Raw genomic sequence first — 57671 nt, forward strand, 5'->3', positions numbered from 1 at the left:
TCCTCGAACCCGTCTTCCCCGTGGTGCCCGGCTGGGACGTCTCGGGCGTCGTCGTACGACCCGGCGTGGCCGTCTCGGAGTTCGACGTCGGGGACGAGGTCATCGGGTACGTCCGCGAGGACTTCCTCTCCCGGGGCACCTTCGCCGAGTACGTGGCCGCGCCCCTGCGCACCCTCGCCCGCAAGCCGCGCAACCTCTCCTTCGAAGAGGCGGCCGGGCTGCCGCTGGTCGGGCTCACCGCCTACCAGGTGCTGCTCAAGGTGCTCCAGGTGAAGCGGGGCGAGACCGTCCTGGTGCACGCGGCGGCCGGCGGCGTCGGCTCGATCGCCGTCCAGCTCGGCACCCACCTCGGCGCCCGGGTGATCGGCACGGCGAGCGAGCCCAACCACGACTTCGTGCGGGGCCTCGGCGGCGAGCCGGTGACGTACGGCGAGGGCCTGGGCGAGCGGGTGCGCGGGCTGGCGCCCGAGGGGGTGGACGCGGTGTTCGACACGGTCGGCGGTGACGCGCTGAAGGCCTCGGCGAACCTGCTGGCCCCCGAGGGACGCCTGGTGTCGATCGCCGACGGCGACGTCGTGAACTACGGCGGCCGCTACTACTTCGTACGCCCCGACGCCGAGGACCTCCAGCGGCTGACCGACCTGGCGGAACAGGGCGTGGTGAGCGTGCACGTCTCCGAGACGTTCCCGCTGGAGCGGGCGGCGGACGCGCACCTGCTGAACCAGGAGGGCCGGACCCGAGGCAAGATCGTCGTGACGGTGGACTGGGAGGCGGAGGGCGCGTAGCCCGTCCCGTCCGCCGGCCCGCGGACGCGGCCTAGAGAACGAGGGCGGCCCCGCACACCGCCATCGCCACCGTGCACAGCACGGCGGCCGTGGCGTGCCGGGGTGCGAACGCCGCGGGGCTGCCGGGGGCGGAGAGCGTGCGGATGCGGCGGTGGGCGACACCGAGGAAGCCCAGCCACAGGACACAGCACAGGGCGCATCCGACGACCCCGGCCACCGACGCGGCGCCGTGCAGCGCGGTCTTCACGGCGAGCACGGCGGCGACCGTGCCCGAGAGCGTCGTACGCCGCCACGCGAGCCGGGTCCGTTCGGGCTGGAGCCCGGGGTCGCGGTCGGGGGGCCGAGGCGCGCTGTGAGCGGCGCTCACCCCTCCCACCCCACGAGCACCACAAGCACCATCGCGACGGCGACGACCGCGACGACGAGGCTCAGCAACGCCGGGAACCGGGACACCGGCAGATCCTCGCCCCGGCGCATGGCCCGCTCGCAGCGCACCCAGTGGTTGACCGCCCGCAGCGAGCACAGCACCCCCGCGGCGAGCAGCGCGAGGGCCAGGCCGACCCGCCAGCCCCAGCGCAGGTCCGGCAGGAACTGGTCCACGGCGAAGCCGCCGCCGATCAGCGCGAGAGCGGTGCGCAGCCAGGCCAGGAAGGTGCGTTCGTTCGCCAGGGAGAACCGGTAGTCGGGCGTCTCGCCGTCCTGCCGGACCTCCGCGGGCGCGAACCACAAACGGACGTTCCGTACGAACTCGATCATCTGCGCGACCCTACCCGGGAGCTGCTCGCCGGCGCTGTGGGTGTCGCCCGCTACGGCCTCGACCGAAACGCCTTGAGGCGTTCGTACGCCGCCAGCCCGTCCGGCACCCACTCCCAGTCCCCGAGGTGCCGCTCCACCTCTTCCTCGGGCAGGAAGTCGTGCCAGGCCACCTCCTCGACCTGCGGCCGTACGGGAAGCTCGCAGCGGACCTCGTACACCGCCGACCACCAGCTCTGGCCGGCGCCGTTGTCATAGAGGAACTTGAAGAGGTACCGCGGTTCCGGCAGGCCGGTCACGCCCAGCTCCTCCTCGGCCTCGCGCAGGGCCGCCGTGTCGTAGGCCTCGCCCGCGCCGACCACTCCGCCGACGAACATGTCGTAGAGGGAAGGGAAGACCAGCTTGGTCGGGGTCCGCCGGTGCACGAAGATCCGTCCCCCGGCGTCCCGGGCCTGGATGAACACGCAGCGGTGCCGCAGGCCCTCGGCGTAGACCTCGCCCCGGGGCAACTGCCCGGTGACCTGGTCGTTCTCGTCGACGATGTCGAGGATCTCGTCAGCAGCGCTCATGCCCTCATCCAAGCAGGGGCCGCGTCCGAGCGGCGCGGCGCCGGGTTCACACCTGCTGCGGCTGTGCCTGCAGCTTCCCCACGCGGGCCCGCTCCGCCAATCCGTGCGGCATCGCCGGATGCAGCCCGAGCAGCACGATCCCGGCGACCACGGCCAGCAGGCCGCCCGCCTCCCAGCTCAGGGCCACCGCGTCGGTCCGCAGCCGGTCGCCCAGGAAGCCGACGCCGCAGATGATCCCGGCGAGCGGCTGGGCCGCGGTCAGGGCGGGCAGCGACTTGCGCAGGGAGGCGGTCTCGAAGGCGCTCTGCACGAGGACCAGCCCCGTGACGCCCAGCGCGAGGACCGCGTACGGCTGCCAGCCGGTCAGCAGTTCGGCGAAGCCGCCGTCGGAGAACTTCTGCCCGCTCACCCGGGTCAGCGCGTCCTGCACGCCGTAGAGCAGCCCGGCGGCCAGGGCCAGCAGCACCGGTCCGGAGTTCAGCCGTGAACGCTTGGCGTGGGTCGTGAGCAGCAGGGCGAGCCCCACCATGGCCCCGATGATCAGCCACTGCCGCACCGGATCGGCCGTCGCGGCTCCGCCCTGTGGCTGGCCCGCCACGATGAACGCGGTCACTCCGCCCGCCAGCAGCAGCAGGCCCGCCCAGCCCTGGCGGCCCAGTGGCTGCCTGGTCTGCCTGCGGGACAGCGCCAGCGCGAACAGCAGGTTCGTCGCCAGCAGCGGCTCCACCAGTGACAGCTCGCCCTGCCCCAGGGCGGCGGCGCCCAGCGCCATGCCGACCACCATCAGCGCGATGCCGCCGAGCCAGCGCGGCACCTTCACCAGGTCGATGAGCAGGCGGAAGGAGAGGAAGTCGCTCAGCGGTGCCCGCTGGGCCGCGTTCTGCTGCAGGACGAAGCCGAAGCCAAGACAGCAGGCGGCACTCAGGGCGAGCACGAGAACTAGAACCGACACGCGGTGTACCTCGATCATCAGGTCGGGTTCACGGTTGCGTAGGGGCCGACTGTACCGGCCGGCTCCGCCCGGCGCGCCCGTACGTCCTGCCATGGTCCGGGTCGAAACCGGCCAACGCTATGACGTACGTCACAAAGGGCGAAACGGAAAAATCGGATGTCGGTCTCATGCTCCCCCCGCTCCCCGTTGATCACAAAGCCCTCACAAGTAACACCAGTTGACGCGTGTAACGCGACGACGGCCCTTGACGTCAACCATTGGCGGGGGGTTGGCTGTGCGTGATCAGTTCATGGCATTGCGCACACCCGCGCCCCATCGACCGCCGTGAGCCGAAACACCAGAAGAGCGCGTGAGGAAGTCCCGCGGTGTCCCCACCCCCGCCTCCCCTCGGCCGTGGCCGCAGACGTGCGGCACAAGCCTTCGACGAGGCCCTCGACGACGCCGACCTCGTGGCCGCGCGCGCCGCGCTGGCGCAGGGCCGCTGGCAGCACGTCCGTTCCCTGCTGGTCCGGACCGGAGAGGACTGGGACCGCCGCGGCCACCGGATCACGGTCCTCGCGGGAGAGTCCTACAGCGCCGCCTGGGCCCGTGAGTGGCTGCTCGCCGAACCCGAGTCCGCCGACGCCTCCGTCCTGCTCGCACTCGCCGAGGTCCGGCGAGTGCTGCGCGGCAAGGGCAAGCCGGCCCGCGCCCGCGAGGCCTGCCAGACCGCGGTCGCCCGCGCCCCGGCCGACCCCACCCCCTGGCTCGGCCTGCTCATGCTGGAGTGCGCGACCGGCACCGACATGGACGTGGTCCGGCACTTCGAGGCGGTCCGCGGCCGGTACGCCGACCACCACCACGCCCACCACCTGATGGTCGCCCGGCTCGCCGGACGCCGCACCGACGCCGGCCCGGACCCGCTGCACGAGGTCTACGACTTCGCCAACTGGGCCGCCGAACAGGCACCGGCCGACTCCCCGCTCGCGATCCTGCCCGTCATCGCACACGCCGAGCGCTACCGCGTGCTGGCGGCCGCCGGGTACGAGCCCGCCGATCCGGCCGCCTCGGGCCACTGGGCGGGCCGCCGCGCCCGGCAGGTGATGAAGGCCGCCTTCGACTGGTGGCTGGAGTGGGAGCTGGAGGGCCACCCGCGCCGGCTGGTTGACCTGAACTTCCTCGCCCACGCCAAGTTCTGCGAGGGGCGGGGCGCCGAGGCCGCCGCCCTGTTCCACCGGATCGGCCGGTACGCCACCCCGGCACCCTGGTCGTACCCGGACCGTGACCCGCACACCGCGTTCGCCGCCGCCCGCGCCGGCGCGCTCGGCACCGCCTGACCCCCGCATCCCAGAAGTGAGGACGCTCTCCCGATGACCACGGACAGTTCGAGCACGAGCACGTCCGCCGCAGGCGGCGGCATCAGTACGTTCAAGGGGCAGGAGCGCGCCCTGCGCGCCGACCGCCTCGGCACCGGGGGACTGCTGCTCTCCGTCCTCGCGGCGACCGCCCCGCTCATGGTGGTCGCGGGTGTCATGCCCACCACATTCGCGGTGATGGGCATCGTCGGTCAGCCGTTGCTCTTCGTGGTTCTCGGGGTCGTCCTGATCCTGTTCAGCGTGGGCTACGCCGAGATGAGCCGCCACGTCCACAACGCGGGCGCCTTCTACGCGTACATCTCCCGCGGCCTCGGCGGCACCGCCGGCGCGGGCGCCGCCCTGGTCGCCCTCGTCGCCTACAACGCGCTCCAGATCGGCATCTACGGCATCTTCGGCTTCGAGGTCTCCGGGCTCCTCGCCACGTACGCCGAGGTGGAGATCGCCTGGTGGATACCGGCCCTGGTGGCCGCCCTCGCCGTCGGACTGCTCGGCTGGCTGAAGATCGACGTCAACGCGCGCGTGCTCGGAGTGCTGCTGGGCATCGAGGTGCTCCTCGTCGTGATCTTCGACGTGGCCGCGCTCGCCGACCCCGGCAAGGAAGGCCTGTCGCTGCACGCCTTCAACCCCGACACGCTCACCGGCGCGGGTGTCGGCACCGCGCTGTGCTTCTGCATCGCCGCGTTCCTCGGCTTCGAGCAGGCCCCCGTCTACGCCGAGGAGACCAGCCGCCCGCACGTCCTGGTGCCGCGCGTGATGTTCTTCGCCGTCGGCGGGGTCGCCGTCTTCTTCGCGCTGAGCAGCTGGGCCCTCACCGTCGCCACCGGCCCCTCGGCGATCGTCGGCACGTCCCAGAAGCAGAGCGCCGGACTGCTGTTCTTCCTCACCGAGTCCCGCCTCGGCGGCACCTTCACGGACGTTCTCCACGTCCTGTTCGTCACCGGCATGTTCGCCGCCTTGCTCAGCTTCCACAACGTCGTCGCCCGGTACGCCTTCGCCATGGGCCGCGAGGGCCTGCTGCCCGCCGCCTTCGGCCGCACCAGCGGCACCAGCGGAGCTCCCGGCACCGGCTCACTGCTGCAGACCGTCGTGGCCGTGGTGGTCGTGGCCGCCTTCGCGATCGCCGACGACAAGCCGGCCGGCGACCCGACAGCGCCCGTCCTGCAGTTGTTCACCTGGCTCGGCAACATCGGCGCCCTCGGCGTGATCCTGCTGATGGCGGCGGCCTCCCTGTCGGTCGTCGTCTTCTTCGTCCGCCGCGGCGCCGCCGGCGCCCAGGCCTGGCGGCTGGTCACCTCCGCGCTGTCGGGCCTCGCCCTGCTCGTGATCGCCGGCTACACGGTGAAGGACTTCGAGGTCCTGGTCGGCGCCGGCCCGGACTCCTCGCTGAGCTGGGTCCTGCCCGGCGTCATCGGCCTCGCTCTCGTCGCCGGCCTGGTCCTGGGCCTGGTACTGCGTGCCCGCGCCCCCGAGAAGCACGCCCGGATCGGGCTCGGCAACGAGGCGTTCCAGCTGGACAAGGCGGCCTCGTCCTGAGGGTGCCCACGTAAGAAGTGGTTACGGAAGTCTGACGAGCACCCGCGATCCCTGTCCTGCCGGGGGTCGCGGGTGTTCGAATGAGAACGTGGACGAGGACGTGAATAAGGGAGTGCACGAGGACGTACAAGACGGCGTGAACGACGGACACCCCGAGGAACGGGGCACCCCGGTCGGCCGCCGCGTCTTCCTCGGCACCCTCGCCGTGGGCGCCCTGGGCGTCGTCGCCGCGCCCAAGCTGCAGCGCGGCCTGGAGGGCTTCCTCGGCGGCGCCGCCGACAAGGACCCCACCGGCCTGACCGGACTGCTCCCGAACGGCGGCGGCTTCCGCTACTACTCGGTCGCCTCGTCCGTCCCGCGCAAGAACGCCGGCACCTACCGCCTCAAGATCGACGGCCTGGTCGACCGCCCCACGGCCTACACGCTGGACGCGTTGAAAGCCCTGCCGCAGACCCGCATGGTCCGCGACGTCCAGTGCGTCACCGGCTGGCGGGTCCCGGACACACCGTTCGAAGGCGTGCGCCTCTCCCGGCTCCTCGACGTGGCCGGCGTACGCCCCACCGCGAAGGCGATCCGCTTCACCTGCTTCGACGGCACGTACACCGAGAGCCTCACCCTCGACCAGGCCCGCCGCGCGGACGTCCTGGTCGCGCTGCGCATGCAGGACAAGGACCTCGGCCACTCCCACGGCGGCCCGGTCCGCCTCTACGTGGCGCCCATGTACTTCTACAAGTCCGCCAAGTGGCTCTCCGGCATCACCCTCACCGACGACGTCGAGCCGGGCTACTGGGAGGAGCGCGGCTACGACGTCGACGCCTGGGTGGGCCGCTCGAACGGACGCGACGATGCACCCACGAGCTGACACCGCGGCCGAGGTCAGCCGCTTCACCCCGACCCAGCGCTGGATCCACCGCACGACGGCCGCCCTGATGGGCGTCTGCGTCCTGACGGCGGCCTTCCTCTACGTCCCCCAGCTCGCCGAACTCGTAGGCCGCCGCGCCCTGGTCGTCACCCTGCACCAGTGGTCAGGCCTGGCCCTGCCCCTCCCGGTCCTGGCAGGCCTCGCCTCCCGCGCCTTCCGAGCCGACCTCGGCCGGCTCAACCGCTTCGGCCCGCACGACCGCACCTGGCTGCGCGCCGCCCTGCACCGCGACAAGCGCCCCGTCTCCCGCCCGGCCGCCAAGTTCAACGCCGGCCAGAAGATCTACGCCGCCTGGATCGCCGGAGCCACCCTCGTCATGCTCGCCACCGGCCTGATGATGTGGTTCACCCACCTCACCCCCCTGCTCTGGCGCACCAGCGCGACCTTCGTCCACGACTGGCTGGCCCTCACCATCGGCATCGTCCTGGCCGGCCACATCGGCATGGCGGTGGCCGATCCGGAGTCCCGCAGAGGCATGCGAACGGGCAAGGTGAGCAGAGACTGGGCGACCCGGCAGCACCCCCTATGGCGCCGATAGCTCTTTGCCTTCAGGGGCGCGGGGAACTGCGCGAACAACCACAACGCACCCGCAGCCGCTCGCCGACATCACCCCCTACGGCGCGACGTCAAAATCCAACAGCACCTTGCAAGACCGACTCCGATCAGCGGCCAGCGCAAAGGCCGACTCGGCCTCCCCCACGGGAACCACCGCACTGACCAGCCCGTCGAACGCCGACTCCACCGCCAGCAACTCCAACGCCGCATCAAACTCCGTGTCGAACCGGAACGCCCCCCGCAGCTCGATCTCCCGGCTCACCACAAGGTTCCCCGCAAACGGACTCTGCCCCGGCGGCAACATCCCCAACTGCACGACAACCCCACCACGCCGCACCCGCCGCAGACACGCGTCGAGCCCCGCAGCCACCCCGGACGCCTCGATCGCCACATCGACCTCATCGGGCCACCCGGCATCGTCGGGATCGTCGGCCCGAACAACGGTGCTCGCACCGGCGGCCCGGGCATACTCCAACGCCTCGGGCAGCAGGTCCGTCACAGTGACATGCGCCGCCCCCGCAGCCTTCGCCGCCGCGACCACCAGACACCCGATGGGCCCGGCACCGGTCACCAGAACATGCCGCCCGGCCACGTCCCCGGCCCGCCGCACCGCGTGCAGTGCGACGGACAGCGGCTCGGCGAGCGCGGCCCGGCGCAGTTCCAGACCGTCCGGCAACGCCCGCAACTGCTCACTGGGCACGACCACCTGCGCCGCGAACCCGCCCTGCACATGCGGGAAACGCGCCGCACTGCCCAGATAGCTGGTGTCCCGGCACACGTTCCGCCGCCCGGCCGAGCACTCCGGGCACACCCCGCACGGGGTCGCCGGGTGCACGGCCACGGCCGTACCCGGAGCCGGACCCGAGGCGCCGTCCCCGTACCCGAGGACCGTCCCGACGACCTCGTGCCCGAGCACCATCGGCTCGCGGAGCCGGAAGTCACCGACGCCGCCGTGCCGCCAGTAGTGCAGATCGGACCCGCACACCCCGCCGTACCGGACGGCGACCAGCGCCTGCCCCGGCCCGGCCTCCGGCACGGGCAACTGCGCGACCCGGAGGTCGTCCTGACCGTGAATCACACAACCCAGCATCGAAACCTCCTGAATCGTCACAGCAATGGTCTCAGCGATGTCACAGCACGCTCGTCATGCCGCCGTCGACGTACAGCACCTGCCCGCTGATGAAGTCGGCGGCCGGGGAGGCGAGGAACAGCACCCCGCCCACCAGGTCCTGCGTACGGCCCCAGCGCCCGGCCGGGGTACGGCGCCGCACCCAGGCGCTGAACTCCTCGTCGTCGACGAGAGGCTTGGTCAGCTCGGTCTCGATGTAGCCCGGGCCGAGCCCGTTGACCTGCACTCCGCTCGGGCCCCAGTCCGCGCACATGCCCTTGGTGAGCATCTTCAGCGCGCCCTTGGTGGCGGCGTACGGCGCGATCCCGGGCCGTACGACCTCGCTCTGCAGCGAGCAGATGTTGATGATCTTGCCGTGGCCGCGTTCCGTCATCCGGCGCGCCGCCTCACGGCCGACCAGGAAGGCACTGGTCAGGTTGGTGTCCAGGATCCGGTGCCAGTCGGAGTCGGTGAACTCCAGCAGCGGGGCGCGCAGTTGCATGCCCGCGTTGTTGACCAGGATGTCGAGCGGGCCCACCCGCTCCTCGACGTCCGCGATCCCGTCCGCCACGGACGATCCGTCGGTCACGTCGAACGCGGCCGTGTGCACCTTGTCGCCGGGCAGCCCGGCGGCGGCCTCGGCGAGGCGGTCCTTGTCGCGTCCGTTCAGGACGACCGTGCAGCCGGCTTCCGCCAGACCACGGGCGAGGGCGAGTCCGATGCCCCGGCTGGAGCCGGTCACCAGGGCCGTACGGCCGCCGATGTCGAACAGGGGGTGAGCAGTCATGGCCGTACCTCTCCTAGATCACCAAGGACAACAGCAGGACGATGCCGCCGGCGACCACCGAGATGATCGTCTCCATGACGGACCAGGTCTTGATGTTCTGGCCGACGGTCAGCCCGAAGTACTCCTTCACCATCCAGAACCCGGCGTCGTTCACATGGCTGAAGAAGAGCGAGCCGGCGCCGATGGCCAGGACGAGGAGGGCGGTGTGCGTCGTCGACATGTCGGCCGCGAGCGGGGCGACCAGGCCGGCCGCCGAGACCGTCGCCACCGTCGCCGAACCGGTCGCCAGCCGGATCGCCACCGCGATCAGCCAGGCCAGCAGCAGTGCGGGGATCGACCAGTTCTCGGAGATCTCCAGGACCATCTGGCCCACGCCGGTGTCGATCAGCGTCTGCTTGAAGCCGCCGCCCGCGCCGACGATCAGCAGGATGCCCGCGATCGGCATGAGGCTCTTCTCGACGAGCGGCGAGACGCGCTCCTTGGAGAACCCGGCGGGCCGCAGCAGTGTGAAGATGCCGACCAGCACCGAGGCGAGCAGCGCGATCATCGGGGCGCCGACGACGTCGAAGACGCGCTGGACCGGGTTCTCCGGGTCGTCCACGACGATGTCGACCAGCGCCTTGGCGAGCATGAGGATCACCGGCAGCAGGACCGTGAACAGCGTGGCGCCGAAGCCGGGGCGCTTCTCCAGGTCCTCGGAGGCGCGCTGCGGAATCATGTTGTCGGGGGCGGGCACGTCCACCCAGCGGGCCGCGTACTTCGAGAACACCGGACCGGCGATGATCACCGTGGGGACGGCGACGAGGACACCGAGCGCCAGCGTCACGCCGAGGTCGGCCCCGACCGCGTCGATCGCGACCAGCGGACCGGGGTGCGGCGGCACCAGGCCGTGCATCACGGAGAGGCCCGCGAGCGCGGGGATTCCGATGCGCATCAGCGAGTAGTTGCCGCGCTTGGCGACCATCAGCACCACCGGGATCAGCAGCACGATGCCGACCTCGAAGAAGAGCGGCAGTCCGATCACGGAGGCGATCAGCACCATCGCCCACGGCATCGAACGCCCGCCGGCCTTCTCGAGGATGGTGTCGACGATCTGGTCGGCGCCTCCGGAGTCGGCGAGCATCTTGCCGAGGATCGCGCCGAGGGCTATCAGCACGCCGACGCCGGCGACCGTGGTGCCGAGGCCGGCGCTGAAGCTGGTGAGGACCTTGTCCAGCGGCGCCCCGGCGATCGCGCCGAGCGCCAGCGACCCGATGGTCAGCGCCAGGAACGCGTGCAACTTGAACTTGGTGATGAGCAGGACGATGACGGCGATGCCCGCCAGCACGGCGATGCCCAGCTGAGCGTGCCCGGCCGTGGTGATCGGCTCGGGTGCGTCCGCTGCCAGCATCTCGACGCTGAGTCTGGTCACGGGGGAGGTGTCCTTGGGGTGAGGGGAGTCGTAGGAAGGGAGCGAGGGGCTACTGGACGGGCTCGGGGAGATCCTCGAGCGCGCTCGCCGCTCGTTCGGTGATCTCCTCCGGGCTGCCCAGGACGTCCACGCGGACCCCCGCCTCGTCGCTCTCCAGCGGCTGGAGCGTGGCGAACTGGGAGTCGAGCAGCGCCGTGGGCATGAAGTGCCCCTGCCGGTGCGACATCCGGTCCTCGATCAGCGCGCGGTCGCCCGCGAGGTGCACGAAGACCACGCCGGGTGCGGCGGCCCGCAGCCGGTCGCGGTACGACCGCTTCAGTGCCGAGCAGCTGACCACCCCGCCGAGTCCGGCCCGCCCGTGCCCCCACGCGCCGATGGCGTCCAGCCAGGGCCAGCGGTCCTCGTCGGTGAGTGGCGTACCGGCCGACATCTTGGCGATGTTGGCCTGCGGGTGGAAGTCGTCGCCCTCGGCGTACGGAACGCCGAGCCGGGCTGCGAGCAGGGGACCGATGGTGGTCTTTCCGGTGCCCGCGACGCCCATGACCACGACGACGTGGGGGGTGTTCATCGCTGCCTCACTGTCTGCTGTCTTCGTCGACACGTGATGTCGACGCAACTGAAACCCATTAGGTACGACTAATTCAAGAGGCAGTGACAAATAAGTCTGACTTTTTGTCTCCGTGATCTACCCCGTACGCTGAGTGCATGAGCACACCGGGTCGAGGGCTTCACGGCCATGTACTGGACACCCTCGGCCCCGAGATCACGGCGGGCGAGTACCCGCCGGGCAGCGTGCTGCGCACGGACGAGCTGGCCCAGCGTTTCGATGTGTCGCGCTCCGTGATGCGCGAGGCGGTCCGCGTCCTGGAGTCCATGCACCTGGTCGAGTCCCGCCGCCGCGTCGGCGTGACGGTCCGCCCCAAGTCCGAGTGGAACGTCTACGACCCCGAGGTCATCCGCTGGCGCCTGGCCGGCGCCGACCGAGCCGGGCAGCTGCGGTCCCTCACCGTGCTGCGCTCGGCGATCGAACCGGTCGCCGCGGGCCTCGCCGCCCGCCATGCCACCGCCGAGCAGTGCGCCGAACTCACCGAGTGCGCCCTCGGCATGGTCGCCAACTCACGCGGTCACAAGCTGGAGGAGTACCTCGTCCACGACGTCGCCTTCCACCGCGCCGTCCTGGCCGCCTCCGGCAACGAGATGTTCGCACGCCTCGGTGACGTCGTCGCCGAGGTCCTGGCCGGCCGCACCCACCACGACGTGATGTTCGAGGACCCCGACCCGGCCGCCGTCACCCTGCACGTCCAGGTGGCCGAGGCGGTCCGCGCGGGCGACGCGGTCCGCGCGGAGGAACTGACCCGCGAGATCACGGTCGGCGCCCTCCAGGAACTCGACATCCTGGCGCCGTGACGGCCGCTACCGCAGAAACTCCCCGTCGACGTACACCCAGGCCCCGTCCACCCGCGCGAACCGGCTCCGCTCGTGCAGCGATCCGCCCCGGTACGAGGCCCGGAACGTCACGGTCCCACTCGTATGGAACGCGGACCCCTCACTGGTCTCCAGGATCTCCAGCCCGGTCCACCGCGTCCCCGCATCCAGCTCCAATGTGCCGGGGCGCGTCCGAGGATGCCAGGTCCGCAGCAGATACCCGGCGTCCCCCTTCACGAAGGCGCTGTACCGCGAGCGCATCAACGCCTCGGCGGTCGGTGCGGCGGAGGCCCCGGAGTGGTAGCGCCCGCAACACGCCTGGTAGGAGTCGGGCAGCCCGCACGGGCAGGAACGCGTCGTCATGCCGGTCATTCTCCTGGACGGGGCAGCGGCGGCAGCGTCGTCCCGTACAGCCACATGTCGAACAGCGCGTCCAGCGGCTCGTCCGTGAACCGCCCCACGTGCGCGGTGAAGTTCGCCGTCGTCACCGCCCCGCCCCGGTGCAGGCCCGCCCACCCGCGCAGCATGCGGAAGAACGCGTCGTCGCCCAGGGCGCACCGCACCGCGTGCAGGACGAGCCCGCCCCGCTGGTAGAGACGGTCGTCGAACATCGACTTCCGCCCCGGATCGGCCAGCCGGAGGTCCTGAGGCAGCGAGAACAGCAACCGGTGTGCGCCGGCGGCCAGTTGCTGGGCGCCGCGCCCTCCCGAGCGCTCCGACCACAGCCACTCGGCGTACTTCGCGAACCCCTCGTTCAGCCAGATCTGCCGCCAGTCGGCGATGGAGACGCTGTTGCCGAACCACTGGTGCGCCAGCTCGTGCGCGACCAGCCGTTCCGAACCGCGCTCCCCGTCCACGTGGTTGGACCCGAACAGCGACAACCCCTGCGCCTCGACGGGGACGTCGAGCTCCTCCTCGGTCACCACGACCGCGTACTCGTCGAACGGGTACGGCCCGAACAGCTCCTGGAACAGCTCCATCATCGCGGGCTGCCGTGCGAAGTCCCGGGCGAAGCGGGGGAGCAGATGCGCCGGAATGTGCCCGTGCTGCGGAACCCCGCCCGGGCCCGGGTCACCCAGCAGCACCGTCTGGTACTTCCCGATCGACAGCCCCACCAGGTAACTGGAGGTCGGCGCCGCCTGCTCGTACACCCAGGTGGTCGTGGAGGCCTTCGTCGTGCGGGTGAGCAGCCGTCCACCGGCCACCACCGCGTAGGCCGACGGCGTCGTGACCGAGATCTGGTACGAGGCCTTGTCGGCGGGCCGGTCGTTGCACGGGTACCACGACGGCGCCCCGACCGGCTGGCTCGCCACCAGCGCCCCGTCCTCCAGCTCCTCCCAGCCGAGGCCGCCCCAGGGGCTGTTCACCGGCCGGGGGTTGCCCGACCAGTGCACCTCGACGGTGAAGGCGGCACCGGCGCGCACCGGCTTCGCGGGGCGGACCCGCAGCTTGCCGCCCCGGTGCGTGTAGTGCGGCGTACGGCCGTCGACCTTCACCCGGCCCACCCGGAAGTCCGCGAGGTTCAGCTGGAACTCGGTGAGCTGGCCACGGCCCGCGATGGCGTTGATCCGCGCGGTTCCGGCCAGCCGGTTCGGCGCGGGGCGGTAGTCCAGCGTGAGCTCGTACCGGTGCACCCGGTACCTGAGGTCACCGTTGCCCGGGAAATACGGGTCCTGACCCACTGACTGCTGAACCGCCACTGTTGCGTCTGCTCCCTGCACTGCGCTCGTACGACGTCCACCGGCCCCGGGGGGTTCCGCCTAGCGACGCCATGCCTCGATCGGGTTGCCCAGCCAGCGCGTGTCGTCGGGCACGGACTCCGCGGCCATCACCAGGGACGCCGGACCCAGCGTGGCGCGGGCCCCGACGGCGCTGCCGGGCAGGATGATTCCGCCCGGGCCCAGAGTGGCGCCCTCACGGAGGACCACAGTATCCGTCCGCAAGATCCGGTCGTGGAAGAGGTGGGTCTGGAGTACACAGCCCCGGTTCACGGTCGCCGCGTCCTCGAGCGTCACCAGATCCGTCTCCGGCAGCCAGTAGCTCTCCACCCACACCCCCCTGCCGATGTGCGCGCCGAGTCCGCGCAGCCACGCCGACAGCAGCGGCGTACCCGGCACAGCGCCGACCAGCCACGGCACGGCCAGCACCTCGACGAAGGTGTCCGCCAGCTCGTTGCGCCACACGAAGGAGCTCCACAAGGGGTGCTCGGCCCGGCGATGCCGTCCCACGAGCAGCCACTTCGCCGCGATCGAGACGAGCCCCGCCGTGCAGCCCGCCCCGAGCAGCACAAGACCGGACAGCAGGGGAGCCCACACCCCGAGCACGCACAGCGCCGCCCCCGTGGCCACCGCCAGCGCCGCAGAGCAGAACACCGGCACGATCCGGCAGAGCTCCACAAGACCGCGCGCCCACAGCAGCCGCGTAGGCGGGTCGTACGTCCGGCTCTGGTCGCCGTCGGACGCGGCCCGCGGCAGCTTCATCGGCGGCAGCCCCAGATACGAGCTGCCCTTCTTGGCCTTCTTCGGCGTCGCCGACAGCACACCCACCAGGCCACCGTCCGGCACGCTGCGCCCCGGCGCGGTCATCCCCGAGTTGCCGAGAAAGGCCCGCCGGCCGATCTCCGCGCGCCCGATCCGCAGCCAGCCGCCGCCGAGCTCGTACGGTGCGGTCAGGGTGTCGTCCGCGAGGAACGCGCCCTCGCCGACCGTGGTCAGACTGGGCAGGGCCAGCACGGTGGACACCTCGGCCCGCCGCCCGATCCGCATCCCGAGCAGCCGCAGCCACACCGGCGTGACCAGCCCCGCGTACAGCGGGAACAGCGTGTCCCGCGACCGGTCCATCAGCTGGGTCACGGTCCAGGCCTGCCAGCCCACCCGGCTGTGCGTGGCGTGCGTGCCCTCCCGCAGCCCCACGCTCAGCAGCCGTACGGCGACCACGATCAGCAGCGCGTACGCCAGCCCGAACGCGAGCGTCGCCGGCACCAACGCGAGCACGGCACCCCGCAGCGTCGCGCCGAGCCCGGCGTCCGGACCGACGAACAGCGCCGCCACCAGCAGCGCGGCAGCCGCCGAGACCACCGGCAGCGCGGTCAGCGCGAAACCCGTCACGCCGTACATCACCCGCCAGAACGCGCCCCGCCCGGGCCGGTCCTTCGGCCAGTTGCGCTTGGCCCGGCCCAGCTTGACCGCGGGCGCGCCCGCCCACCGCTGACCGGTCGGAACCTGTCCGGTGACCGCCGAACCGGGCGCCACCTCGGCCCGCTTGCCCACTCGCGCGCCCGGGAAGAGCAGGCTGCGCGTGCCGACGACGGCGTGCGCGCCCACCTTCACCGGCCCGACCTCCAGCCGGTCACCGTCCAGCCAGTACCCGGACAGGTCCACCTCGGACTCGACGGCCGCGCCCCGGCCCAGCTTGAGCATGCCGGTGACCGGCGGCAGCGAGTGCAGGTCCACGTCCTGCCCGACCTTGGCGCCCAGCGCTCGCGCGTACCGTTCCAGCCAGGATCCGGTCAGCGAGGTCGCCCCGCTGAACTCGGCCAGCCGCTCGGCCGTCCACAGCCGCAGGTGGACGCTCCCGCCGCGCGGGTACCGGCCCGGCCGCACCCCCCGCAACAGCAGCCGCGCCCCGCCCGCGGCGAGCGCCAGGCGCCCGGGCGGGCTGAAGAGCAGCACGGCACCGGCCGCGACGAGCCACCAGGGCGCGGTCGGCAGCCAGGAGTAGGCGGGCAGCACGTTCCCGAGCGCGGCGAGCACCACGCTCCAGCGCAGCCCGAGCAGCGTGAACAGCGGAACCAGCAGCAGAAGCTGGACGAGCTGGGCACGCCTCGGCACCGGTGCCACGACCCGCCGGGCGTTGTCGTCCTGTGCCGACTCCTCCAGATGCCGGGCCAGCTTCCGCAGGACCGGCCGCTGGTAGATGTCGAAGACGGCGGCGCTCGGGTAGCGCGTGCGCAGCCTCGTCGTCAGCTGGGCGGCGGCCAGACTGCCCCCGCCTATCGCGAAGAAGTCGTCGGAGGCCGACGTCACCGGAATGCCGAGGACGTCCGTCCACTGCTCGGCGAGCCAGGCCTCGGTGCCGTACAGCGGCTCGGCCGGGCCGCCCGTCTCCAGCCCCTCCAGCGGCCAGGGCAGCGCGTTCCGGTCGACCTTGCCCGACGTACGCGTCGGCAGCTCGTCGACCGGCGCGAGCAACGGCACCAGAGCGGCCGGCAGCCCGGCGCGCAGCCGCTCGACGGCGGCCGCGTGGTCCCAGCCGTCCTGGATGACGACGTAGCCCACGAGGAGCTGATTGCCGCTGCGGGCCGTGCGCACCGCGGCCGCGGCGCCGGCCACCCCGGGCAGCGCCTGAAGCGCCGCGTCCACCTCACCGAGCTCGATACGGCGCCCACCGAGCTTGATCTGCTCATCGGCCCGCCCGAGGAAGACCAGCCCCTCCGGCTCGGCCCGCACCAGGTCACCGCTGCGGTACGCCCGCTCCCAGCCCAGCGACTGAAGCGGCGCGTACTTCTCCGCGTCCTTCTCGGCGTCGAGATACCGGGCGAGTCCGACCCCGCCGATCACCAGCTCACCGCTGCCGCCCATCGGCACCGGCTCCCCGGCCTCGTCCACGACGGCCAGCTCCCAGCCGTCCAGCGGCAGCCCGATCCGGATCGGCTCCTCGCCGCTCATCAGCGAAGCGCACGCCACGACGGTCGCCTCGGTCGGCCCGTAGGTGTTCCACACCTCGCGCCCCTCGGTCACCAGACGCTGCGCCAGCTCGGGCGGGCACGCCTCGCCGCCGAAGATCAGCAGGCGTACGTCGTTGAGCGTCTCCGGCTCCCACAGCGCTGCCAGCGTCGGCACGGTGGACACGACGGTGATCTCCTGCTCGACCAGCCAGGGACCGAGATCGGCACCGCTCCTGACCTGCGAACGCGGCACCGGCACCAGACAGGCCCCGTGCCGCCACGCCAGCCACATCTCCTCACAGGACGCGTCGAAGGCGACGGACAGCCCCGCCATGACCCGGTCACCGGGCCCGATCGGCTCGTCGGCCAGGAACAGCGCGGCCTCCGCGTCCACGAAGGCGGCGGCGCTGCGGTGGCCGACGGCCACGCCCTTGGGCTTCCCGGTGGAGCCGGAGGTGAAGATGATCCACGCGTCCTGCCCGGCACCGGGCCGGGCGGCGGTGTGACCGGCGGCATCGCCGACGGTCAGCTCGTGACCGGCCCCGATGACCGCCCGCACCCCGGCCTCGCCGAAGACCAGCGCGGCCCGCTCGTCGGGGTCCTCGGCGTCCACGGGCACGTACGCGGCACCGGAGGCCAGCACGGCGAGGATCGCCACGTACAGGTCGTTGGTGCCCGACGGGACCCGGACACCGACGCGGTCCCCGAGCCCGACCTCGGCGGCGGCCAGTCTCCGCCGCAGGTTCTCCACCTCGACGGCCAGCGCGCGGTAGGTGAGCAGCCGGTGGCCGTCGTCGAGCGCGGGCTCGTCGGGATACGACCGTACGGACGCCTCGAAGATGTCGACCAGGGTGCGGGGCGAGGCCGCGGGACCTGCGGAGAAGTGGGCCAGGTCGCGGAGTCCTGTGCTCAGCTCCCGGTCCAGCAGAGTGAGGTCGGGGCTTTCGTGCAGGGCGGCCATCGGATCCTCGCGTCTCGAACCCGGACCTTCCGGGGCGCCGACGGGCCCGCAGGTCTGCCTGGGGATGTTCCGTTCCGGCGCGAACAAGCCCAATACTCTAATGGTCGGGTGACTTCGTCCTGTCATGTCCGCCACTCGGAGGGAAACGCGAGACACCGCGTCGGTGCGACGCCACCCCCTCCGACCTGGGATTCTCCCGGCAGGGCGAGATGTCGCCCACACTCCTCCGGTCCCAGGCGGAAACGACGAAAAGCCCCTCGACGAGAGGGGCTTTTCGATCTGTGTCCGAGGGGGGACTTGAACCCCCACGCCCGATAAAGGGCACTAGCACCTCAAGCTAGCGCGTCTGCCATTCCGCCACCCGGACAAGGTGTCTGTCGCGTGGGTTCTCCCCGCGGCGACGACGTAAACATTACCAGGCTTTCGGGGGTGGCCGATCACCCCCCGCCCGAGCCCCGGCGGGGTGTGAACGGCGCGTGACGGGCCGCGAGCGCTCTTGGGGAGCGGGCCGCGGAGAGAGAGGATGAGAGGGACCCACCAGCAGTGACAGCGGGAGGAAGCACGTGAGCGAGACGGACACGGCCAGGAGCGTCACCGGCGAGGACGAGGTCGTGGACCTCTGCCGCGAGCTGATCCAGATCGACACCAGCAACTACGGCGACCACTCGGGTCCGGGCGAGCGCAAGGCGGCCGAGTACGTCGCCGAGAAGCTCGCGGAGGTCGGGCTCGAACCGCAGATCTTCGAGTCGCACCCGGGCCGCGCCTCCACGGTGGCCCGGATCGAGGGCGAGGACCCGTCCCGGCCCGCGCTCCTCATCCACGGCCACACCGACGTCGTACCGGCCAACGCGGACGACTGGACCCACCACCCCTTCTCCGGCGAGGTCGCCGACGGTTGTGTGTGGGGACGCGGGGCCGTCGACATGAAGGACATGGACGCGATGACCCTCGCGGTCGTCCGCGACCGGCTGCGCAGCGGGCGCAAGCCCCCGCGCGACATCGTCCTCGCGTTCCTCGCGGACGAGGAGGCGGGCGGCACGTACGGCGCCAAGCACCTGGTCCGCAACCACCCCGGCCTGTTCGAGGGTGTCACCGAGGCGATCAGCGAGGTGGGCGGATTCTCGTTCACCGTGAGCGAGCAGCGGCGGCTGTACCTGATCCAGACGGCCGAGAAGGGCATGCACTGGATGAAGCTCACCGTGGCCGGCACGGCCGGGCACGGGTCGATGATCCACCGGGACAACGCGATCACCGAGCTGTCGGAGGCCGTCGCGCGGCTGGGGCGGCACAAGTTCCCGGTGCGGGTCACCAAGACCACCCGCGCCTTCCTCGACGAGCTCGGTGACGCGTTCGGCACCGAGCTCGACCCGGAGGACATGGAGTCGACCCTCGCCAAGCTCGGCGGCATCGCCAAGCTCATCGGCGCCACCCTGAGCAACACGGCCAACCCCACGCAGCTCGGTGCCGGCTACAAGGTCAACGTCATCCCGGGCGAGGCGACCGCCCACGTCGACGGACGGTTCCTGCCCGGGTTCGAGGAGGAGTTCCTCGCCGACCTCGACGGGATCCTCGGCCCGAAGGTGCGGCGCGAGGACGTCCATGCCGACAAGGCCGTCGAGACCACCTTCGACGGGGCGCTCGTCGAGGCCATGCAGTCCTCGCTGCTGGCCGAGGACCCGACCGCCAAGGCCGTCCCCTACATGCTCTCCGGCGGCACCGACGCGAAGTCCTTCGACGACCTGGGCATCCGGGGCTTCGGCTTCGTACCGCTGAAGCTGCCCCCGGAGCTGGACTTCGCGGGCATGTTCCACGGCGTCGACGAGCGGGTGCCGGTGGATGGCCTGAAGTTCGGCGTGCGGGTCCTTGACCGGTTCATCGACGCGTCCTGAATCGGACCTGCGATACGAAAGTATTCGCTCGCTCGTGCGGAACAGACTGGGAAGAGTGAATGCGACGATAAGCTCGTAGCCTCATTACTCCCTCCTCGTTACAGGTAATGCGATCGCAAGATGGGTCGCTTTGCCAACTAGGAGGAATAATGATCAAGAAGGTCGTCGCTGCTGCGGCTGCCACCGGTGGGCTGGTTCTCGCGGGCGCGGGCCTGGCCGTCGCCGACTCGGGTGCCCAGGGTGCTGCCGTGCACTCCCCGGGTGTCCTGTCCGGCAACGTTGTTCAGGTGCCCGTTCACGTCCCGGTGAACGTCTGCGGCAACACGGTCTCCGTGATCGGTCTGCTGAACCCCGCCTTCGGCAACACCTGCGTCAACAAGTGACGCTTCCCCCTTTCTGAGGGGAGCTCAAAAGCCATCGGTCCCGGAGCGCGTGCCATGCGCTCCGGGACCGAACGCTTCTTTCGAGTAATTCGAGAAGAATTCGAGACAGGGTCGAAGGTAGGTATTCAGCAATGCGACAGGTCACCCGCAAGGGTCTGATGACCGTGGCGGCCGCGACCGGCGTGATCGCCGCCGCGGGCGGCTCCGCTTACGCCGACTCGGGCGCGCACGGCTCCAGTTCGGGCTCGCCCGGCGTGCTCTCCGGGAACACGGTGCAGGCGCCGGTGCACGCGCCGGTCAACGTCTGCGGGAACACGGTCAACGTCATCGGTGTCCTCAACCCGTCGGTGGGCAACTCGTGTGCCAACAAGGGCGGTGGATCGCCGTCGGGCGGCCACGGCGGCTCGCACGCGGGCGGCCACGCCAGTGACTCGCCGGGCGTCGGCTCGGGCAACCACGTCCAGGTGCCGATCCACGTGCCGGTGAACGCCTGCGGCAACAGTGTCGACGTCATCGGCGTCGGCAACCCCACCACGGGCAACGACTGCGCGAACGGCTCCGGCGGGCATCACACCGACCCGCCCGGCGGCGGATACGAGACGCCCCCCGGTAACCCGGGCGAGCCCGGGAACCCCGGCAACCCTGGTGAGCCCGGCAACCCTGGTGAGCCGGGGAACCCTGGTGAACCTGGTGAGCCCGGTAACCCGGGGGAGCCCGGTACCCCCGGCAACCCCGGTAACCCGGGGGAGCCCGGTACCCCCGGCAACCCGGGCAACCCTGGGAACCCTGAGAACCCGGGCAACCCCGAGAACCCCGGCAACAAGCCGGGCGGCCAGTTCGTCACCCAGCCCAAGGGCGACGCCCAGCTCGCCGAGACCGGCAGCGAACTGCCGCTCGGCCTCGCCCTGCCGGCCGGCGCGGGCGCGCTGCTGGCGGGCGTGATCCTCTACCGCAAGGCGCGGGCCTCGGCCTGACCCCCACGGCAAACGGAGCGGGCCCCGCCGATGCGGGGCCCGCTCCCGTGTACGCCTTCTCCCGGTGCGCCGTCTCAGCTCACCACGTGGCCCGCACCTGGCGGATGATCCGCCGGCGCAACCGCACCTTGCGGCTGCCGTCGCGCAGCAGGCTCAGACGGTGCAACTCCCAGTGTCCGTACTCGGCGTGGTCCGTCAGCAGACGTGCCGTTTCCTTGCGGGAGACCCCGCGCGGTACGTACACGTCGACAAATTCGTATTCCGGCATCGCATCTATTGTGCGGGCTGGGGCCTGGTACGGATAGCGTCTGCACTATGTCTGATGCTGCGCAGCCCACCGCTGCCGAGGTACGCGCCGCCGCCGAGGCGGTCAAGACCGCGCTCGACCGCCACCTGGCCGCGGTCGAGGGCAGGTCGGGAGAGGACGACCCGGCCGTCTACGAGGCGTTCAACCAGCTGGCCGCGGCCGCAGAGGTGTACGACGAACTGCTCTACGACCGATACGACGAGGTCACCCCCTTCGAGATCCCCGGCGCGGAGGACACGCTGCCCCCGTACGCGGGCCCCGAGGAACCGAACGCGCTGAGCGTACTGATCCGCCGCGACTACGCGGTGGCGGAGCCACAGCGTCTCCTGGCGCAGGCGCAGCGGATCGAGGCCGCGGAAGGCGAGGACGGCCCGGCCGCCTCCGGGACGACCCATGGCGCGCTCGGCCTGCTGTTCGGCGAGTTCGAGCCCGACGAGATCGCCTCCCGGCACAAGGAGTTCGGGCTCGAGGAGGGCGACTCCACGCTCTGGGTGATGGCGGCGGACGAACCGGCCGACCCCGGAGAGTGGCTGGAGGCCCCGTTCGAGCAGGTCGATCCGCAGCAGGTGGTCTGCCGCTTCGACGTCAGCGCCGTCTTCGACGATGTCGAGGACGACGATGTCGACGATGACGACGGGGACGTCCTCGACACCGACCTGGACGAGGACGAGGACCTGGAGCGCCTGGACGCGGACCGCCGCTGAGCGCACCCGGCGGCGGTGGTCACGGGGACGGCCCCGTGACCACCGCCGTTGTCAGCCGCCGTCGACCTGCGGAGCCAGCAGCACCGGAAGCCGGGTCGTCCGGGGCTTCGCCGTCACCTCGGCCACGGCCCTGGGCAGCGCCTGTTCCACGCCGTGCACCACGGACAGATGGCGCTCGGCCCGCCCGAACGCCGTGTACACCCAGGGCCGGCTGAGCGCCTGCGCGGCATCGCCGGGCAGCACCACGACCGCCGCGGGCCACCGGCTTCCCACCGCCTGGTGCGCGGTCAGCGCCCAGCCGTGCCGTACAGACTGCTCCACCCGCTCCTTGGGTACGACGACGGCCTCGCCCTCGCACGACAGGTGGAGCCCCTCGGCGTCCGCCTTCACCACCCGGCCCGGCAGCGCACGGCCCGGCACGGGGGAGTGGACGATGCGGTCACCGGGGTCGAAGCCGCCGAAGCGGCCCGGGCCCGGATTGAGCCGCTCCTTCAACGCCGTGTTGAGCGCGCGGGTGCCGACGGCGCCGCCGTGCCCCGGTGTGATCACCTGGGTCTCCTCGGCCGGTACGCCGATCACCCGCGGCACCGAGTCGACGACGAGCTGCACCGCCCGGTGCACCGCCTCGCCCGCGTCCCGCACCGGCACGATCACGATCTCCTTGCCGGGTGCCTCGACCTGGTTCAGCTCGCCGATGCCGATCCCCGAGATCAGCTCGCCCAGCGGCCCGGGATCCGGCCGCCGCGAGGCGACCTGCGGGCAGATCCGCGCCGCGAGCAGATCCGCGAACACCCGCCCCGGCCCCACGGACCACAGCACCGCCGGGTCCCCGGCCAGCACCAGCCGTGCCCCGTCGGGCAGCGACTCCGTCAGCAGCGCCGCCGTCTCGACGTCCAGCTGCGGCGCGTCGAGCACGATGAGCAGATCGAGATCCAGGGCCCCGTCGGCGTCCCGGCCGGGTCCTTCGAGGCCGGCGAGCAGCCCGGAGACGGTGGTGACGGAGGAGCGGTCCTGATCCGCTGCGTCGTCCGGACCGGAGCCCAGCAGGGCGGCGAAGCGGGTGCGGCCGATCGGGCCGTGTGTGGCGGCCCAGGCGCGCAGCCCGAGGGAGTGCGCGGCGCTCAGCAGCGCGGCCGGTTCGGCCGAAGAGGCCTCCCCACCGGTGTGCAGGACCAGGCCGTGACCGGCGACCGCGCGCAGCAGCTCCGCCGCCGACCCCTGGGCCTCGGCGGCGACCCGCTCCCACTCCTCGGCCGAACCGTCCTGCTTGGGCGCCGAGTTGACCAGCCGGGCCAGACCGTCGGCCAGGCTCTCCTCCGCGAGCGCGTACCGCTCGAGCCCGACCAGGACACGGACCGGGCGCTCCTCGTCCTCCTCGGAGTCGTCCTCCGAGTCGTCCTGCTTCGCCCGGGCCGGCGCACCGGGCTCCTCCAGGGCGTCCTGGAAGACCAGCGCGTCGCCCTCCGCGATCGTGTCCTGCACCGCGCTGTCGGGCTCCGGCACGCCCCGCTGGGCCAGGGCCGCGAGGAGCGCCGGCATCTCCAGGGCGGTGTGCCCGGCCAGCGCGGCCTGCTCCAGGAGCCAGACGGTGACGGCCCGGCCCCGTCGCTCGTCGTCCGGGCCGCACTCGGCGCCGAGCAGCGCCCGCGCGAACCCGTCGGCCTGCTCGGGCCGCACACCGGCGACCCGCAGCAACTGCCAGGGGTCCGCCCGCAGCCGCTCGTCCGCACCCTCGCCGAGTGCCTCGGTCACCTGCGGCGCGAGCGTCTCCGGGGCACCGCCCTCGCCGAGCACCCGCCGCACGGCCTGCACCGCCTCCGGCGCGGGAGCCTGCGACGCGGTGACGGTCTCGGCCGGCACCGGCTGCGGTCGCCGTACCGGCTCCGGGGCGGAGCGCCGGGGGGCCGGCGCGGGCTCCTCGAACACCGTGGCCGCCGGCTTCTCACCGCCCTCCACGGCCCGTACGGCGGCGAGCAGATCGGCGGCCTTGCCGCTCAGCTTGGTGCCGCTGTCGATCGGCGCCTTCTTCTCGGCCTTCCGCTGCTCGATGCGCTCCCGCTCGGCCTGCTGGGCCCGCAGCTCGGCCTCGGCCTCGGACACCTGACCGGCATCGGCCGCGTCCCCCTGGGCCTCCTCGGTCTCCGCACCACCGGTCGGCGTCCCCGGCTCGTCGTCCTCCGTGGTCTCCGGCTCCGTGCTCACAGCGTGCTCCAGTCGTGATCGGGATAGCGGTGCACGGGCGCCGACACATCGTCGAGCGCCCGGCAGATCTCGTCAGGAAGACTAAGGGCCTCCACTGACAACGCGGCCGTGAGCTGCTGCGCGTTGCGCGCGCCGACGACGGGAGCGGCCACCCCCGGCCGGTCACGGACCCACGCCAGGGCCACCTGGAGCGGCGTCACCGCGAGGCCGTCGGCGGCGGTCGCCACGGCGTCCACGATGCGGCTCGCCGTGTCGTCGAGGTACGGCGCGACGAACGGGGCGAGGTGCTCCGAGGCGCCGCGCGAGTCCGACGGAGTGGTGTCGCCCCGGTACTTGCCCGTCAGCACCCCACGCCCCAGCGGGGAGGACGGCAGCAGCCCGATGCCCAGGTCCAGCGCGGCCGGCAGCACCTCGCGCTCGATGCCGCGCTGGAGCAGCGAGTACTCCAGTTGCGTACCCGCCAGCCGGGTCCGGGTGCCGGGGGAGGCGAGCTGCCAGGTGCCGGCCTTGGCCAGTTGCCAGCCGCAGAAGTTGGAGACGGCGGCGTAGCGGGCGCGGCCGCTGGCGACCGCGAGGTCCAGGGCCTGGAGGGTCTCCTCCAGCGGGGTGTCCGGGTCGAAGGCGTGCACGTGCCACAGGTCGACGTAGTCGGTTCCGAGCCGGGAGAGCGAGGCGTCCAGCGCGGAGAGCAGATGGCCGCGGGAGCCGTCGAAGCGGCGGTCGGGGTCCGGCACGCTGCCGGCCTTGGTCGAGATGACCAGGTCCCGGCGGGGCACCAAGCCGTCTATGAGCCTGCCGAGCAGGTACTCGGCCTCTCCGTCGCCGTACACGTCCGCGGTGTCGACGAGGGTCCCGCCCGCTTCCCAGAACGTCTTCATCAGGTCCGCGGCGTCGTGCTCGGCGGTGTCCCGCCCCCAGGTCAGGGTGCCGAGCCCGATCCGCGACACACGAAGGCCGGTGCGGCCGAGATGCCTCTGCTCCATGAACGCCGAGATTACTGGCCAGAACCTACGGTGTGGGGGGCTGTGGACGACGGATTTCCGCGCGCTATGGTCTGCGGACAAGGCACGTTACTGATCGGTAAGGGGAATCGGGATGCAGCTCGGTATCAACCTCGGCTACTGGGGTGCCGGCATGGACGCCGACAATCTGGCCGTCGCCCAGGAGGCCGACCGGCTCGGATACGCCGTCTGTTGGGCCGCCGAGGCCTATGGATCCGACGCCGCCACCGTACTGACCTGGGTCGCCGCCCAGACCGAACGGATCGACGTCGGCTCCGCCATCTTCCAGATCCCGGCCCGCCAGCCCGCGATGACCGCCATGACGGCCGCCACCCTCGACTCGCTCTCCGGCGGCCGCTTCCGGCTCGGCCTCGGCGTCTCCGGCCCGCAGGTCTCCGAGGGCTGGTACGGCGTCAAGTTCGACAAGCCGCTGGCACGCACGCGTGAGTACGTCGAGATCATCCGCAAGGCCATGACGCGCGAGCGCCTGTCGTACGAGGGGCGGCACTGGACGCTGCCGCTGCCCGGCGGCCCGGGCAAGCCCCTCAAGCTGACCGTGCACCCGCAGCGCGAGCACATCCCGCTCTACATCGCCGCGATCGGCCCGAAGAACCTCGAGCAGACCGGCGAGATCGCCGACGGCGCCCTGCTGATCTTCCCCTCCGCCGACCACCTCGAGGACACGGCGATCCAGTACCTGCGGGCCGGCCGTGAGAAGGCGGGCAAGACCCTCGACGGCTTCGACATCTGCCCGACCCTGCCCCTGGCCCTCGGCGAGGACAAGGACGTGACCACGCTCGCCGACACCTTCCGCCCCTACACCGCGCTGTACGTCGGCGGCATGGGCAGCCGCAAGCAGAACTTCTACAACCAGCTCGCCCAGCGCATGGGCTACGAGAAGGAAGCCGCCGAGATCCAGGACAAGTACCTGTCCGGCGACAAGCAGGGCGCCGCGGCCGCCGTACCGCACGACCTGATCGACAAGACGACCCTGCTCGGTTCCGTGGAGCGCATCGCGGACCGGATGAAGGCCTACGCGGAGGCCGGTGTCACGACCCTCACCCTGGCCCCGGCCGGCTTCACGCTCGACGAGCGGATCGCGTCCCTCCGCGCCGGCACGGAGGCCCTGGAGCGCGCCGGGCTCGCCTGACGCGGCTGAGCCCGACGGAGATTTCTGCGGCCGTGGTGGGGGCTCGGGGGTCTTCCCCGCCACGGCCGTCACGCAGAACAACGCGAGGAGCAGCCGAGGGTTACGTCCTCCATTTGGCGGAGTTGTCCGTCGTACCTGTTGCAGCACCGCGCACCCCGCACTTGACTCGTTCTTTGCGGAAACTGCGGAATCCTGCAGCACGCGCACGCGCGCGGGAGAGGTGCCCACGATGCTTTCGGCCAAGAGTCTGTTCCAGGAGATCCTCGCCAACGACGAGTCCTTCGCCCTGTTCTGCTCCATCGCCGCGAGCGGCGAGTCACAGGGCGGCTGGGAGAACGCCCGGATCGCCGCGCTCGTCCCGGAGAGCGAGCGGGAACTCGCTCCCAAGATCACCCGCCACGGTGCCGACGAGGACAAGCACGGGCGGATCTTCAACGCCCTGATGAAGAAGCGCGGCCTCGACCCCGTCCCGGTCCCGCCGGAGACCGACTACACGATGCTCCTGGAGAAGAACGGCATCGGCCTCGCGCACGAGCGTCTGGGGCGCGACGAGCGGCTCGCGGTCCAGGACATCGTCACGTACCTCTCGCACAGCAGGGTCACCGAACAGCGCGCCTCCGAGCAGATGGACCTGCTCCGCAAGCACTTCGCGGACGACCCGGACATCGGCCGCGCGGTCAAGCAGATCTCGGGCGACGAGGACAACCACCTCGCCTACTGCCACGAGGAACTGCTGCGCTTCGCCTACGCGGGCCACGGCCGGGCCATCCAGCGGACCCTTCGCGAGTGCGCGCTCGCCGAGATCCGGGTCTACCGGGACGTCAGCCTCGCGGTCATGGCGAACATGGGCCGCATCCTGGGCTGGTCGAAGGCCAAGTCGGCGGTGCTGGCGGCGGGCATCCACGCGATGTACGCGTACGAACGGCTGGGCGGCTGGCGCCGGATGGTCTCCCTGGAGATGCCCGAGCGCCGTGACGCCCTCGGCGGTCCGGCCTCCGCTGCACCCGAGTTCGCCTGAGGCCCCCCGGTCTACAACCAGCCCCGGCGCTTGAACAGGCGGAAGACCAGCACCTCCAGAACGACCATCAGCACGACGAGGGCCGGGTAGGACCACTCCCAGCGCAGCTCGGGCATGTGCTCGAAGTTCATGCCGTAGATCCCCGCGACCATGGTGGGGATCGCGGCCATGGCCGCCCACGCGGAGATCTTCCGCATGTCGTCGTTCTGCCGGACGCTCATCTGGGCCAGATGCGCCGAGAGGATGTCCGACACCAGCCGGTCCAGGTTCTCCACGGACTCGTTCACGCGTGTGAGGTGGTCGCTGACGTCCCGGAAGAAGGGCCGGGCCCGGTCGTCCACGAACGGCACCGTCACGCCGGACTGCGCCGTGCCCGCCAGCCGGCTCATCGGCAGGGCCAGCGGCCCGGTCGCCCGGCGGAACTCCAGGATCTGGCGCTTGAAGTCGTAGATCCGGGACGCGGTGTTCCGTGAGCCGCCGACTTCCGGCGAGAACACCTCCGCCTCCAGCCCCTCCAGGTCGGCCTGCAACTCGATCGCGACGTCCAGATAGTGGTCGACCGTGGCGTCGGCGATCGCGTACAGCACGGACGTGGGGCCGTTGCCCAGCAGCTCCGGCTCCCGCTCCAGCCGGTGCCGTACGGCCTTGAGCGGGGCGCCCTCGCCGTGCCGGACGGTGACCGCGAACGAGTCGCCCAGGAAGATCATGATCTCGCCGGAGGAGACGGTGTCGCTCCGCGGCTCGTACACCACCGGCTTCAGGACCACGAAGAGCGAGTCGTCGTACACCTCCAGCTTGGGCCGCTGATGGGCCTTGAGGGCGTCCTCGACGGCCAGCGGGTGCAGGCCGAACTCCCGGGTGACATGGTCGAATTCGCGCTCCGTCGGCTCGTGCAGCCCGATCCACACGAAACCGCCCGCCGTACGGGCCTCACCCAGGGCGTCGGAGAAGTCCTCCGGCCCTTCCGTGCGGTGCCCGTCGCGGTAGATGGCACAGTCGACGATCACGAAGCGAGTCTCCCGTCACTCGAACGACACCGTACGCGCGCGTGCGCCTACGCTGGATCGCATGCCCACGTTGATCCTCGTCAGGCACGGACGCTCCACCGCCAACACCGAGGGACTGCTCGCCGGCTGGACGCCCGGTGTCGCCCTCGACGAACGCGGTGCCGCGCAGGCCGCCGCGCTGCCCGGACGGCTCGCCGAGCTGCCCCTCGCCGAGATCGTCGCCAGCCCGCTCCAGCGCTGCCAGGAGACGATCGGGCCCCTTCTTGAGGCCCGGCCGGAACTGAAGCCGCACACCGACGAGCGCATCGGCGAGTGCCACTACGGCGACTGGTCGGGGCGCAAGCTCGCAGAGCTCAAGGACGAGCCCCTGATGGAGGTGGTGCAGGCGCACCCGTCCGCGGCGGCCTTCCCCGGCGGCGAGTCGATGCGGGCCATGCAGACGCGTGCCGCCGAGGCCGTGCGCGAGTGGAACGCGCGCGTGGAGCGCGACCACGGCGCCGACGCCGTCTACCTCATGTGCTCGCACGGCGACATCATCAAGTCCCTCGTCGCCGACGCACTCGGACTTCATCTGGACCTCTTCCAGCGGATTTCCGTTGAACCGTGTTCCATCACCGCGATCCGTTACACACGACTGCGACCGTTTCTCGTCCGCCTCGGCGACACCGGCGACTTCACGTCCCTGGTGCCGCGCGAGGAACCGCCGGGGGACGACGCCCAAGTCGGGGGTGGTGCGGGCGCACCGTGATCGTCGGCCGCAGTAGGGTGAAGCGGTCGCAGCAGTGCCGTTGTCACACGGCCCCCACGATTCCAATGGAGACAGGACGTGTCCCGTCAGGTGTTCCTCTACGACCATCCGGAGCGTTTCGTGGCCGGTACGGTCGGGCTGCCCGGGCGCCGTTCGTTCTTCCTCCAGGCTTCAGCCGGCACCCGGGTGACCAGCGTGGCCCTGGAGAAGACCCAGGTCGCCGCGCTCGCCGAGCGCATGGACGAACTGCTCGACGAGGTCGTACGCCGTAGCGGAGGAAGCGCCTCCGTCCCCGCCGTCGCACCGACGGAGATCAACGACAGCGCCCCGCTGGACACCCCCGTCGAGGAGGAGTTCCGGGTCGGCACCATGGCGCTCGCCTGGGACGGTGACGAGCAGCTCATGATCGTCGAGGCGCAGGCGCTCGTCGAGCTCGACGCCGACTCCGAGGAGGACCTCGCCGAGGCCGAGGAGCGGCTCCTCCAGGACGAGGAGAACGGGCCGCCGATGCTGCGGGTCCGGCTCACCGGCGCGCAGGCGAGGGCCTTCGCCAAGCGCGCCCTCGACGTCGTCAACGCCGGGCGGCCGCCGTGCCCGCTGTGCAGCCTCCCGCTCGACCCGGAAGGACACGTATGTCCGCGCCAGAACGGATACCGCCGCGGAGCGTGACACCTCCTGACGACCCCGCCGAGCTGCTCGCCCGGGGCGAACTCACCGTACGCGGACGCATCCGTGACGCCTCCAACGCCGCCCTGTACTGCACGGTGTCGTACGACGGCCGGGAAGCGGCCTGCGTCTACAAGCCGGTCGCCGGGGAGAGGCCCCTGTGGGACTTCCCCGACGGGACGCTCGCCCAGCGCGAGGTCGCCGCGTACGAGGTCTCCGAGGCGACCGGCTGGGGCCTCGTACCGCCCACCGTGCTGCGCGACGGCCCCTACGGCGAGGGCATGTGCCAGCTGTGGATCGAGGCGGCCCCGGACGCGGAGCTGCTCGCGCTGGTCGACGGGGAGGAACCCGGACCGGGCTGGAAGGCGATCGGGTTCGCCGAGGTCGGCGAGGGACGTACCGCGCTGCTCGTGCACGCCGACGACGAGCGGCTGCGGCGGCTCGCGGTGCTGGACGCCGTGATCAACAACGCCGACCGCAAGGGCGGGCACCTGCTGCCCACCGGCGACGGGCGGTTGTACGGGATCGACCACGGGGTCACCTTCAACGCCGAGAACAAGCTGCGGACCCTGCTGTGGGGCTGGGCGGGGGAGCCCTTCACGCGCGAGGCCGCCGACGTCCTCGAGGGCCTCAGAAAGGATCTGGCCGAAGGCGGGGCCCTCACCGCACGGCTCGAACCGCTGATCACCGGCGCCGAGATCGACGCCGCACGCGCGCGTGTCGGTGCGCTGCTCGCCTCGGGGACGCATCCGGAGCCGAGCGGGGAGTGGCCGGCGATTCCCTGGCCACCCGTGTAGCAGCACAGACGCGGAGCTCGCGCAAGAACGCCTTCTCGGCCGTCCGGACCGCTCCCATTCGTATATGGAACTTCAGTCCGGTTACGCTCATGACATGCATGCCTGGCCCGCTTCCGAGGTCCCCGCCCTGCCTGGTCAGGGCCGCGACCTGAGGATCCACGACACCGCGACCGGCGGTTCGGTCACCCTCGACCCCGGTCCCGTCGCCCGTATCTACGTCTGCGGCATCACCCCGTACGACGCCACCCACATAGGGCACGCGGCGACGTACAACGCGTTCGACCTCGTGCAGCGCGTGTGGCTCGACACCAAGCGGCAGGTTCACTACGTCCAGAACGTCACCGACGTCGACGACCCGCTCCTGGAGCGGGCGCAGCGCGACGGTATCGACTGGGCCGCGCTCGCCGAGAAGGAGACGGTCCTCTTCCGCGAGGACATGACGGCCCTGCGGATGCTGCCGCCGCGGCAGTACATAGGCGCCGTCGAGGCCATACCGGGGATCGTCCCGCTCGTCGAGCGGCTGCGGGACGCGGGCGCGGCGTACGAACTCGAAGGGGACGTCTACTTCTCCGTCGAGTCCGACCCGCACTTCGGCAAGGTCTCGGGTCTGGACGCCGAGGCGATGCGGCTGCTGTCCGCCGAGCGCGGCGGCGACCCGGACCGGCCGGGCAAGAAGAACCCGCTCGACCCGATGCTCTGGATGGCGGCCCGCGAGGGCGAGCCCAGCTGGGACGGCGGATCGCTCGGGCGCGGACGGCCCGGCTGGCACATCGAGTGCGTGGCCATCGCCCTCGACCACCTCGGCATGGGCTTCGACATCCAGGGCGGCGGCTCCGACCTCGCCTTCCCGCACCACGAGATGGGCGCCTCGCACGCCCAGGCCCTCACCGGCGAGTTCCCCATGGCCAAGGCGTATGTGCACGCCGGCATGGTCGCCCTCGACGGCGAGAAGATGTCCAAGTCCAAGGGCAATCTGGTCTTCGTCTCCAAGCTCCGGCACGACGGCGTCGACCCGGCCGCCATCCGGCTCGCGCTGCTCGCCCACCACTACCGCGCCGACTGGGAGTGGACCGACCAGGTCCTCCAGGACGCCGTCGCCCGGCTCGGCCGCTGGCGCGCCGCCGTGTCCCGGCCCGACGGCCCGCCCGCGGAGGCGCTCGTGGAGGAGATCCGCGAGGCCCTCGCGAACGACCTGGACGCCCCGGCCGCGCTCGCAGCGGTCGACCGCTGGGCCGCCCTCCAGGAGGAGAGCGGCGGCACGGACATCGGCGCGCCTGGTGTAGTCTCCCGCGCGGTGGACGCGCTGCTCGGCGTCGCGCTCTAGCCGAGAACCGACAGAAGGGGCGCTTCCCGGCCGGGAAGCGCCCCTTCTGCTGTGACTACGTGCCTCAGTCCTCCGACGACTCCTCGTCGTCCGTGCCCGGCTTGGGCTGGGCCGACGACTCCTCGTCGTCCGTGCCCGGCTTGGGCGGCTTCGGCGGTCGCGTACGGCCGCTGGGGCTGTCCCGCAGATACGACGTGCTGTCGCTGCCGTCCGCCGTCGCGTGTCCGCCGGAGGCGGTCGGTCCGCCGCCGTCCCGGCGTCTCAGATAGCGCTCGAACTCGCGCGCGATGGCCTCGCCCGAGGCCTCCGGCAGCTCGGCGGTGTCCCGGGCCTCCTCCAGCGACTGGACGTACTCGGCGACCTCGCTGTCCTCGGCGGCCAGCTGGTCCACGCCCACCTGCCAGGCGCGCGCGTCCTCGGGCAGCTCGCCCAGCGGGATGCGCACGTCGATCAGGTCCTCCAGGCGGTTCAGGAGAGCCAGCGTGGCCTTCGGGTTCGGCGGCTGCGAGACGTAGTGCGGCACCGCCGCCCACAGCGAGACGGCCGGCACGCCCGCGTGTGTGCACGCCTCCTGGAGGACGCCCACGATGCCCGTGGGGCCCTCGTACTTGGTCTCCTCCAGGTCCATCCGGCGGGCCAGGTCCGCGTCGGACGTCGTCCCGCTGATCGGAACCGGACGGGTGTGCGGGGTGTCCCCGAGCAGGGCGCCCAGGACGACCACCAGTTCCACGCCCAGTTCGTGCGCGAAGCCCAGCAGTTCGTTGCAGAACGAGCGCCACCGCATGGACGGTTCGATGCCCCGGACGAGGACGAGATCGCGGGGCTTGTCCCCGCCGACCCGGACCACCGACAGCCGTGTCGTCGGCCAGGTGATCTTGCGGACGCCCGCTTCCATGAACACCGTGGGACGGTTCACCTGGAAGTCGTAGTAGTCCTCGGCGTCCAGCGCCGCGAACACCTCGCCCTTCCATTCCCTGTCGAGATGAGCGACCGCGGTGGAGGCGGCGTCGCCGGCATCGTTCCAGCCCTCGAACGCGGCCACCATGACCGGGTCGACCAGCTCGGGAACCCCCTCGAGCTCGATCACCCAGTGCCTCCTTCCGACGTACCCTCGCGAACGCCCCAACCTTACGGCGTGCCAAGGGGGCGCCCGCAGCCCCCTCGCAGGGGGAGTGACCCCATCACTGCCCCGTGATCCGCCCCTGAACACCCCGGATTCATCCGAGCTGTCCGTGAGGCTCCGGTCACAGCGTGGAGCGCAGCCACTGCTCCACGCTCGCGATGTGCACGGTCGCCCACGAGCGTGCCGCCTCGGCGTCCCGGTCGCGCAGGGCCGCGAGGATCGCCCGGTGCTCGCGCAGGGTGCGGCCGACGGCGTCCTCCTGGGTGAGGCCGCGCCAGATCCGCGCCCGGGTGGTGGGGCCCGACAGCCCGTCGAGCAGTGAGCAGAGCACGGAGTTGCCCGAGCTGTGCACGATGCCCCGGTGGAACTCCAGGTCGCAGGCGACGAGGTCCTCCACGGACGGGGCTTCGCCGAGCTTGTCCAGCTGGGCCGTGAGCGCGTCCAGCTGCTGCTCGCTGATCCGCAGCGCCGCCATGGCCGTCGCGGCCGGCTCCAGGATGCGGCGTACGGCCAGGAACTCCAGGACCGTGTCGTCGCGGTGGAAGTCCACGACGAAGCTCATCGCCTCCAGGAGGAGTTGCGGGTCGAGGCTCGTCACGTAGGTGCCGTCGCCCTGCCGGACGTCCAGGATGCGGATGAGGGACAGCGCGCGGACGGCCTCCCGCAGGGAGTTGCGGGACAGGCCGAGGTCGGCGGCGAGTTCGCTCTCCTTGGGCAGCCGGTCGCCCGGGCGCAGCGCGCCGGAGACGATCATTCCCTTGATCTTCTCGATCGCCTCGTCGGTGACTGCCATGGCCGGCCTCCTGTCGCTTAAGACCTCCGACGTATCACGTCATTATGCGGGGACGGACACGCGGAGGGGGCGGCTCCGTCGGCGTGGAGCCGCCCCCTCGGGTACGGGTCGAGAATTCGGCCTACTTCTTGTCGAGCAGATCCTGGACCTTGGCGCGGACCTCGTCCGTGGCCAGGCCGCGGATCGTGAGCGTCGTCCGGCGGCGCAGCACGTCGTCCTGCGTCTCGGCCCACTCGTGGTCCCGGGCCCAGGCGACCTGCGCCCAGATCTCCGGGGCGTCCGGGTGCACGCGCTCGGCGAGCTCCGGGCTTTCGTTGGCGATGCGGGCGATGTCGAACGCCAGCGAGCCGTAGTGCGTGGCCAGGTGCTTGGCGGTGTCGGCTCCCATGCGCGGGCCGGGCGCCGGGCGGTCGGTGAGCAGCCGGTGGGCGACCGCGCGCGGATTGGCGATGCCGGGCAGCGGCAGCTTCTTCGGCAGCGAGCTGATCGGCTCGAAGTCGTCGCCCAGCGGGTGGCCCGGCAGCGACTCCAGCTTCTTCATGATCGTGCGGCCGATGTGCCGGAAGGTGGTCCACTTGCCGCCCGCGACGGACAGCATGCCGCCCCGGCCCTCGGTGACGACCGTCTCCCGCTTGGCCTTGGAGGTGTCGCCGGGGCCGCCCGGCAGCACCCGCAGGCCCGCGAAGGAGTAGGTGATGAGGTCGCGGCTCAGCTGCTGGTCGCGGACGGAGAAGGCGGCCTCGTCGAGGATCTGGGATATGTCCTTCTCGGTGACCGAGACATCCGCCGGGTCGCCCTCGAACTCCTCGTCGGTGGTGCCGAGCAGCAGCATGTCCTCCCAGGGGAGGGCGAAGGTGATGCGGTACTTGTCGATCGGGGTGGCGAGCGCGGCCTTCCAGGGAGAGGTGCGCTTCAGGACCAGGTGCGCGCCCTTCGACAGCCGGATGGACGGCGCGGCGTTCGCGTCCTCCATGCGGCGCAGGTGGTCGACCCACGGGCCGGTCGCGTTCAGCACCAGCCGGGCGCTGACGCCGAACTCGTCGCCGGACAGGCGGTCCTTCAGCTCGGCGCCCGTGACGCGGCCCTGGGTGAAGCGCAGGCCCGTCACCTCGGCGTGGTTGAGGACGACCGCGCCCGCCTCCACGGCGCCGCGGACCGTCATCAGCGCCATGCGCGCGTCGTTCATCTGGTCGTCGCCGTACACGGCCACGGCCTTGAGGTTCTCGGTGCGCAGCTCCGGTACGTCCTGCGCGGCCTTGGCCGGGGAGAGCAGATGTCCGACGCCGTCACCGAAGGCGGAGAGCGCGGAGTAGGCGAAGACGCCCGCTCCGAGCTTCGCCGCGCCGTGCGGCCCGCCCTTGTACACGGGCAGGTAGAACGTGAGCGGGTTCGCCAGGTGGGGGGCCACCTGGCGGGAGACCGCACGGCGCTCGAAGTGGTTCTCCGCCACCAGCTTCACCGCGCCGGTCTGCAGGTAGCGCAGACCGCCGTGGAGCAGCTTGGAGGAGGCGGACGACGTGGCACCGGCGAAGTCGCCGGCGTCGACCAGAGCCACCCTGAGGCCGGACTGCGCGGCGTGCCAGGCGGTGGAGATGCCCAGGATGCCGCCGCCGATCACGAGAAGGTCGTACGACGCCTTGGCGAGCTGCTCCCTGGTCTCGGCTCGGCTCGGGTTCGAGCCGGAGGCCGGGTGCGTCCCCAGGGCAGGTACGGACTGCAGGGTGGACTGAGTGGTCATGCTGTTTCTTACTCCTCGTCCTCGAGCCAGCCCATGGTCCGCTCGACGGCCTTGAGCCAGCTCTTGTACTCACGGTCGCGGTGCTCCGCGTCCATGCGGGGGGTCCACTCGGCGGCCCGGCGCCAGTTGGCGCGCAGGTCGTCGGTGCTGTTCCAGAAGCCGACGGCGAGGCCGGCGGCGTAGGCGGCGCCGAGGCAGGTGGTCTCGGCGACCATCGGGCGCACCACGGGGGCGTCCGCGAAGTCCGAGAGCGTCTGCATCAGCAGGTTGTTGGAGGTCATGCCGCCGTCGACCTTGATCGCCGCGAGCTCGACGCCGGAGTCCTTCGTCATGGCGTCGGTGATCTCACGGGTCTGCCAGGCCGTGGCCTCCAGGACGGCGCGTGCGAGGTGCGCCTTGGTGACATACCGGGTGAGGCCGGCGATCACACCGCGGGCGTCGGAGCGCCAGTACGGGGCGAACAGACCGGAGAAGGCCGGCACGAAGTAGGCGCCGCCGTTGTCCTCGACCGAGAGCGCGAGCGTCTCGATCTCGGCGGCGGTGGAGATCAGGCCCATCTGGTCGCGCATCCACTGCACCAGCGAACCGGTGACGGCGATCGAGCCCTCCAGGGCGTAGACCGCCTTCTCGTCGCCGATCCGGTAGCCGACCGTGGTCAGCAGCCCGTTGTACGAGTTGACCGGCTTCTCACCGGTGTTCATCAGCAGGAAGGTGCCGGTGCCGTACGTCGACTTGGCCTCGCCCTCGGCGAAACAGGTCTGGCCGAACAGGGCCGCCTGCTGGTCGCCGAGCGCGGAGGCGACCGGGATGCCGCCGAGCAGGTCACCGAGCTTGCCGCCGGTGATCGCGCCGTAGACCTCGGCGGAGGAGCGGATCTCGGGCAGCATGGCCAGCGGGACGCCGATGGACTCGGCGATCTTCTCGTCCCACTGCATGGTGTGCAGGTTCATCAGCATGGTGCGGGACGCGTTGGTCACGTCGGTGACGTGCTTGCCGCCGTTGACACCGCCGGTCAGGTTCCAGATGACCCAGCTGTCCATGGTGCCGAAGAGGATGTCGCCCGCCTCGGCGCGCTCGCGCAGGCCCTCGACGTTGTCGAGCAGCCAGCGGGCCTTGGGGCCGGCGAAGTACGAGGCCAGCGGAAGGCCGGTCTCGCGGCGGAAGCGGTCCTGGCCGACGTTGCGGCCGAGCTCCTTGCAGAGGGCGTCGGTGCGGGTGTCCTGCCAGACGATGGCGTTGTGGACGGGCTCACCGGTGTTCTTGTCCCAGAGCAGAGTGGTCTCGCGCTGGTTGGTGATGCCGATGGCCTTGATGTCGTCGCGGGTGATGCCGGCCTTCGCGACGGCCCCGGCGACGACCTCCTGGACGTTGGTCCAGATCTCGGTGGCGTTGTGCTCGACCCAGCCCGGCTTCGGGAAGATCTGCTCGTGCTCCTTCTGGTCGACGGAGACGATCCGGCCGTCGCGGTCGAAGACGATGCAGCGGGAGGAGGTCGTGCCCTGGTCGATGGCGGCGATGAAGGGGCCGGCGGTGTGCGCGTCGGTCACTGTGTGCTCCTGGAAGTTCCGTGTGTGTGGGGCTTTACGTACGGCGCGTGCTGAGAGTTTCGCGAGGCGCGGGAAAGACTGCCGCTCCTGCGCGAGAAAGACCGCTCCTAAGCGAATGCGACGTTGTAGATGCCTGCGGCGATGGCCCCGCCGATGAGCGGACCGGCCACCGGGATCCAGGCGTAGCCCCAGTCGGAGCCGCCCTTGTTGGGCAGCGGCAGCAGGGCGTGCACGATACGCGGACCGAGGTCACGGGCCGGGTTGATCGCATACCCCGTCGGGCCGCCGAGAGACAGACCGATCGAGACCACCACGAGCGCGGTGATCAGGGCACCCAGGGTGCCCAGGCCGTTGCCCTTGTCGTTCAGGCCCTGCGTGAGGATGGCGAGCACCAGCACGACCGTGCCGATGATCTCCGTGGCAAGGTTCTGCCAGGCCACCCGGACCTCGGGCCCGGTGGAGAAGACGCCCAGCACGGGGCCGGCGCCCTGCTCCTGGGCCTCGACGGCCTTGGCGGCGGTGTCCTGCGCACCCGGACCGCCGACGATCTCGCGGTCGGTGAGGTGGGCGTGGAACTGACCGTAGTAGGCGATCCAGACCAGGCCCGCGCCGATCATGGCGCCGAGGATCTGTCCGGCCCAGTAGACCGGGACGTTCTTCCAGTCGCCGTCCTTGATGGCGAGCGCGAGCGTCACGGCCGGGTTGAGATGGGCGCCGGACAGCGGCGCCGTGGTGTAGACCGCCGTGAGCACCGCGAAGCCCCACCCGAAGGTGATGGCGAGCCAGCCGGCGTTACGGGCCTTGGAGGCCTTCAGTGTGACGGCGGCGCAGACTCCGCCGCCGAGGAGGATGAGTATGGCGGTACCGATGGTCTCGCCGATGAAGATGTCGGAGCTGGACACCCGCGACTCCTTTGTCCTTCGTCCAGGGGGAAGTTCGATACCGGCCTGGCGTTGTCCCACTCTAGCGCGTATTGCCGGTAGCTGTTCGACAATGTCGACCGATGGACGGGAGTCTTGCTTCGGGGTTACGAGCACGTCAAGAGCTCTGTTGTCGAAAACACGATCGTTACTGATCGCTGCCCATCCCGTGGATCTCCGATGCCCAGGGCCGCGGACATGCCGAGGACCGGAACGCCGTACGACGCCCCGGTCCCGCTGTGTACCGTCAGAACCGCCCGGCGCCCAGGTCCCGCGACACCGCGCGGGCGCAGTCCCGCACGGCCGCGATCAGCTCCGGCCGCACCGCGCCCTCCTCGTCGGACCGGCACAGCCGCTCCACGGCGCCGGTGATGCCGACCGAGCCGACGGGCATGCGCCGCCGGTCGTGGATGGGCGCGGCGAGGGAGGCGACTCCCTCCCAGGTCTCCTCGACGTCCGCCGCGTAGCCACGCGCGCGCGTGAGGTCGAGGATGTGCTCGAAGTCCTCCGGCTCGCACACGGTCCGGTCGGTGAACGCCTTGCGGTCGTTCTCCAGGGCCTCGCTGTGCGCCACCGGGTCGTAGGCGGACAGCACCTTGCCCAGGGCCGTGGAGTGCAGCGGCTGCATGGCCCCGATCTCCAGGACCTGCCGGCTGTCGTCGGGCCGGAAGACGTGGTGCACGATCAGTACGCCCTGCTGGTGCAGGACGCCCAGATAGACGCTCTCGCCGCTGGAGCGGGCCAGGTCGTCGGCCCACACCAGGGCGCGCGCCCGCAGTTCGTGCACATCGAGGTAGGTGGTGCCCAGGCGCAGCAGCTCCGCGCCCAGCTGATAGCGCCCGGAGGCGTCGTCCTGCTCCACGAAACCCTCCTGCTGGAGGGTGCGCAGGATGCCGTGGGCGGTGCCTTTGGCCAGGCCCAGCGACGAGGCGATGTCCGACAGGCCGAGCCGTCGCTCGCCGCCCCCGAGCAGCCGCAGCATCGCGGCCGCCCGTTCGAGCGACTGGATGTTCCGTGCCATCGCCGTACTGCCTCCGTCCCCTTCGACCGCCGACAAGCGCCGCCGCAGCCCTCGTTCGGCAATGTCGAACACTACCGGTCGTTGCCGACCTCTCGCTAATGCCCGGACGCCATTTGTTGCGTCACAGAGGGTTCATCGGACGCCCGACGGCCGCCCCGCCGCCATCGGCGTCCGCGTCGTGGACGCGCTGCCCATCCAAGCCGACTCCCGGTTACGCTGGCGCGGTGCGCCGTTCCCCGGATGCCCTCCGGATGTCCGGGAAGCCGCAAAGCCGACAGCCGTCGCATCCGAGGGAGCCCTTTACATGGCCTCGTTGCCGCTGACCCCTTCCGCAGACAGCCGGACCCGTGTGTCCGCGCTCCGAGAGGCCTTGGCCACCCGTGTGGTGGTGGCCGACGGAGCCATGGGCACCATGCTCCAGGCGCAGGACCCCACGCTCGAGGACTTCGAGAATCTCGAAGGCTGCAACGAGATCCTGAACCTGACGCGGCCGGACATCGTCCGTTCGGTCCACGACGCGTACTTCGCGGTGGGCGTGGACTGCGTCGAGACCAACACCTTCGGCGCCAACCACACGGCCGCGGCGGAGTACGAGATCTCCGACCGCGTGCACGAGCTGTCCGAGGCGGGTGCCCGGATCGCCCGCGAGGTGGCCGACGAGTACGCCGCCCGGGACGGCCGGCCGCGCTGGGTGCTCGGCTCCGTCGGCCCCGGCACCAAGCTGCCCACGCTCGGCCACGTCGCGTACGCCACCATCCGCGACGGCTACCAGGCCAACGCCGAGGGCATGCTCGCCGGCGGCGCGGACGCGCTGCTCGTGGAGACCACGCAGGACCTGCTCCAGACGAAGGCGTCCATCCTGGGCGCCCGCCGGGCCATGGAGGCCACCGGCGTCGACGTGCCCCTGCTCTGCTCGATGGCCTTCGAGACCACCGGCACCATGCTGCTCGGCTCCGAGATCGGCGCGGCGCTGACCGCGCTGGAGCCCCTCGGCATCGACATGATCGGCCTGAACTGCTCCACCGGCCCCGCCGAGATGAGCGAGCACCTGCGCTATCTGACGCGCCACTCGCGCATCCCGCTGCTGTGCATGCCGAACGCCGGCCTGCCGATCCTGACCAAGGACGGCGCCCACTTCCCGCTCGACGCCGAGGGCCTGGCCGACGCCCAGCAGAACTTCGTCCAGGACTACGGCCTGTCCCTGGTCGGCGGCTGCTGCGGCACCACCCCCGAGCACCTGCGCCAGCTGGTGGAGCGCGTCCGGGACGTCACCCCGAGCGAGCGCAGCCCGCAGCCCGAGCCGGGTGCCGCCTCCCTCTACCAGAGCGTGCCGTTCCGGCAGGACACCTCCTACCTGGCCATCGGCGAGCGCACCAACGCCAACGGCTCGAAGAAGTTCCGCGAGGCCATGCTGGACGCCCGCTGGGACGACTGCGTGGAGATCGCCAGGGAGCAGATCCGCGAAGGCGCGCACATGCTCGACCTGTGCGTCGACTACGTCGGCCGGGACGGCGCCGCCGACATGGAGGAACTGGCCGGCCGCTTCGCCACCGCCTCCACCCTGCCGATCGTGCTGGACTCCACCGAGATCGACGTCATCCAGGCCGGCCTGGAGAAGCTCGGCGGCCGCGCGGTGATCAACTCGGTGAACTACGAGGACGGCGACGGCCCCGAGTCCCGCTTCGCCAAGGTCACCCAGCTCGCCAAGGAGCACGGCGCCGCCCTCATCGCGCTGACCATCGACGAGGAGGGCCAGGCCCGCACCGCCGAGAAGAAGGTCGAGATCGCCGAACGGCTCATCGACGACCTGACCGGGAACTGGGGCATCCACGAGGAGGACATCCTCGTCGACTGCCTGACCTTCACCATCTGCACCGGCCAGGAGGAGTCCCGCAAGGACGGCATCGCCACCATCGAGGGCATCCGCGAGCTGAAGCGGCGCCACCCGAAGGTGCAGACCACGCTCGGCCTGTCCAACATCTCCTTCGGCCTCAACCCGGCCGCCCGCATCCTGCTCAACTCCGTCTTCCTCGAGGAGTGCGTCAAGGCGGGCCTGGACTCGGCGATCGTGCACGCCAGCAAGATCCTCCCGATCGCCCGCTTCAGCGAGGAAGAGGTCGGAACGGCCCTCGACCTGATCTACGACCGCCGCGCCGAGGGCTACGACCCGCTCCAGAAGCTCATGCAGCTGTTCGAGGGCGCCACCGCCAAGTCCCTCAAGGCCGGCAAGGCCGAGGAACTGGCCGCCCTGCCGCTGGACGAGCGCCTGAAGCGGCGCATCATCGACGGCGAGCGCAACGGCCTGGAGGCCGACCTGGACGACGCCCTCCAGGAGCGCTCCGCCCTCGACATCGTCAACGCGACCCTGCTGGACGGCATGAAGGTCGTCGGTGAGCTTTTCGGCTCCGGCCAGATGCAGCTGCCGTTCGTCCTCCAGTCCGCAGAGGTGATGAAGACGGCCGTCGCCCACCTCGAACCGCACATGGAGAAGACCGACGAGGCCGGCAAGGGCACCATCGTCCTGGCCACCGTCCGCGGCGACGTGCACGACATCGGCAAGAACCTCGTCGACATCATCCTGTCCAACAACGGCTACAACGTCGTCAACCTCGGCATCAAGCAGCCGGTCTCCGCGATCCTGGACGCCGCCGAGGAGCACAGGGCCGATGTCATCGGCATGTCCGGACTCCTGGTCAAGTCCACCGTGATCATGAAGGAGAACCTGGAGGAGCTGAACCAGCGCGGACTGGCGGCGAACTTCCCGGTCATCCTCGGCGGCGCCGCCCTCACCCGGGCCTACGTCGAGCAGGATCTGCACGAGATCTACGAGGGCGAGGTCCGCTACGCCCGCGACGCCTTCGAGGGCCTGCGCCTGATGGACGCCCTGATCGGCGTCAAGCGGGGCGTGCCGGGAGCGAAGCTGCCCGAGCTGAAGCAGCGCCGCGTCCGGGCCACCGCCCAGGCCGTGGTCGAGGAGCGCCTTGAGGAGGGGCACGTCCGCTCCGACGTCGCCACCGACAACCCCGTCCCCGAGCCGCCCTTCCAGGGCACGCGCGTGATCAAGGGCATCCAGCTCAAGGAGTACGCGAGCTGGCTCGACGAGGGCGCCCTGTTCAAGGGCCAGTGGGGCCTGAAGCAGAACCGCGCCGGAGACGGCCCGTCGTACGAGGAGCTCGTCGAGACCGAGGGCCGGCCCCGGCTGCGCGGCCTGCTGGACCGGCTCCAGACGGAGAACCTGCTGGAGGCGGCCGTCGTCTACGGCTACTTCCCGTGCGTCTCCAAGGACGACGACCTGATCCTTCTGGACGAGCGGGGCAACGAGCGCACCCGCTTCACCTTCCCGCGCCAGCGCCGGGGCCGTCGCCTGTGCCTGGCCGACTTCTTCCGCCCGGAGGAGTCCGGCGAGACGGACGTCGTGGGCCTCCAGGTCGTCACCGTCGGCTCGCGCATCGGCGAGGAGACCGCCCGGATGTTCGAGGCCAACGCCTATCGCGACTACCTCGAACTGCACGGGCTGTCCGTGCAGTTGGCCGAGGCGCTCGCCGAGTACTGGCACGCGCGCGTGCGTTCCGAACTCGGCTACGCCGGCGAGGACCCGGACGAGATGCAGGGCATGTTCGAGCTGAAGTACCGGGGCGCCCGCTTCTCCCTCGGCTACGGCGCCTGCCCCAATCTGGAGGACCGCGCCAAGATCGCCGACCTGCTCCAGCCGGAGCGCATCGGCGTCCACCTGTCCGAGGAGTTCCAGCTGCACCCCGAGCAGTCCACGGACGCCATCGTGATCCACCACCCGGAAGCGAAGTACTTCAACGCCCGCTGAGCCGCCCCACCGGGCACACGGGCCAAAAGAGGCGCTTCGTCCGCGCACGACGTAGACTGGTCGGTCCACCGCAGGCCGGTTCCCCTCGTGGGAACCGGCCTGAACGTCCCTCAAGGAGGTACGTGGATGACCAGTACGGTCCCCGCGCTCGGAACCCGCACGGCCGAGGGCTCCGCCCTGCAGGCGGTGCTCCTCGACATGGACGGCACTCTGGTGGACACGGAGGGCTTCTGGTGGGACGTCGAGGCGGAGGTCTTCGCCTCCCTCGGCCACACGCTCGACGAGTCCTGGCGCCATGTCGTGGTCGGCGGCCCCATGACCCGCAGCGCGGGCTTCCTGATCGAGGCCACCGGCGCAGACATCACCCTCGACGAGCTCACCGTGCTGCTCAACGACGGCTTCGAGGACCGCATCGACCGCGCCCTGCCGCTGATGCCCGGCGCCGGCCGGCTGCTGGCCGAGCTGTACGAGTACGAGATCCCGACGGCCCTGGTCTCCGCCTCGCACCGGCGCATCATCGACCGGGTGCTGACCTCGCTGGGCGCGCACCACTTCCGTCTGACGGTGGCCGGTGACGAGGTGCCGCGCACCAAGCCCCACCCCGACCCGTACCTGGCGGCCGCCGCCGGACTCGGCGCGGATCCGGCCCGGTGCGCCGTCATCGAGGACACCGCGACCGGGGTCGCCGCCGCCGAGGCCGCGGGCTGCCACGTCGTGGCGGTGCCCTCCGTGGCCCCCATCACCCCGGCCCTCCGCCGTACGGTCGTCACCTCCCTCGAAGAGGTCGACCTGACATTTCTGCACGGGCTGATGACGGAAATGCGCTAGCCGTTCACCCAGCGTGCGGCGGAGTTAAGGCGGTAATTTCGCAGATGAATTCGACCCTCTCCGGGCGATCTCCGGACGGTCGAATTACCGTACTCCGGAACCCGTTTGCGGTGTGACGTTCCCCACGCGGTCAGGGGTCGACAGCGGATTCGGCATGTGCCCTGGGGGGCTGTTGACGTGCCCTTGTGTCCCGATTGGTGGAACGCTGTACCAAAGCTTCCGCCATCGGGTTTTCGGTGTGTCCACGCCCGGTTCCGCAGCGTGATGAGGGCTCAACTCCGGTCGCTGCGAACCTTCCTGCCAGCCCGGACTAATCTCGTTGCGAGAACATCGCCCCACCCCCCGTGATCCGCTGCGCCACCCCTGCATGCCGGGTACACGGAGTCGACAGCTCTGGAGAAACTCGAGCATGAACCGCAAGACTTTGGTGCTGCCGGCCGTGATCGGCCTGCTCGCGCCGGTGCTCGCCGCTTGCGGCGGGTCCGACAGCGGGAGCGACGACGGCGGCGCGATCGTCGTCGGCACCACGGACCGGTTCACCGCCTCGAAGGACGCCCCCGCACCCCTCGACCCGGCGTACGCCTACGACGTCGGCACCTGGAACATCCTGCGCCAGACCGTGCAGACCCTGATGATCCAGCCGCGCGGCGAGGGCGACCCGGTGCCGGAGGCGGCCGAGAGGTGCGGCTTCACCGACACCGGCAACGAGCGCTACGCCTGCACCCTGCGCGACGGCCTGAAGTTCGCGAACGGCGACCCCGTCACCGCGTCCGACGTGAAGTACTCCATCGACCGCGCCCGCTCCCTCAAGGCCGACAGCGGCGTGTTCGCGCTGCTGTCCACCATCGACACCGTCGAGACGCAGGGCGACCGCGACGTCGTCTTCCACCTGAAGAACGCCGACGCCACCTTCCCGTACAAGCTGTCGACCCCGGTCGCCGGCATCGTCGACCCCGACGACTACCCGAAGAACGGGCTGCGCGACGGCTTCGACCTCGAAGGCTCCGGCCCGTACACCCTCAAGGCCGACGTCGAGAACGACGAGCTGGTCCGGGCCGAGTTCACCCGGAACCCCGACTACAAGGGGAGCCTGAAGGTGAACAACGACAAGATCGACATGGTCTCCTTCAAGGACACCGACGCCATGGGCGAGGCGATCGACAAGGGCGACATCGACCTGATGACCCGCACCATGTCGCCGGACCAGATCCGCAAGCTCTCGGGCGACGCGGACACCGGCATCGACCTCGTCGAGATGCCCGGCCTGGAGATCCGCTACCTGGGCTTCAACACGGACGCCCCGACCGTCGAGTCCAAGGCCGTGCGCCAGGCGATGGCCCAGGTCGTCAACCGCAGCGCGCTGGTCTCCAAGGTCTACGGCTCCCAGGCCGAGCCGCTGTACTCGCTGGTCCCGGCCAGCGTCACGGGCCACTCCAACTCGTTCTTCAACAAGTACGGCGACGCCAACGTCACCAAGGCCCGCTCCCTGCTCAACCAGGCGAACATCACCACGCCGGTGAAGCTGACGCTGCACTACACGACCGACCACTACGGCCCGGCCACCAAGAAGGAGTTCGAGGTCCTGCGCGACCAGCTGAACTCCAGCGGCCTGTTCGACGTAGGTATCAAGGGAACGCCGTGGGACACGTTCCGCCCGGCCGAGAAGAAGGGTGAGTACGACGTCTACGGTATGGGCTGGTTCCCCGACTTCCCGGACGCCGACAACTTCCTCGCGCCGTTCCTCGACAGGGACAACACCCTTGGCTCGCCGTACGACAACAGCCAGATCCGCAACACCCTGATCCCGGAGTCCCGCCGCGAGGCGGACCGGTTGTCCGCCTCCACCAGCCTGACGGACATTCAGGATATCGTCGCCTCCGACGTGCCGGTGCTGCCGCTGTGGCAGGGCAAGCAGTACGTCGCCGCGCGCGACGACATCACGGGTACCGCCTACGCGCTCAACTCCGCGTCGACGCTCCAGTTGTGGGAGCTCGGCCGGGGCGTGAGCGGCTGACGTACCCGCTGGAACCCCGGGGCCTGTGACCGCGGCCCCCGGGGAGCCGTGCCCCGGAGCCAGGGACATGCTCCGGGTGTTCTCGAGAACCGACGACAAGGCACACACGTGAACATACGCAACCAGTGGCCGGTCCTGCCGATCGTGGCGGGGCTCGCCTCCGGCCTGCTGACCGGCTGCGGCACGGAGAGCGGGGACTCCGCGGGTGAGGGCTCCAACGTGGTGGTGGGGATGTCTGACGACGTCCTGGCCACCGACCCGGCCTCCGGCTACGACCCCGGCTCCTGGCTGTTGTTCAACAACGTCTTCCAGTCGCTGCTCAGCTTCCCCAAGGGCGCCACGGAACCGCAGCCCGAGGCCGCCGAGAGCTGCGCCTTCACCGACACGCAGAGCTCGGTCTACCGGTGCACGCTGAAGGACGGCCTCAAGTTCAGCAACGGCGACGCCCTCACCTCGGAGGACGTCAAGTTCTCCTTCGAGCGGATGCTGAAGATCAACGACCCCGACGGGCCCGCGATCATGTTCCCCACGCTGGACGAGGTGGAGACCCCGGACGAGGCCACGGTCGTCTTCCACCTCAACACGTCCGACGCCACCTTCCCCAGCAAGATCGCCTCCGGCGCCGGCTCCATCGTCGACCACAACGAGTACGACGCGGGCAAGCTGCGCAAGGACGGCGAGGCCGTCGGCTCCGGCCCCTACAAGCTCGACTCGTTCGACGACGGCCAGGCCGTCTTCTCCGTCAACGAGAACTACAAGGGCACCGCCAAGGTGAGCAACACCGGCGTGACCCTGAAGTTCTTCGACGGCGACCAGACCGCCCTGAAGCAGGCCATCGGGAACGAAGAAGTCGACATCGCCTACCGCGGCCTCACCGCGGGCGACATCGCCGACATGGAGAAGGCCGACGACGGCACCGGCACCGAGGTCGTCGAGGGCAGCAGCGCCGAGGTCCAGCACCTGGTGTTCAACATGGACGACCCCGTCGCCGGAAAGCTCGGCGTACGCAAGGCCATCGCCCACCTGCTCGACCGCGAAGCCCTCATCAGGGACGTCTACCAGGGCACGGCGACCCCGCTGTACTCGATCATCCCGGCCGGTGTCGCCGGCCACAACACGGCCTTCTTCGACACCTACGGCGCCCGCCCCTCCCGGTCCAAGGCGGCCGACGCGCTGCGTGCCGACGGCATCACCGGCAAGGTGAAGCTGACCCTCTGGTCGACCCCGTCCCGCTACGGCCCCGCCACCGACCAGGAGTTGACGGCCATCGCCGGCCAGCTCAACGCCAGCGGCCTGTTCGACGCGGACGTCAAGTCGGTCTCCTTCGCCCAGTACGAGAAGGACATCGCGGCCGGCAAGTACGGCGTCTACGTGAAGGGCTGGGTGCCCGACTACCCGGACGCCGACAACTTCACCGCCCCCTTCTTCGGCAAGGGCAACGTGCTGGGCAACAACTACGACAACGACACCATCACCGGCACGCTCATCCCGAGCACCGCCGCCCTGACCAACCGCGCCGCCACCGACAAGGAGTTCGGGGAGCTGCAGGACATCGTCGCCGACGAGCTCCCCGTCCTGCCCGTGTGGCAGGCCAAGCAGTACGCGGTCGCGCGCGAAGGTGTCTACGGCCTGGAGTACTGCCTCGACGCGTCGACCGTGTTCCGCTTCTGGGAGCTGAGCAAGGACGCGTGACGCACACGTGTGAAAGGGCGCCCTCTGCCTCGGCAGGGGGCGCCCTTCACGTTGCCGGCGTCACTGCGCGCCGGGGCGCACCAGCCCGCTCTCGTACGCGTACACCGCCGCCTGCACACGGTCGCGCAGGCCCAGCTTGGTCAGCACGTGCCCGACGTGCGTCTTGACGGTGGTCTCGCTGACGAACAGGTCGGCGGCGATCTCGGCGTTGGACAGTCCGCGCGCCACCAGCTTCAGCACCTCGACCTCGCGGTCGGTGAGCGTGTGCAGCGTGTCCGGCACCGGCTCCTCACCGGAGGGCAGATGCGTGGCGTACTTGTCGAGCAGCCGGCGCGTGATGCTCGGCGCGAGCATCGCCTCGCCCGCGGCCACGACCCGGATCGCCTGCACCAGCTCGTTGGCCGGGGCGTCCTTCAGCAGGAAGCCGCTGGCACCGGCCCGCAGCGCCTCCACCACGTACTCGTCGAGGTCGAAAGTGGTCAGTACCAGCACCTTCGCCGGGCCGTCCCGCTCGGGGCCCGTGATCTGCCGGGTCGCCTCCACACCGTCCATCCGCGGCATGCGGATGTCCATCAGGACCACGTCGGGCTGCAGGGCCCGCACCTGGTCGAGCGCCTGGAGGCCGTCTCCGGCCTCGCCGACGACCGCGATGTCCTGCTCGGCCTCCAGAATCATCCGGAAGCCCGTGCGGAGCAGCGGCTGGTCGTCGACCAGTAGGACACGGATGGCCACGTAAGTCTCCTTAGCTAGTCCGGCCCCATTCTGCCCTGCGCGGGCCCGCCGGACTCCGCCGCCCTCACCGGCAACGGATAGGGCGGGGGAGTACCGCCGAACTCCGGGCAGTGGGCCTGGTGGTCGCACCAGCCGCACAGCTTCGTGGGGCGCGGCCGCCAGTCACCCGTCTCCGTCGCCAGCCGGATCGCCTCCCACAACGCCAGCAGCTTGCGCTCGACCCGCTCCAGGTCGGCGAGGACCGGGTCGTACGTCACCACCTGACCGCTGCCCAGATACACCAGCTGGAGCCGCCGCGGCACCACGTTCTTCAGCCGCCAGACCACGAGGGCGTAGAACTTCATCTGGAACAGGGCGCCCTCGGAGTACTCGGGCCTGGGAGCCTTCCCCGTCTTGTAGTCGACGATCCGGACCTCACCCGTGGGGGCCACGTCGACCCGGTCGATGATCCCGCGCAGCCGCAGCCCCGAGTCCAGCTCGGTCTCGACGAACAGCTCCCGCTCGGCCGGCTCCAGCCGGCTGGGGTCCTCCAGGGAGAACCAGCGCTCCACGAGCCGCTCCGCCTCGCCCAGCCAGCGCGCCAGCCGCTCGCCCTGCGGATCGTCGGCGAACAGTTCCACGACCTCCGGCCGCGACTCGCGCAGCCGGTCCCACTGGCCGGGGATCAGCGACTTCGCCCGCGGCGCGGTGCGCTCGGCCGCCGGGGCGTCGAAGAGCCGCTCCAGGACCGCGTGCACCAGCGTGCCCCTGGTCGCCGCCTCGCTGGGCTTCTCCGGCAGCCTGTCGATGACCCGGAAGCGGTAGAGCAGCGGGCACTGCATGAAGTCGCTCGCACGCGAGGGGGAGAGCGTCGAGGGCGGTATGGCGGTGGGCGCCGTCACGGTCGCCGTCTCCACCGCCGTCTCGATGACCGCCTCCACGGACCCTGCCGGGACCGGCGGATCCACCGCCGCGGCAGGGCTGCTGTCGGGCTGTGGCGCGCCCTCGGTGCTCGTCTCCATGCCCCAGACCATACGGCCCGCCACTGACAGTGACCCGCCCGCGGTCGCGCCGTGTACGACGCCGGGAGCCGGGAAGGGACGGGACGGACGGGAAACACAGGGGTGCCGGGGCGGAACGCGCCCCGACGGACGCATACCATCGACTCGAGACCCTCCCGGCCGGCAGGTGCGGGAGACGCTTCGAACGAGGGGACACCGGTGGACGAGAGCGGCGGGCGCGGGCAGCCGCGGTCCGGCAACGACGAGTCGGCCGAGCGCCACGCAGGGGCTCCGGCCCGGGCCACCGACCCGACCGCCGCCGACGAACAGCCCACGGACGGACGGCGTTTCCCCTCCGAGCAGCACGACGACGCCCCGGAGGCAGGACCCGCGGCGACACCGCCGGCCGGGCCGGCCCGGCCCGAGGACGACTCCACAGCGGACCAGGACTCCGGCGCGGCCGAAGGAGACCGTCCGTCGTTGCGCAAGCCCGGCCCGACGGGAGACTCCGCGACCGGCCAGAACCCCGGTGAGGCCCCGGCCCCGGACCCCGGCGCCCCGGACCACCGGCAGCAGCCCTCCACCCCTGACCCGAACAGCCGCACCGAGCCCGCCGCGCCCGGCCCCGGCGACCGCCCCTTCGCCCACTCCGCCGACGGCAAGGGCCCCGCTCCCCAGCGGCCTCCGGAGCCCCGGGGCGGTCTGCTCATGGGACGGCCCTTCGGGGTGCCCGTGTACGTCGCGCCCAGCTGGTTCCTCGTCGCGGCGCTGATCACCTGGGTGTTCGGCGGGCAGCTGGAGCGCGTCCTGCCCGAGCTCGGCGCCGCCCGGTACCTGGTCTCCCTGTTCTTCGCGGTCGCCTTCTATGCCTCCGTGCTCGTCCACGAACTGGCCCACACCGTCGCCGCCCTCCGCTTCAAGCTCCCGGTCCGCCGCATCCAGCTCCAGTTCTTCGGCGGCGTCTCCGAGATCGAGAAGGAGGCCGAGACCCCCGGCCGCGAGTTCGTGCTCGCCTTCGTCGGGCCCCTGCTCTCCCTCCTGCTCTCGGGCGTCTTCTACCTCGCCATGCAGACCGTGGACCCCGGCACCGTCCCGGGCGTCCTGCTGGCCGGCCTGATGATCTCCAACCTCATCGTGGCCGCGTTCAACCTCCTGCCCGGCCTGCCCCTCGACGGCGGCCGTATGCTCCGCGCCGTCGTCTGGAAGATCACCGGCAAGCCGATGGCCGGCACCGTCGCCGCCGCCTGGGTCGGCCGCGTCCTCGCCGTCTCGGTCCTCATCGGCCTGCCGCTGCTGACCCATTCCGGCGCCCTCGGCTCCGACGCCGTCGACAACGTCGGCCTGGACACCGTCCTGGACGCCCTGCTCGCCGCCATCCTCGCCGCGATCATCTGGACCGGCGCCGGCAACAGCCTGCGCATGGCCCGGCTGCGCGAGCACCTCCCCGAGCTGCGCGCCCGTGCGCTCACCCGCCGCGCGGTCCCCGTCGAGACCCACACCCCGCTCTCGGAGGCCCTGCGCCGCGCCAACACCGCCGGCGCCCGCGCCCTGGTCGTCGTCGACGCCGACGGCAAACCCCTCTCGCTGGTCCGCGAGGCCGCGATCGTCGGCGTACCCGAACACCGCCGCCCCTGGGTCGCGGTCAGCGGCCTCGCCCAGGACCTCACCGACGGCATGCGCGTCTCGGCGGAACTGTCGGGGGAGGAACTGCTCGACGCCCTCAGGGCGACGCCCGCCACCGAGTACCTCGTCGTCGAGGAGACCGGCGAGATCTACGGTGTCCTGTCGGCGGCCGACGTGGAGCGGGCCTTCGTGAAGGCCATGGCAAGGCCGAGCTGAAGTGGTCGGAGCCCCCTCCGGGGACCGGTAGGCTGTTCACATGTCCGAACCGACCGGTGCCGCCCGCAGGCGCGGGCCCTTCAAGGTCGGGGACCAGGTACAGCTGACCGACCCCAAGGGCCGCCACTACACGTTCACGCTCGAGGCCGGGAAGAACTTCCACACCCACAAGGGTTCCTTCCCCCACGACGAACTGATCGGCGCTCCCGAGGGCAGCGTTGTCCGCACCACCGGGAACGTCGCCTACCTCGCGCTGCGCCCCCTGCTCCCCGACTACGTCCTGTCCATGCCCCGCGGGGCAGCCGTCGTCTACCCGAAGGACGCGGGGCAGATCCTCGCCTTCGCCGACATCTTCCCCGGCGCGCGCGTCGTCGAGGCCGGCGTGGGCTCCGGCTCGCTCAGCAGCTTCCTGCTGCGCGCCATCGGCGACCAGGGCATGCTGCACAGCTACGAGCGCCGTGCGGACTTCGCCGAGATCGCCCAGGCGAACGTCGAGCGCTACTTCGGCGGCCCGCACCCCGCCTGGCAGCTCACCGTGGGTGACCTCCAGGACAACCTGTCCGACGCCGACGTGGACCGCGTCATCCTCGACATGCTCGCCCCCTGGGAGTGCCTGGAGGCCGTCTCCAAGGCGCTCGTCCCCGGCGGCATCCTGTGCTGCTACGTGGCGACCACCACCCAGCTCGCCCGGACCGTCGAGTCCATCCGCGAGATCGGCTGCTTCAACGAGCCGAGCGCCTGGGAGTCGATGATCCGCAACTGGCACATCGAGGGCCTGGCCGTCCGCCCGGACCACCGGATGATCGGCCACACCGGCTTCCTGCTCACCGCCCGCCGCCTCGCCGACGGCGTCGAGCCGCCCATGCGCCGCCGCCGCCCCGCAAAGGGCGCCTACGGCGAGGACTACGCCGGACCCAACGCCGACGGCGGCAGCGGCCGCTGAGGCGACGCGCCGCCGCACACAACGCACAGGCGCCGTGGCGGAGTTCCCTGATCCACTCCGGGAACTCCGCCACGGCGCCTTTCCGTTGCCCCTGACGGCGCCGTCGCGGGTGAACCATGATGCTCATCGGTTGACCTGACAGATCACTATCGCGGCCGGCCCCGCCGACGCGATGCGCGGCGGCAGCGGCCCGTGCCGCGGGCGGGCCCGCTGACACAGCGGCAGGAACCGTAACTCTCCTGACTTCCCCGGCACAGGACGTGCACACCCCGCCGTTCCCAGGTGGTGTGACGTGTGGCACCATCTTGGCCATCCCCCCTTGGCCAACCCACCGGCACAGCCCTCAGGAGACACTCCTAGTGCAGCCTTCCGCCGTCCCGGAGCTCGCCCACACCCACACCCGCCCCATCCACTGGCTCGCCACGGCCACGGCCGTCGCCGGCGTCGTGGCCCTCTCCTCGTTCCTGCAGCCGGGTGCGGCGACGGCGGCCCAGGCGGCCGCCCCCGAGACCAGAAGCGCTCCGGCGGCCGTCGCCCCGCCCGACCCGGCCGCGGTGACGTTCCCGATCGAGTGCGGCCCGGTGAAGGCCGTGGTGAAGAAGCGGGCTTCCGGAGACCTCGACGGCGACGGCTTCCCCGAGACGGTGGCCGTGGTCCACTGCGACTCCCCGATGGGCACCCCGCCGGACGGCGTCTACGTCCTCACCCGGGACGGCGACGGCGGCAAGCCGCGCGTGGTGGCGACCCTGCTCGACCCCAAGGACGGCAACACCGTCAGTGACTTCGCCGTACGTCAGGGCGCCGTCACGGCCACGCTCTTCGGCTACTCGTCGGCCGACGTGCCGCGTTGCTGCCCCGACGTGAAGAGCGACGTGAAATGGCGTTGGCAGAACGGCGCGTTCGTCCGCTCGACACCGTCCGGCGCCCGCAGCGTGTGAGGCGCCCGCGCCCCCGCGTGTGAGATATCAGACAGGAGTGACGGAGTGTACGGAAGGAGTCACTCCGCGTCCGGACCGTAGACCTCGGCCCTGTCCGAAACTCGACGTACGTGGATGCACTCGCCCGGGCACTCCTTCGCGGAGTCGACCACGTCCGTGAGAAGCGGCAGCGGTACGGGCGTTGTGGCGCCCTTGTCCTGGAGCAGCTCGTCGTCGGCGCTCTTGACATAGGCCAGACCGTCGATGTCCAGCTCGAACACCTCGGGCGCGTACTGGGCGCAGATGCCGTCGCCGGTACACAGGTCCTGGTCGATCCAGACCTCCAGAGCCTCGCCGTCGACACCGGCCTCCTGCTGCACGCTCATGTCTCCTGCCGTTTCATGCGTCGAGCCGTATCGGGAATCCGGCCAGCTCTGACGGGTGTTGAACGCTTCGACCCTACCTCCGGCTGGGTTCCATTCATGTTCGGTGGGTATTCCCCTGGCGTGAGGGAGAGCGCAAGGGTGAAGATCGGACACACCCCGACCGTCTTTGTGATCTAGGGGTTTCAATCGACACCCGCCCAGGTAGGGTCTGGAAGCGTCCAGCTCCCCTTGGAGGAGGTGAGGACCGTGGCAGCCCACGACGACGACATGAACCGCGGCATCCGCCCGGGACGCGGGTCCGACGACCCGGCCGGGCAGATCGCTTACCTTGAGCAGGAGATCGCCGTCCTGCGACGCAAGCTCGCCGACTCTCCGCGGCACACGAGGATTCTCGAAGAGCGGATCGTCGAGCTGCAGACCAATCTGGCCGGCGTGTCCGCGCAGAACGAGCGGCTCGCCAACACGCTCCGTGAGGCCCGTGACCAGATTGTGGCCCTCAAAGAGGAGGTCGACCGGCTCGCGCAGCCGCCGGCCGGCTTCGGGGTCTTTCTGCAGGCGAACGAGGACGGCACCGCCGACATCTTCACCGGTGGCCGCAAGCTCAGGGTGAACGTCAGCCCCAGCGTCGAGCTCGACGAGCTCCGGCGCGGCCAGGAATTGATGCTCAACGAAGCGCTCAACGTGGTCGAGGCCATGGAGTACGAGAGCGTCGGAGACATCGTCACCCTCAAGGAGATCCTCGAGGACGGCGAGCGGGCCCTGGTGCTCGGGCACACCGACGAGGAGCGGGTGGTGCGGCTCGCCGAGCCGCTGCTGGACGTCACCATCCGCCCCGGCGACGCCCTCCTGCTCGAACCGCGCTCCGGCTACGTCTACGAGGTCGTGCCGAAGAGCGAGGTCGAGGAGCTCGTCCTCGAAGAGGTCCCCGACATCGGCTACGAGCAGATCGGCGGTCTCGGCGGCCAGATCGAGGCCATCCGCGACGCGGTCGAGCTCCCGTATCTCTACCCGGACCTGTTCAAGGAGCACGAACTGCGGCCGCCGAAGGGCGTCCTGCTGTACGGGCCCCCCGGCTGCGGAAAGACCCTGATCGCCAAGGCCGTGGCCAACTCACTGGCCAAGAAGGTCGCCGAGGTGACCGGCCAGGCCCAGGGCAAGAGCTTCTTCCTCAACATCAAGGGCCCCGAGCTCCTGAACAAGTACGTCGGTGAGACGGAGCGGCAGATCCGCCTCGTCTTCCAGCGGGCCCGTGAGAAGGCCAGCGAGGGCACCCCCGTCATCGTCTTCTTCGACGAGATGGAGTCCCTCTTCCGTACCCGTGGCTCCGGTGTCAGCTCGGACGTGGAGAACACCATCGTCCCGCAGCTGCTCGCCGAGATCGACGGCGTGGAGGGCCTGCAGAACGTGGTCGTGATCGGCGCCTCCAACCGTGAGGACATGATCGACCCCGCCATCCTGCGGCCCGGCCGGCTCGACGTGAAGATCAAGATCGAGCGTCCGGACGCCGAGGCGGCCAAGGACATCTTCGGCAAGTACCTCACCGAGCGCCTCCCGCTGCACGGCGACGACCTCGCCGAGCACGGAGACTCCAAGGCGTCCACGGTCCAGAGCATGATCCAGACGGCCGTGGAACAGATGTACGCCGAGTCCGAGGAGAACCGCTTCCTGGAGGTCACCTACGCCAATGGTGACAAGGAAGTCCTCTACTTCAAGGACTTCAATTCCGGCGCCATGATCGAGAACATCGTGGGCCGTGCCAAGAAGATGGCGATCAAGGACTTCCTCGAGAAGAACCAGAAGGGTCTCCGCGTCTCCCACCTCCTCCAGGCCTGCGTGGACGAGTTCAAGGAGAACGAGGACCTGCCCAACACCACCAACCCGGACGACTGGGCCCGGATCTCCGGAAAGAAGGGCGAGCGGATCGTGTACATCCGTACGCTCATCACCGGAAAGCAGGGCGCGGACACCGGACGCTCCATCGACACGGTGGCGAACACCGGTCAGTACCTGTAAAAGGCAGGGCGGCTGCGGGTGCCCTCGGCGGGTACCCGCAGCCGACTGTTTTTCAGGCCACGGCTGGAGCAACGCAATGACGCAAATGATCTCCCCACCAGCGCAAAGGCGTTCTAGGCTCTTCCGTACCGCCGAGTCGCGCAGTGCGGGGACGGGCACCGCACACGCAACCGAGCGCCAGCGGTATCTGAGTGGCGCCCACGACCGAGGGTGCCGCCGGGCAAGGAGGGCCGCATGACCGTACGGCGAGTAATGGGCATCGAGACGGAGTACGGGATCTCCGTCCCCGGCCACCCCAACGCCAATGCCATGCTCACCTCGTCCCAGATCGTGAACGCCTACGCGGCTGCGATGCACCGGGCCCGCCGGGCTCGCTGGGACTTCGAGGAGGAGAACCCGCTGCGGGACGCGCGAGGCTTCGACCTCGCCCGCGAGGCCGCCGACTCCAGCCAGCTCACCGACGAGGACATCGGCCTGGCCAACGTGATCCTCACCAACGGTGCGCGGCTCTACGTCGACCACGCGCACCCCGAGTACAGCGCCCCCGAGGTGACCAACCCCCGGGACGCCGTCCTCTGGGACAAGGCCGGCGAGCGGATCATGGCCGAGGCCGCGGAGCGGGCCGCACAGCTGCCCGGTGCCCAGCCGATCCACCTGTACAAGAACAACACCGACAACAAGGGCGCGTCCTACGGCACGCACGAGAACTACCTGATGAAGCGGGAGACCCCCTTCTCGGACATCGTGCGCCATCTGACGCCGTTCTTCGTCTCCCGTCAGGTCTTCACCGGGGCGGGCCGCGTCGGCATCGGCCAGGACGGGCACGAGCACGGCTTCCAGCTCAGTCAGCGGGCCGACTACTTCGAGGTGGAGGTCGGCCTCGAGACGACGCTCAAGCGCCCGATCATCAACACCCGCGACGAGCCGCACGCGGACGCCGAGAAGTACCGCCGCCTGCATGTGATCATCGGCGACGCGAACCTGTCGGAGATCTCGACGTATCTGAAGCTGGGTACGACGGCTCTCGTCCTGTCGATGATCGAGGACGGCTTCATCGCGGTGGACCTCGCCGTCGACCAGCCTGTCCGTACGCTGCACCAGGTCTCGCACGACCCGTCGCTCAAGCGCCTGGTCACGCTCCGTAGCGGCCGAACGCTCACCGCGGTCCAGCTGCAGATGGAGTACTACGAGCTCGCGCGCAAGTACGTGGAGGAGCGGTTCGGGGCCGACGCCGACGACCAGACCAAGGACGTCCTGTCGCGGTGGGAGGACACCCTCACCCGACTGGAGCACGACCCGATGAGTCTGGCCGGCGAGCTGGACTGGGTCGCCAAGCGGGAGCTCATGGAGGGCTACCGGCGCCGGGACAGCCTCGACTGGGACGCGGCGCGCCTGCACCTGGTGGACCTCCAGTACGCCGACGTGCGGCCCGAGAAGGGCCTGTACAACCGTCTGGTGGCCCGTGGGCGCATGAAGCGGCTGCTGACCGAGGCGGACATCGAGCGGGCCCGTACGGCGCCGCCTGAGGACACTCGCGCGTACTTCCGCGGTCGCTGCCTGGAGCAGTACGCCGACGACGTCGCGGCGGCCTCCTGGGACTCGGTGATCTTCGACCTGCCGGGCCGCGACTCCCTGCAGCGCGTTCCAACCCTGGAACCGCTTCGCGGAACGCGTAATCACGTCAAGGAGCTCCTGGACCGCTGCCGCACGGCGGAAGACCTGGTCAGGGTCCTGTCCGGCGGATGATCGCGTTCCGTGGGTACCCGGGAGGAGGCGGCCGGACAGGGTGGAAAATCCCGGGTCCGGGAATCATCGAGGTGGTCCCCGTACGTTGGAGCAACTGCGGGGCCATTGTCAGACCCGGCGAGTAGGGTCTGATCTTGACCGAGCAACTGTGTCGGGCGAACCGAGCGGGGTGAGGGATATGGCGACCAAGGACACCGGCGGCGGACAGCAGAAGGCCACCCGGTCCACCGAGGAGGTCGAGGAGCAGGCGGCGGAGACGCAGGCTTCCGAGGACCTCAAGGAGCGTCAGGAGAAACTGAGCGACGACGTGGACTCGGTCCTGGACGAGATCGACGACGTCCTCGAGGAGAACGCCGAGGACTTCGTGCGCTCCTTCGTTCAAAAGGGTGGCCAGTAAGGCGCCTTTGCCTTCATTCCGAAGGTGAGCGGGTCTGGGTGACGGACGGGTGGGGCGCGGAGCGCTGTGCGCGGGGCAGTGAGTGACGTGATGCCTTCGTGTGCGGCGCTCCGGGCGTCGCCGGCGTCCGGCAAGTGCGGCGTCGATCCGGTGGAGTTGGTCCCGCCGGACATGTGGATCACCGCCGAAGGACGGGTAGGGTCCGAGGCATGTCGTGCCCCCGGTCGCAACCGGACCGGGGTTGTTCCAAGGGATCGGCCCGACGTCACA

Annotated in this window: 50 protein-coding genes and 1 tRNA gene (1 of these 51 only partly in view); 26 read left to right on the forward strand and 25 right to left on the reverse strand. The window is 70.8% G+C overall.

The window, feature by feature from the left end; genetic code table 11:
* Positions 1-785, forward strand: partial view of an NADP-dependent oxidoreductase gene (locus ACZ58V_RS35455; RefSeq protein WP_468197291.1) — the 3' portion only. Its footprint begins 160 nt before the window's first position; the window shows 785 of its 945 coding nt (coding positions 161-945); its start codon lies beyond the left edge, outside the window; the stop codon is at positions 783-785.
* A gap of 31 nt (positions 786-816) precedes the next feature.
* Here the strand turns inward: ACZ58V_RS35455 and ACZ58V_RS35460 are convergent, their stop codons facing one another.
* From ACZ58V_RS35460 to ACZ58V_RS35475, 4 genes are read right to left on the reverse strand one after another with little or no spacing between them, the layout of a single operon-like run.
* Complete coding sequence (locus tag ACZ58V_RS35460) at positions 817-1152, reverse strand: DUF202 domain-containing protein (protein ID WP_471295277.1); 336 nt, start codon at positions 1150-1152, stop codon at positions 817-819.
* Entirely contained in the window at positions 1149-1541 is a 393-nt protein-coding gene (locus ACZ58V_RS35465) for a YidH family protein (protein ID WP_215122459.1), read from the reverse strand. The genes ACZ58V_RS35460 and ACZ58V_RS35465 overlap by 4 nt, the downstream gene beginning before the upstream one ends.
* Before the next feature lie 50 nt (positions 1542-1591).
* A complete protein-coding gene (locus tag ACZ58V_RS35470; protein ID WP_468197297.1) occupies positions 1592-2107 on the reverse strand; it encodes an NUDIX hydrolase in 516 nt (171 codons plus the stop codon).
* Positions 2108-2153: 46 nt separating this feature from the next.
* Positions 2154-3077, reverse strand: a complete 924-nt coding sequence (locus ACZ58V_RS35475; RefSeq protein ID WP_471295281.1) for a DMT family transporter — start codon at positions 3075-3077, stop codon at positions 2154-2156.
* Positions 3078-3424: 347 nt separating this feature from the next.
* Here ACZ58V_RS35475 and ACZ58V_RS35480 point away from each other — a divergent pair, with 347 nt between their 5' ends.
* From ACZ58V_RS35480 to ACZ58V_RS35495, 4 genes are all read left to right on the forward strand, one after another.
* A complete protein-coding gene (locus tag ACZ58V_RS35480) occupies positions 3425-4375 on the forward strand; it encodes a tetratricopeptide repeat protein (RefSeq protein WP_468197302.1) in 951 nt (316 codons plus the stop codon).
* A gap of 33 nt (positions 4376-4408) precedes the next feature.
* Complete coding sequence (locus ACZ58V_RS35485; RefSeq protein WP_468197304.1) at positions 4409-5947, forward strand: APC family permease; 1539 nt, start codon at positions 4409-4411, stop codon at positions 5945-5947.
* 136 nt (positions 5948-6083) lie between these two features.
* Complete coding sequence (locus ACZ58V_RS35490) at positions 6084-6809, forward strand: molybdopterin-dependent oxidoreductase (protein ID WP_471295419.1); 726 nt, start codon at positions 6084-6086, stop codon at positions 6807-6809.
* On the forward strand, positions 6793-7407 hold the full coding sequence (locus tag ACZ58V_RS35495; RefSeq protein WP_471295284.1) for a cytochrome b/b6 domain-containing protein: 615 nt from the start codon (positions 6793-6795) through the stop codon (positions 7405-7407). The genes ACZ58V_RS35490 and ACZ58V_RS35495 overlap by 17 nt, the downstream gene beginning before the upstream one ends.
* A gap of 75 nt (positions 7408-7482) precedes the next feature.
* Here ACZ58V_RS35495 and ACZ58V_RS35500 read toward each other — a convergent pair whose 3' ends face one another.
* From ACZ58V_RS35500 to ACZ58V_RS35515, 4 genes are read right to left on the reverse strand one after another with little or no spacing between them, the layout of a single operon-like run.
* Entirely contained in the window at positions 7483-8514 is a 1032-nt protein-coding gene (locus ACZ58V_RS35500) for an L-idonate 5-dehydrogenase (protein ID WP_471295286.1), read from the reverse strand.
* Positions 8515-8554: 40 nt separating this feature from the next.
* Positions 8555-9319, reverse strand: coding sequence for an SDR family oxidoreductase (locus tag ACZ58V_RS35505; RefSeq protein ID WP_468197309.1), 765 nt, complete (start codon positions 9317-9319; stop codon positions 8555-8557).
* 13 nt (positions 9320-9332) lie between these two features.
* Entirely contained in the window at positions 9333-10730 is a 1398-nt protein-coding gene (locus ACZ58V_RS35510; RefSeq protein ID WP_468197311.1) for a GntT/GntP/DsdX family permease, read from the reverse strand.
* A 49-nt stretch (positions 10731-10779) separates the two neighbouring features.
* Complete coding sequence (locus ACZ58V_RS35515; RefSeq protein ID WP_382497895.1) at positions 10780-11298, reverse strand: gluconokinase; 519 nt, start codon at positions 11296-11298, stop codon at positions 10780-10782.
* A 137-nt stretch (positions 11299-11435) separates the two neighbouring features.
* Here ACZ58V_RS35515 and ACZ58V_RS35520 point away from each other — a divergent pair, with 137 nt between their 5' ends.
* Positions 11436-12137, forward strand: a complete 702-nt coding sequence (locus ACZ58V_RS35520; protein ID WP_468197314.1) for a FadR/GntR family transcriptional regulator — start codon at positions 11436-11438, stop codon at positions 12135-12137.
* A 6-nt stretch (positions 12138-12143) separates the two neighbouring features.
* On the opposite strand, the gene ACZ58V_RS35525 is transcribed toward ACZ58V_RS35520, so the two are convergent.
* From ACZ58V_RS35525 to ACZ58V_RS35540, 4 genes are all read right to left on the reverse strand, one after another.
* Positions 12144-12518 carry a YchJ family protein gene (locus ACZ58V_RS35525; RefSeq protein WP_468197316.1) on the reverse strand — a complete coding sequence of 125 codons (375 nt, stop codon included), beginning with the start codon at positions 12516-12518 and terminating at the stop codon, positions 12144-12146.
* A gap of 5 nt (positions 12519-12523) precedes the next feature.
* Complete coding sequence (locus ACZ58V_RS35530) at positions 12524-13855, reverse strand: M1 family metallopeptidase (protein WP_468197318.1); 1332 nt, start codon at positions 13853-13855, stop codon at positions 12524-12526.
* Between the two features lie 60 nt (positions 13856-13915).
* The gene (locus ACZ58V_RS35535) at positions 13916-17782 is read right to left on the reverse strand and encodes a Pls/PosA family non-ribosomal peptide synthetase (RefSeq protein ID WP_471295288.1); all 3867 of its coding nucleotides are present in this window, start codon (positions 17780-17782) and stop codon (positions 13916-13918) included.
* 282 nt (positions 17783-18064) lie between these two features.
* Positions 18065-18149, reverse strand: a tRNA-Leu gene (locus ACZ58V_RS35540).
* Positions 18150-18345: 196 nt separating this feature from the next.
* Here ACZ58V_RS35540 and ACZ58V_RS35545 point away from each other — a divergent pair.
* The 3 genes from ACZ58V_RS35545 (at position 18346) to ACZ58V_RS35555 (ending at position 21028) form a co-directional block, all read left to right on the forward strand.
* Positions 18346-19671, forward strand: a complete 1326-nt coding sequence (locus tag ACZ58V_RS35545) for a M20/M25/M40 family metallo-hydrolase (protein WP_468197323.1) — start codon at positions 18346-18348, stop codon at positions 19669-19671.
* Positions 19672-19820: 149 nt separating this feature from the next.
* Complete coding sequence (gene chpH / locus ACZ58V_RS35550) at positions 19821-20054, forward strand: chaplin ChpH (protein WP_215122472.1); 234 nt, start codon at positions 19821-19823, stop codon at positions 20052-20054.
* A gap of 131 nt (positions 20055-20185) precedes the next feature.
* A complete protein-coding gene (locus ACZ58V_RS35555) occupies positions 20186-21028 on the forward strand; it encodes a chaplin family protein (protein ID WP_471295290.1) in 843 nt (280 codons plus the stop codon).
* 79 nt (positions 21029-21107) lie between these two features.
* On the opposite strand, the gene ACZ58V_RS35560 is transcribed toward ACZ58V_RS35555, so the two are convergent.
* Positions 21108-21296 (reverse strand): DUF5703 family protein, encoded by a 189-nt coding sequence (locus tag ACZ58V_RS35560; protein ID WP_010045410.1) that lies wholly within the window; start codon positions 21294-21296, stop codon positions 21108-21110.
* 47 nt (positions 21297-21343) lie between these two features.
* Between ACZ58V_RS35560 and ACZ58V_RS35565 the strand changes: the two genes are divergently transcribed.
* Complete coding sequence (locus ACZ58V_RS35565; RefSeq protein ID WP_471295292.1) at positions 21344-22039, forward strand: hypothetical protein; 696 nt, start codon at positions 21344-21346, stop codon at positions 22037-22039.
* Between the two features lie 51 nt (positions 22040-22090).
* On the opposite strand, the gene ACZ58V_RS35570 is transcribed toward ACZ58V_RS35565, so the two are convergent.
* Together ACZ58V_RS35570 and ACZ58V_RS35575 are read right to left on the reverse strand one after the other, a co-directional pair.
* Positions 22091-24241, reverse strand: coding sequence for a helix-hairpin-helix domain-containing protein (locus tag ACZ58V_RS35570; RefSeq protein ID WP_471295294.1), 2151 nt, complete (start codon positions 24239-24241; stop codon positions 22091-22093).
* Positions 24238-25224: an aldo/keto reductase gene (locus tag ACZ58V_RS35575; RefSeq protein WP_468197333.1), complete on the reverse strand. Its 987-nt coding sequence runs from the start codon at positions 25222-25224 to the stop codon at positions 24238-24240. Before ACZ58V_RS35575 ends, ACZ58V_RS35570 begins: the two co-directional genes overlap by 4 nt.
* Positions 25225-25336: 112 nt before the next feature.
* Here ACZ58V_RS35575 and ACZ58V_RS35580 point away from each other — a divergent pair, with 112 nt between their 5' ends.
* Positions 25337-26392 carry an LLM class F420-dependent oxidoreductase gene (locus tag ACZ58V_RS35580; protein WP_468197335.1) on the forward strand — a complete coding sequence of 352 codons (1056 nt, stop codon included), beginning with the start codon at positions 25337-25339 and terminating at the stop codon, positions 26390-26392.
* A 229-nt stretch (positions 26393-26621) separates the two neighbouring features.
* Positions 26622-27410: a ferritin-like domain-containing protein gene (locus tag ACZ58V_RS35585; protein ID WP_468197337.1), complete on the forward strand. Its 789-nt coding sequence runs from the start codon at positions 26622-26624 to the stop codon at positions 27408-27410.
* An 11-nt stretch (positions 27411-27421) separates the two neighbouring features.
* Here the strand turns inward: ACZ58V_RS35585 and corA are convergent, their stop codons facing one another.
* Positions 27422-28417, reverse strand: coding sequence for a magnesium/cobalt transporter CorA (corA, locus tag ACZ58V_RS35590; RefSeq protein WP_468197339.1), 996 nt, complete (start codon positions 28415-28417; stop codon positions 27422-27424).
* A gap of 61 nt (positions 28418-28478) precedes the next feature.
* Between corA and ACZ58V_RS35595 the strand changes: the two genes are divergently transcribed.
* From ACZ58V_RS35595 to mshC, 4 genes are all read left to right on the forward strand, one after another.
* A complete protein-coding gene (locus ACZ58V_RS35595) occupies positions 28479-29165 on the forward strand; it encodes a histidine phosphatase family protein (protein WP_468197341.1) in 687 nt (228 codons plus the stop codon).
* A gap of 78 nt (positions 29166-29243) precedes the next feature.
* Complete coding sequence (locus tag ACZ58V_RS35600; RefSeq protein ID WP_189726597.1) at positions 29244-29834, forward strand: DUF3090 domain-containing protein; 591 nt, start codon at positions 29244-29246, stop codon at positions 29832-29834.
* A complete protein-coding gene (locus ACZ58V_RS35605) occupies positions 29798-30628 on the forward strand; it encodes an SCO1664 family protein (protein WP_468197344.1) in 831 nt (276 codons plus the stop codon). The genes ACZ58V_RS35600 and ACZ58V_RS35605 overlap by 37 nt, the downstream gene beginning before the upstream one ends.
* Before the next feature lie 94 nt (positions 30629-30722).
* The gene (mshC, locus tag ACZ58V_RS35610) at positions 30723-31952 is read left to right on the forward strand and encodes a cysteine--1-D-myo-inosityl 2-amino-2-deoxy-alpha-D-glucopyranoside ligase (RefSeq protein WP_468197346.1); all 1230 of its coding nucleotides are present in this window, start codon (positions 30723-30725) and stop codon (positions 31950-31952) included.
* Between the two features lie 64 nt (positions 31953-32016).
* Here the strand turns inward: mshC and ACZ58V_RS35615 are convergent, their stop codons facing one another.
* From ACZ58V_RS35615 to ACZ58V_RS35640, 6 genes are all read right to left on the reverse strand, one after another.
* Positions 32017-33039 carry a PAC2 family protein gene (locus ACZ58V_RS35615; RefSeq protein ID WP_468197348.1) on the reverse strand — a complete coding sequence of 341 codons (1023 nt, stop codon included), beginning with the start codon at positions 33037-33039 and terminating at the stop codon, positions 32017-32019.
* A 157-nt stretch (positions 33040-33196) separates the two neighbouring features.
* A complete protein-coding gene (locus ACZ58V_RS35620) occupies positions 33197-33868 on the reverse strand; it encodes a FadR/GntR family transcriptional regulator (RefSeq protein ID WP_468197351.1) in 672 nt (223 codons plus the stop codon).
* Between the two features lie 121 nt (positions 33869-33989).
* Positions 33990-35606 carry a glycerol-3-phosphate dehydrogenase/oxidase gene (locus ACZ58V_RS35625; protein WP_468197354.1) on the reverse strand — a complete coding sequence of 539 codons (1617 nt, stop codon included), beginning with the start codon at positions 35604-35606 and terminating at the stop codon, positions 33990-33992.
* A gap of 8 nt (positions 35607-35614) precedes the next feature.
* Positions 35615-37153 (reverse strand): glycerol kinase GlpK, encoded by a 1539-nt coding sequence (glpK, locus tag ACZ58V_RS35630; protein ID WP_391106906.1) that lies wholly within the window; start codon positions 37151-37153, stop codon positions 35615-35617.
* A gap of 107 nt (positions 37154-37260) precedes the next feature.
* Positions 37261-38055, reverse strand: a complete 795-nt coding sequence (locus ACZ58V_RS35635) for an MIP/aquaporin family protein (protein ID WP_471295302.1) — start codon at positions 38053-38055, stop codon at positions 37261-37263.
* A 265-nt stretch (positions 38056-38320) separates the two neighbouring features.
* Positions 38321-39094: an IclR family transcriptional regulator gene (locus tag ACZ58V_RS35640; RefSeq protein ID WP_189726589.1), complete on the reverse strand. Its 774-nt coding sequence runs from the start codon at positions 39092-39094 to the stop codon at positions 38321-38323.
* Between the two features lie 304 nt (positions 39095-39398).
* Between ACZ58V_RS35640 and metH the strand changes: the two genes are divergently transcribed.
* The 4 genes from metH (at position 39399) to ACZ58V_RS35660 (ending at position 47448) form a co-directional block, all read left to right on the forward strand.
* A complete protein-coding gene (gene metH / locus ACZ58V_RS35645) occupies positions 39399-42914 on the forward strand; it encodes a methionine synthase (RefSeq protein WP_468197359.1) in 3516 nt (1171 codons plus the stop codon).
* A 126-nt stretch (positions 42915-43040) separates the two neighbouring features.
* On the forward strand, positions 43041-43742 hold the full coding sequence (locus tag ACZ58V_RS35650) for an HAD family hydrolase (protein WP_359896625.1): 702 nt from the start codon (positions 43041-43043) through the stop codon (positions 43740-43742).
* Between the two features lie 409 nt (positions 43743-44151).
* Positions 44152-45756, forward strand: a complete 1605-nt coding sequence (locus ACZ58V_RS35655) for an ABC transporter substrate-binding protein (protein WP_468197362.1) — start codon at positions 44152-44154, stop codon at positions 45754-45756.
* A 108-nt stretch (positions 45757-45864) separates the two neighbouring features.
* Positions 45865-47448, forward strand: coding sequence for an ABC transporter substrate-binding protein (locus tag ACZ58V_RS35660; RefSeq protein ID WP_468197365.1), 1584 nt, complete (start codon positions 45865-45867; stop codon positions 47446-47448).
* Between the two features lie 60 nt (positions 47449-47508).
* Here ACZ58V_RS35660 and ACZ58V_RS35665 read toward each other — a convergent pair whose 3' ends face one another.
* Together ACZ58V_RS35665 and ACZ58V_RS35670 are read right to left on the reverse strand one after the other, a co-directional pair.
* Positions 47509-48180 (reverse strand): response regulator, encoded by a 672-nt coding sequence (locus ACZ58V_RS35665; protein WP_103782216.1) that lies wholly within the window; start codon positions 48178-48180, stop codon positions 47509-47511.
* A gap of 14 nt (positions 48181-48194) precedes the next feature.
* Positions 48195-49181, reverse strand: coding sequence for a RecB family exonuclease (locus ACZ58V_RS35670; RefSeq protein WP_471295305.1), 987 nt, complete (start codon positions 49179-49181; stop codon positions 48195-48197).
* 198 nt (positions 49182-49379) lie between these two features.
* On the opposite strand from ACZ58V_RS35670, the gene ACZ58V_RS35675 reads away from it, so the two are divergent.
* The 3 genes from ACZ58V_RS35675 (at position 49380) to ACZ58V_RS35685 (ending at position 52880) form a co-directional block, all read left to right on the forward strand.
* Positions 49380-50999 (forward strand): site-2 protease family protein, encoded by a 1620-nt coding sequence (locus ACZ58V_RS35675; RefSeq protein WP_471295308.1) that lies wholly within the window; start codon positions 49380-49382, stop codon positions 50997-50999.
* Positions 51000-51039: 40 nt separating this feature from the next.
* On the forward strand, positions 51040-51942 hold the full coding sequence (locus tag ACZ58V_RS35680; RefSeq protein ID WP_033311897.1) for a tRNA (adenine-N1)-methyltransferase: 903 nt from the start codon (positions 51040-51042) through the stop codon (positions 51940-51942).
* Positions 51943-52301: 359 nt separating this feature from the next.
* A complete protein-coding gene (locus ACZ58V_RS35685) occupies positions 52302-52880 on the forward strand; it encodes a hypothetical protein (RefSeq protein WP_468197372.1) in 579 nt (192 codons plus the stop codon).
* Positions 52881-52939: 59 nt separating this feature from the next.
* Here ACZ58V_RS35685 and ACZ58V_RS35690 read toward each other — a convergent pair whose 3' ends face one another.
* Positions 52940-53245, reverse strand: a complete 306-nt coding sequence (locus tag ACZ58V_RS35690) for a ferredoxin (protein ID WP_215122495.1) — start codon at positions 53243-53245, stop codon at positions 52940-52942.
* Positions 53246-53491: 246 nt separating this feature from the next.
* Here ACZ58V_RS35690 and arc point away from each other — a divergent pair, with 246 nt between their 5' ends.
* From arc to ACZ58V_RS35705, 3 genes are all read left to right on the forward strand, one after another.
* A complete protein-coding gene (gene arc, locus ACZ58V_RS35695) occupies positions 53492-55258 on the forward strand; it encodes a proteasome ATPase (RefSeq protein WP_189726579.1) in 1767 nt (588 codons plus the stop codon).
* A gap of 234 nt (positions 55259-55492) precedes the next feature.
* On the forward strand, positions 55493-57004 hold the full coding sequence (dop, locus tag ACZ58V_RS35700; protein ID WP_344985039.1) for a depupylase/deamidase Dop: 1512 nt from the start codon (positions 55493-55495) through the stop codon (positions 57002-57004).
* Positions 57005-57182: 178 nt separating this feature from the next.
* The gene (locus tag ACZ58V_RS35705; RefSeq protein ID WP_019757212.1) at positions 57183-57401 is read left to right on the forward strand and encodes a ubiquitin-like protein Pup; all 219 of its coding nucleotides are present in this window, start codon (positions 57183-57185) and stop codon (positions 57399-57401) included.
* Positions 57402-57671: the final 270 nt, after the last annotated feature.

It is taken from the genome of Streptomyces sp. NPDC040589, from assembly GCF_055594445.1.

What these genes read in the sequence shown, in the direction of transcription:
- ACZ58V_RS35670 (WP_471295305.1), bottom strand. Translation starts at nt 49,181, where the DNA reads ATGGAGACGAGCACCGAGGGCGCGCCACAGCCCGACAGCAGCCCTGCC.
- ACZ58V_RS35470 (WP_468197297.1), bottom strand. Translation starts at nt 2,107, where the DNA reads ATGAGCGCTGCTGACGAGATCCTCGACATCGTCGACGAGAACGACCAG.
- dop (WP_344985039.1), top strand. Translation starts at nt 55,493, where the DNA reads ATGACCGTACGGCGAGTAATGGGCATCGAGACGGAGTACGGGATCTCC.
- ACZ58V_RS35495 (WP_471295284.1), top strand. Translation starts at nt 6,793, where the DNA reads ATGCACCCACGAGCTGACACCGCGGCCGAGGTCAGCCGCTTCACCCCG.
- ACZ58V_RS35625 (WP_468197354.1), bottom strand. Translation starts at nt 35,606, where the DNA reads ATGACCACTCAGTCCACCCTGCAGTCCGTACCTGCCCTGGGGACGCAC.
- ACZ58V_RS35555 (WP_471295290.1), top strand. Translation starts at nt 20,186, where the DNA reads ATGCGACAGGTCACCCGCAAGGGTCTGATGACCGTGGCGGCCGCGACC.
- ACZ58V_RS35680 (WP_033311897.1), top strand. Translation starts at nt 51,040, where the DNA reads ATGTCCGAACCGACCGGTGCCGCCCGCAGGCGCGGGCCCTTCAAGGTC.
- mshC (WP_468197346.1), top strand. Translation starts at nt 30,723, where the DNA reads ATGCATGCCTGGCCCGCTTCCGAGGTCCCCGCCCTGCCTGGTCAGGGC.
- ACZ58V_RS35605 (WP_468197344.1), top strand. Translation starts at nt 29,798, where the DNA reads ATGTCCGCGCCAGAACGGATACCGCCGCGGAGCGTGACACCTCCTGAC.
- ACZ58V_RS35525 (WP_468197316.1), bottom strand. Translation starts at nt 12,518, where the DNA reads ATGACGACGCGTTCCTGCCCGTGCGGGCTGCCCGACTCCTACCAGGCG.
- ACZ58V_RS35500 (WP_471295286.1), bottom strand. Translation starts at nt 8,514, where the DNA reads ATGCTGGGTTGTGTGATTCACGGTCAGGACGACCTCCGGGTCGCGCAG.
- metH (WP_468197359.1), top strand. Translation starts at nt 39,399, where the DNA reads ATGGCCTCGTTGCCGCTGACCCCTTCCGCAGACAGCCGGACCCGTGTG.
- chpH (WP_215122472.1), top strand. Translation starts at nt 19,821, where the DNA reads ATGATCAAGAAGGTCGTCGCTGCTGCGGCTGCCACCGGTGGGCTGGTT.
- ACZ58V_RS35655 (WP_468197362.1), top strand. Translation starts at nt 44,152, where the DNA reads ATGAACCGCAAGACTTTGGTGCTGCCGGCCGTGATCGGCCTGCTCGCG.
- ACZ58V_RS35565 (WP_471295292.1), top strand. Translation starts at nt 21,344, where the DNA reads ATGTCTGATGCTGCGCAGCCCACCGCTGCCGAGGTACGCGCCGCCGCC.
- ACZ58V_RS35560 (WP_010045410.1), bottom strand. Translation starts at nt 21,296, where the DNA reads ATGCCGGAATACGAATTTGTCGACGTGTACGTACCGCGCGGGGTCTCC.
- ACZ58V_RS35595 (WP_468197341.1), top strand. Translation starts at nt 28,479, where the DNA reads ATGCCCACGTTGATCCTCGTCAGGCACGGACGCTCCACCGCCAACACC.
- ACZ58V_RS35485 (WP_468197304.1), top strand. Translation starts at nt 4,409, where the DNA reads ATGACCACGGACAGTTCGAGCACGAGCACGTCCGCCGCAGGCGGCGGC.
- ACZ58V_RS35620 (WP_468197351.1), bottom strand. Translation starts at nt 33,868, where the DNA reads ATGGCAGTCACCGACGAGGCGATCGAGAAGATCAAGGGAATGATCGTC.
- ACZ58V_RS35580 (WP_468197335.1), top strand. Translation starts at nt 25,337, where the DNA reads ATGCAGCTCGGTATCAACCTCGGCTACTGGGGTGCCGGCATGGACGCC.
- ACZ58V_RS35690 (WP_215122495.1), bottom strand. Translation starts at nt 53,245, where the DNA reads ATGAGCGTGCAGCAGGAGGCCGGTGTCGACGGCGAGGCTCTGGAGGTC.
- ACZ58V_RS35640 (WP_189726589.1), bottom strand. Translation starts at nt 39,094, where the DNA reads ATGGCACGGAACATCCAGTCGCTCGAACGGGCGGCCGCGATGCTGCGG.
- ACZ58V_RS35515 (WP_382497895.1), bottom strand. Translation starts at nt 11,298, where the DNA reads ATGAACACCCCCCACGTCGTCGTGGTCATGGGCGTCGCGGGCACCGGA.
- ACZ58V_RS35475 (WP_471295281.1), bottom strand. Translation starts at nt 3,077, where the DNA reads ATGATCGAGGTACACCGCGTGTCGGTTCTAGTTCTCGTGCTCGCCCTG.
- ACZ58V_RS35505 (WP_468197309.1), bottom strand. Translation starts at nt 9,319, where the DNA reads ATGACTGCTCACCCCCTGTTCGACATCGGCGGCCGTACGGCCCTGGTG.
- ACZ58V_RS35520 (WP_468197314.1), top strand. Translation starts at nt 11,436, where the DNA reads ATGAGCACACCGGGTCGAGGGCTTCACGGCCATGTACTGGACACCCTC.
- ACZ58V_RS35575 (WP_468197333.1), bottom strand. Translation starts at nt 25,224, where the DNA reads ATGGAGCAGAGGCATCTCGGCCGCACCGGCCTTCGTGTGTCGCGGATC.
- ACZ58V_RS35585 (WP_468197337.1), top strand. Translation starts at nt 26,622, where the DNA reads ATGCTTTCGGCCAAGAGTCTGTTCCAGGAGATCCTCGCCAACGACGAG.
- ACZ58V_RS35535 (WP_471295288.1), bottom strand. Translation starts at nt 17,782, where the DNA reads ATGGCCGCCCTGCACGAAAGCCCCGACCTCACTCTGCTGGACCGGGAG.
- ACZ58V_RS35705 (WP_019757212.1), top strand. Translation starts at nt 57,183, where the DNA reads ATGGCGACCAAGGACACCGGCGGCGGACAGCAGAAGGCCACCCGGTCC.
- ACZ58V_RS35650 (WP_359896625.1), top strand. Translation starts at nt 43,041, where the DNA reads ATGACCAGTACGGTCCCCGCGCTCGGAACCCGCACGGCCGAGGGCTCC.
- ACZ58V_RS35465 (WP_215122459.1), bottom strand. Translation starts at nt 1,541, where the DNA reads ATGATCGAGTTCGTACGGAACGTCCGTTTGTGGTTCGCGCCCGCGGAG.